Origin of the sequence: Pseudomonas sp. YuFO20, assembly GCF_035064975.1 — a bacterium.
Taxonomy (GTDB): domain Bacteria; phylum Pseudomonadota; class Gammaproteobacteria; order Pseudomonadales; family Pseudomonadaceae; genus Aquipseudomonas; species Aquipseudomonas putida_AE.
Map to the genome: position 1 here is coordinate 1 of NZ_JAXDEO010000010.1, position 57032 is coordinate 57032.

The 57032-nt window shown below is 61.5% G+C and carries 48 protein-coding genes and 2 pseudogenes (1 of these 50 running past the window's edge); 29 read left to right on the forward strand and 21 right to left on the reverse strand.

Going from position 1 to position 57032, the window contains the following annotated elements:
• Positions 1-805: 805 nt before the first annotated feature.
• The 4 genes from SOP85_RS07545 to SOP85_RS07560 all read left to right on the forward strand — a co-directional run bounded on the left by SOP85_RS07545 (position 806) and on the right by SOP85_RS07560 (position 4677).
• Positions 806-1261 carry a (2Fe-2S)-binding protein gene (locus SOP85_RS07545; protein ID WP_323626558.1) on the forward strand — a complete coding sequence of 152 codons (456 nt, stop codon included), beginning with the start codon at positions 806-808 and terminating at the stop codon, positions 1259-1261.
• A 5-nt stretch (positions 1262-1266) separates the two neighbouring features.
• On the forward strand, positions 1267-3435 hold the full coding sequence (locus SOP85_RS07550) for a xanthine dehydrogenase family protein molybdopterin-binding subunit (protein ID WP_323626559.1): 2169 nt from the start codon (positions 1267-1269) through the stop codon (positions 3433-3435).
• A gap of 13 nt (positions 3436-3448) precedes the next feature.
• The gene (locus tag SOP85_RS07555) at positions 3449-4030 is read left to right on the forward strand and encodes a hypothetical protein (protein WP_323626560.1); all 582 of its coding nucleotides are present in this window, start codon (positions 3449-3451) and stop codon (positions 4028-4030) included.
• Between the two features lie 74 nt (positions 4031-4104).
• A complete protein-coding gene (locus SOP85_RS07560) occupies positions 4105-4677 on the forward strand; it encodes a GGDEF domain-containing protein (protein ID WP_323626561.1) in 573 nt (190 codons plus the stop codon).
• A 126-nt stretch (positions 4678-4803) separates the two neighbouring features.
• Here the strand turns inward: SOP85_RS07560 and SOP85_RS07565 are convergent.
• The 9 genes and pseudogenes from SOP85_RS07565 to gloB all read right to left on the reverse strand — a co-directional run.
• Positions 4804-4971, reverse strand: a pseudogene (locus SOP85_RS07565) (VOC family protein); the annotation flags it as partial.
• A 92-nt stretch (positions 4972-5063) separates the two neighbouring features.
• A complete protein-coding gene (gene fabI, locus SOP85_RS07570) occupies positions 5064-5858 on the reverse strand; it encodes an enoyl-ACP reductase FabI (protein WP_025213267.1) in 795 nt (264 codons plus the stop codon).
• A gap of 20 nt (positions 5859-5878) precedes the next feature.
• Positions 5879-7489: an ABC transporter ATP-binding protein gene (locus tag SOP85_RS07575; protein WP_323626562.1), complete on the reverse strand. Its 1611-nt coding sequence runs from the start codon at positions 7487-7489 to the stop codon at positions 5879-5881.
• Position 7490: 1 nt separating this feature from the next.
• Positions 7491-8510, reverse strand: a complete 1020-nt coding sequence (locus SOP85_RS07580) for an ABC transporter permease (RefSeq protein ID WP_274077016.1) — start codon at positions 8508-8510, stop codon at positions 7491-7493.
• A 1-nt stretch (position 8511) separates the two neighbouring features.
• Positions 8512-9585, reverse strand: a complete 1074-nt coding sequence (locus SOP85_RS07585) for a microcin C ABC transporter permease YejB (protein WP_323605954.1) — start codon at positions 9583-9585, stop codon at positions 8512-8514.
• 4 nt (positions 9586-9589) lie between these two features.
• Entirely contained in the window at positions 9590-11431 is a 1842-nt protein-coding gene (locus SOP85_RS07590; protein ID WP_323605952.1) for an extracellular solute-binding protein, read from the reverse strand.
• On the reverse strand, positions 11428-13236 hold the full coding sequence (locus tag SOP85_RS07595; RefSeq protein ID WP_408601107.1) for an extracellular solute-binding protein: 1809 nt from the start codon (positions 13234-13236) through the stop codon (positions 11428-11430). The genes SOP85_RS07590 and SOP85_RS07595 overlap by 4 nt, the downstream gene beginning before the upstream one ends.
• A 297-nt stretch (positions 13237-13533) precedes the next feature.
• The gene (locus SOP85_RS07600) at positions 13534-14976 is read right to left on the reverse strand and encodes a LysM peptidoglycan-binding domain-containing protein (protein WP_274077013.1); all 1443 of its coding nucleotides are present in this window, start codon (positions 14974-14976) and stop codon (positions 13534-13536) included.
• 99 nt (positions 14977-15075) lie between these two features.
• On the reverse strand, positions 15076-15843 hold the full coding sequence (gene gloB / locus SOP85_RS07605) for a hydroxyacylglutathione hydrolase (RefSeq protein ID WP_323626564.1): 768 nt from the start codon (positions 15841-15843) through the stop codon (positions 15076-15078).
• 65 nt (positions 15844-15908) lie between these two features.
• Between gloB and SOP85_RS07610 the strand changes: the two genes are divergently transcribed.
• The 5 genes from SOP85_RS07610 (at position 15909) to SOP85_RS07630 (ending at position 21244) form a co-directional block, all read left to right on the forward strand.
• On the forward strand, positions 15909-16667 hold the full coding sequence (locus SOP85_RS07610) for a class I SAM-dependent methyltransferase (protein ID WP_274077011.1): 759 nt from the start codon (positions 15909-15911) through the stop codon (positions 16665-16667).
• Between the two features lie 90 nt (positions 16668-16757).
• On the forward strand, positions 16758-17210 hold the full coding sequence (rnhA, locus tag SOP85_RS07615) for a ribonuclease HI (protein ID WP_008062270.1): 453 nt from the start codon (positions 16758-16760) through the stop codon (positions 17208-17210).
• Between the two features lie 197 nt (positions 17211-17407).
• Positions 17408-18172 (forward strand): DNA polymerase III subunit epsilon, encoded by a 765-nt coding sequence (gene dnaQ / locus SOP85_RS07620; protein WP_323626565.1) that lies wholly within the window; start codon positions 17408-17410, stop codon positions 18170-18172.
• Positions 18173-18359: 187 nt separating this feature from the next.
• Entirely contained in the window at positions 18360-20615 is a 2256-nt protein-coding gene (locus tag SOP85_RS07625; protein WP_323626566.1) for an Orn/Lys/Arg decarboxylase N-terminal domain-containing protein, read from the forward strand.
• 14 nt (positions 20616-20629) lie between these two features.
• Complete coding sequence (locus SOP85_RS07630; protein WP_323626567.1) at positions 20630-21244, forward strand: GNAT family N-acetyltransferase; 615 nt, start codon at positions 20630-20632, stop codon at positions 21242-21244.
• On the opposite strand, the gene SOP85_RS07635 is transcribed toward SOP85_RS07630, so the two are convergent.
• Both SOP85_RS07635 and SOP85_RS07640 read right to left on the reverse strand, forming a co-directional pair.
• On the reverse strand, positions 21210-22103 hold the full coding sequence (locus SOP85_RS07635) for a LysR family transcriptional regulator (protein ID WP_323626568.1): 894 nt from the start codon (positions 22101-22103) through the stop codon (positions 21210-21212). The genes SOP85_RS07630 and SOP85_RS07635 overlap by 35 nt on opposite strands.
• Positions 22104-22190: 87 nt before the next feature.
• Positions 22191-22424: a hypothetical protein gene (locus SOP85_RS07640; protein ID WP_274077006.1), complete on the reverse strand. Its 234-nt coding sequence runs from the start codon at positions 22422-22424 to the stop codon at positions 22191-22193.
• A 183-nt stretch (positions 22425-22607) separates the two neighbouring features.
• Between SOP85_RS07640 and SOP85_RS07645 the strand changes: the two genes are divergently transcribed.
• Complete coding sequence (locus SOP85_RS07645) at positions 22608-23168, forward strand: NADPH-dependent FMN reductase (protein WP_274077005.1); 561 nt, start codon at positions 22608-22610, stop codon at positions 23166-23168.
• Between the two features lie 9 nt (positions 23169-23177).
• Here SOP85_RS07645 and SOP85_RS07650 read toward each other — a convergent pair whose 3' ends face one another.
• The gene (locus SOP85_RS07650) at positions 23178-23837 is read right to left on the reverse strand and encodes a TetR/AcrR family transcriptional regulator (protein WP_323626569.1); all 660 of its coding nucleotides are present in this window, start codon (positions 23835-23837) and stop codon (positions 23178-23180) included.
• Between the two features lie 55 nt (positions 23838-23892).
• On the opposite strand from SOP85_RS07650, the gene SOP85_RS07655 reads away from it, so the two are divergent.
• On the forward strand, positions 23893-24996 hold the full coding sequence (locus SOP85_RS07655) for a DUF2855 family protein (protein ID WP_323626570.1): 1104 nt from the start codon (positions 23893-23895) through the stop codon (positions 24994-24996).
• Positions 24997-25099: 103 nt separating this feature from the next.
• On the opposite strand, the gene SOP85_RS07660 is transcribed toward SOP85_RS07655, so the two are convergent.
• Positions 25100-26050, reverse strand: coding sequence for a DUF1853 family protein (locus SOP85_RS07660; RefSeq protein WP_323626571.1), 951 nt, complete (start codon positions 26048-26050; stop codon positions 25100-25102).
• A 111-nt stretch (positions 26051-26161) separates the two neighbouring features.
• On the opposite strand from SOP85_RS07660, the gene SOP85_RS07665 reads away from it, so the two are divergent.
• Genes SOP85_RS07665 through pepN form a run of 6 tightly spaced genes read left to right on the forward strand, consistent with a single transcriptional unit; the run spans position 26162 to position 32679 of the window.
• On the forward strand, positions 26162-27052 hold the full coding sequence (locus SOP85_RS07665) for an NAD(+) kinase (protein WP_274077001.1): 891 nt from the start codon (positions 26162-26164) through the stop codon (positions 27050-27052).
• Entirely contained in the window at positions 27052-28023 is a 972-nt protein-coding gene (locus SOP85_RS07670) for a metallophosphoesterase (protein ID WP_323626572.1), read from the forward strand. Before SOP85_RS07665 ends, SOP85_RS07670 begins: the two co-directional genes overlap by 1 nt.
• A complete protein-coding gene (locus SOP85_RS07675) occupies positions 28020-28889 on the forward strand; it encodes a rhomboid family intramembrane serine protease (protein ID WP_323626573.1) in 870 nt (289 codons plus the stop codon). Before SOP85_RS07670 ends, SOP85_RS07675 begins: the two co-directional genes overlap by 4 nt.
• A 34-nt stretch (positions 28890-28923) precedes the next feature.
• On the forward strand, positions 28924-29184 hold the full coding sequence (locus SOP85_RS07680; RefSeq protein WP_274076998.1) for a YeaC family protein: 261 nt from the start codon (positions 28924-28926) through the stop codon (positions 29182-29184).
• Positions 29181-30011, forward strand: coding sequence for a DUF2797 domain-containing protein (locus SOP85_RS07685; protein WP_274076997.1), 831 nt, complete (start codon positions 29181-29183; stop codon positions 30009-30011). The genes SOP85_RS07680 and SOP85_RS07685 overlap by 4 nt, the downstream gene beginning before the upstream one ends.
• Positions 30012-30021: 10 nt before the next feature.
• Complete coding sequence (pepN, locus tag SOP85_RS07690; protein WP_323626575.1) at positions 30022-32679, forward strand: aminopeptidase N; 2658 nt, start codon at positions 30022-30024, stop codon at positions 32677-32679.
• Positions 32680-32821: 142 nt separating this feature from the next.
• Here pepN and SOP85_RS07695 read toward each other — a convergent pair.
• Positions 32822-32941, reverse strand: a pseudogene (locus SOP85_RS07695) (outer membrane lipoprotein carrier protein LolA); the annotation flags it as partial.
• Positions 32942-33230: 289 nt separating this feature from the next.
• On the opposite strand from SOP85_RS07695, the gene SOP85_RS07700 reads away from it, so the two are divergent.
• Together SOP85_RS07700 and SOP85_RS07705 are read left to right on the forward strand one after the other, a co-directional pair.
• Positions 33231-34283 (forward strand): YCF48-related protein, encoded by a 1053-nt coding sequence (locus tag SOP85_RS07700; RefSeq protein WP_323605840.1) that lies wholly within the window; start codon positions 33231-33233, stop codon positions 34281-34283.
• 28 nt (positions 34284-34311) lie between these two features.
• Complete coding sequence (locus tag SOP85_RS07705) at positions 34312-36696, forward strand: efflux RND transporter permease subunit (protein WP_323626576.1); 2385 nt, start codon at positions 34312-34314, stop codon at positions 36694-36696.
• 169 nt (positions 36697-36865) lie between these two features.
• Here SOP85_RS07705 and SOP85_RS07710 read toward each other — a convergent pair whose 3' ends face one another.
• Positions 36866-37585 (reverse strand): FadR/GntR family transcriptional regulator, encoded by a 720-nt coding sequence (locus SOP85_RS07710; RefSeq protein ID WP_323605836.1) that lies wholly within the window; start codon positions 37583-37585, stop codon positions 36866-36868.
• 202 nt (positions 37586-37787) lie between these two features.
• Positions 37788-39524 (reverse strand): IlvD/Edd family dehydratase, encoded by a 1737-nt coding sequence (locus tag SOP85_RS07715; RefSeq protein ID WP_166620189.1) that lies wholly within the window; start codon positions 39522-39524, stop codon positions 37788-37790.
• Between the two features lie 193 nt (positions 39525-39717).
• On the opposite strand from SOP85_RS07715, the gene SOP85_RS07720 reads away from it, so the two are divergent.
• From SOP85_RS07720 to SOP85_RS07760, 9 genes are all read left to right on the forward strand, one after another.
• On the forward strand, positions 39718-41040 hold the full coding sequence (locus SOP85_RS07720; RefSeq protein WP_274076992.1) for an MFS transporter: 1323 nt from the start codon (positions 39718-39720) through the stop codon (positions 41038-41040).
• Positions 41041-41195: 155 nt separating this feature from the next.
• The gene (gene araD1, locus SOP85_RS07725; protein WP_274076991.1) at positions 41196-42188 is read left to right on the forward strand and encodes an AraD1 family protein; all 993 of its coding nucleotides are present in this window, start codon (positions 41196-41198) and stop codon (positions 42186-42188) included.
• Between the two features lie 10 nt (positions 42189-42198).
• Positions 42199-43773 (forward strand): aldehyde dehydrogenase (NADP(+)), encoded by a 1575-nt coding sequence (locus SOP85_RS07730; protein ID WP_442967898.1) that lies wholly within the window; start codon positions 42199-42201, stop codon positions 43771-43773.
• Positions 43774-43938: 165 nt separating this feature from the next.
• Positions 43939-44238, forward strand: coding sequence for a DUF5629 family protein (locus SOP85_RS07735; RefSeq protein WP_323626579.1), 300 nt, complete (start codon positions 43939-43941; stop codon positions 44236-44238).
• Positions 44231-45400 (forward strand): lactonase family protein, encoded by a 1170-nt coding sequence (locus tag SOP85_RS07740; RefSeq protein ID WP_323626580.1) that lies wholly within the window; start codon positions 44231-44233, stop codon positions 45398-45400. Before SOP85_RS07735 ends, SOP85_RS07740 begins: the two co-directional genes overlap by 8 nt.
• 156 nt (positions 45401-45556) lie before the next feature.
• Entirely contained in the window at positions 45557-45736 is a 180-nt protein-coding gene (locus SOP85_RS07745; protein WP_018926171.1) for a hypothetical protein, read from the forward strand.
• A 200-nt stretch (positions 45737-45936) separates the two neighbouring features.
• Positions 45937-46062, forward strand: a complete 126-nt coding sequence (locus tag SOP85_RS07750; protein WP_274076987.1) for a hypothetical protein — start codon at positions 45937-45939, stop codon at positions 46060-46062.
• Between the two features lie 115 nt (positions 46063-46177).
• Positions 46178-46390, forward strand: a complete 213-nt coding sequence (locus SOP85_RS07755) for a hypothetical protein (protein ID WP_323626581.1) — start codon at positions 46178-46180, stop codon at positions 46388-46390.
• Positions 46387-46644: a hypothetical protein gene (locus tag SOP85_RS07760; RefSeq protein WP_274076985.1), complete on the forward strand. Its 258-nt coding sequence runs from the start codon at positions 46387-46389 to the stop codon at positions 46642-46644. Before SOP85_RS07755 ends, SOP85_RS07760 begins: the two co-directional genes overlap by 4 nt.
• A 9-nt stretch (positions 46645-46653) precedes the next feature.
• Here SOP85_RS07760 and SOP85_RS07765 read toward each other — a convergent pair whose 3' ends face one another.
• From SOP85_RS07765 to SOP85_RS07775, 3 genes are read right to left on the reverse strand one after another with little or no spacing between them, the layout of a single operon-like run.
• Positions 46654-47250, reverse strand: coding sequence for a glutathione S-transferase (locus SOP85_RS07765; protein WP_323626582.1), 597 nt, complete (start codon positions 47248-47250; stop codon positions 46654-46656).
• Positions 47247-50888: an AAA family ATPase gene (locus SOP85_RS07770; RefSeq protein ID WP_323626583.1), complete on the reverse strand. Its 3642-nt coding sequence runs from the start codon at positions 50886-50888 to the stop codon at positions 47247-47249. Before SOP85_RS07770 ends, SOP85_RS07765 begins: the two co-directional genes overlap by 4 nt.
• Entirely contained in the window at positions 50885-52129 is a 1245-nt protein-coding gene (locus SOP85_RS07775; RefSeq protein WP_323626584.1) for an exonuclease SbcCD subunit D C-terminal domain-containing protein, read from the reverse strand. Before SOP85_RS07775 ends, SOP85_RS07770 begins: the two co-directional genes overlap by 4 nt.
• A gap of 353 nt (positions 52130-52482) precedes the next feature.
• Between SOP85_RS07775 and SOP85_RS07780 the strand changes: the two genes are divergently transcribed.
• Complete coding sequence (locus SOP85_RS07780; RefSeq protein ID WP_323626585.1) at positions 52483-53838, forward strand: lytic polysaccharide monooxygenase; 1356 nt, start codon at positions 52483-52485, stop codon at positions 53836-53838.
• A 96-nt stretch (positions 53839-53934) separates the two neighbouring features.
• Here SOP85_RS07780 and SOP85_RS07785 read toward each other — a convergent pair whose 3' ends face one another.
• Together SOP85_RS07785 and SOP85_RS07790 are read right to left on the reverse strand one after the other, a co-directional pair.
• A complete protein-coding gene (locus SOP85_RS07785) occupies positions 53935-55587 on the reverse strand; it encodes a BatD family protein (protein WP_274076980.1) in 1653 nt (550 codons plus the stop codon).
• Positions 55584-57032, reverse strand: partial view of a tetratricopeptide repeat protein gene (locus SOP85_RS07790; RefSeq protein ID WP_274076979.1) — the 3' portion only. It continues 285 nt past the right edge of the window; only the last 1449 of its 1734 coding nucleotides appear in the window; the start codon falls outside the window, past its right edge — the gene reads right to left on this strand; its stop codon occupies positions 55584-55586. The genes SOP85_RS07785 and SOP85_RS07790 overlap by 4 nt, the downstream gene beginning before the upstream one ends.

The following is a 57032-nucleotide window of genomic DNA, read 5'->3' on the forward strand; positions in this document are numbered from 1 at the left end:
GCCGCGCTGGGCCAAGGATGGCCCATCGCGGCGGGCCCACGGAGCAGGACCGGAGCGAGGGCATGCCGAGCCTTAGCGAGGCACCGAACGTCAGGGGCAAGAGCCCTTGGTTACTTGGGGCCGGGCGGCGTTCCGTTTTTCCAAGTGACTCGCCGTAAGGGCGAAACCATAAGTGGCCGTTACCGCAGGAATGGATATGTACTCGGTCAACAAATAATAGGTCGGCTGTCAGGCCGCAATCGCCAGCAGGCTGGCTCCCACAGTAGATCGGGTACGGCCGTGAGATACGGGGCGGTTGTGAGGATGCCATCGCCAGCAGGCTGGCTCCCACAGTAGATCGGGTACGGCCGTGAGATACGGGGCGGTTGTGAGGACGCCATCGCCAGCAGGCTGGCTCCCACAGTAGATCGGGTACAGCCGTGAGATACGGGGTGGTTGTGAGGACGCCATCGCCAGCAGGCTGGCTCCCACAGTAGATCGGGTACGGCCGTGAGATACGGGGCGGCTGTCAGGCCGCCATCGCCAGCAGGCTGGCTCCCACAGTAGATCGGGTACGGCCGTGAGATACGGGGCGGTTGTGAGGACGTCTTCGCTGGCAAGCCAGCTCCTACAGGGGGCGGGGTCGGCCGCGAGAGATGGACGGCTTTATCGGCAATTCGGGCGGGTTTTGTGACCGGTGGTCGATACACCCCGGCCTGCCCGGCAATTTGCGCTTAGCTGAAGGGATAACCCAAAGGCGCGCGTAGGTCGTTGATCGCCAAAGCGGCGCCACCTTCAGAACACCGTGAGTCTGAGGACCTGCGCAATGCTGACCCTGAATATCAATGGCAAGGATCAGGAGCTGGATGTCCCCGCGGACATGCCGCTGCTCTGGGTCCTGCGCGACGTCGCGCACCTGACCGGTACCAAGTTCGGCTGCGGCATGGCCCAGTGCGGCGCCTGCACCGTGCACATCGACGGCACGCCTTTGCGCTCTTGCATCACACCCGCCACGGCCGTGGCCCATGGACAGAAAATCCTCACCATCGAAGGCCTGTCCACCGACGGTTCGCACCCGGTGCAACAGGCCTGGGCCGAACTCGATGTGGTGCAGTGCGGTTACTGCCAGTCCGGGCAGATCATGTCGGCCGCGGCCTTGCTGGCAAAGATCCCGCAACCGACCGACAGCGATATCGACCAGGCGCTGTCGGGCAACATCTGTCGTTGCGGCACCTATCCAAGAATCCGCGCCGCGGTCAAGCGCGCGGCGCAACTGGCTTGATGGCCATGAACAGCATCGATCCGCTGTCGCGTCGTGGCTTTCTCAAGGGCAGTGCCGTGCTGGGGGGCGGGCTGGTGGTGGCGTTTGTCATCCCTGGGGCCCATCGCTTTGCCCTGGGCGCGGAAAACCAGGGCAATGTGTTCGCCCCCAATGCCTTCCTGCGCATCGGCAATGACAATAGCGTCACCGTATTGCTCGGCCATTCGGAAATGGGCCAGGGCATCTGGACCGGGCTGACCATGTTGATTGCCGAAGAACTGGACGCCGACTGGTCGAAGATCCGCGTCGAACACTCACCGGCTTCAGCCGCCGACTATGGACTTGCCGGGTTCGGCGGCATGCAGATCACAGGCGGTTCGACCTCGACCTGGATGGAGTTCGACCGTTATCGCCAGGCCGGTGCAGCGGCGCGGTTGCTGCTGGTCGAGGCCGCGGCCAAGCGTTTCAACGTCGCACCCTCGGCGATACGCACCGAGTCGGGCGTGGTGTTTGCCGGCGACCAGCAGGCCACCTATGGCGAACTGGCCGATGACGCCGGCAAGTTGCCGGTGCCGGACCCGGCGTCGATCAAGCTCAAGGAGGCCAAGGACTGGAAGATCATCGGTAAACCCACCAGGCGCCTGGACACTCCGGAGAAAATCACCGGTCGCGCCAAGTTCGGCATGGACGTGCAGTTCGACGGCCTGATGACCGCGATGGTCGCTCGCTCGCCGGTGTTCGGTGGCAGCGTCAAATCCTTTGAAGGCGCCGAGGCGCTGGCGATACCCGGTGTGCACAAAGTGGTGCAGGTGCCGACCGGCGTGGCGGTGATCGCCGATCACTACTGGGCGGCGAAACTGGGGCGCGATGCGCTGCACGTCGAGTGGGACCTGGGGCCGAACAGCGGGCTCGACAGTGAGCAATTGCTCGAGGAGTTTCGCAAGCTCGCCGCCACCCCCGGGCTGCCCGCCAGTCAGGCGGGCGATGCCCAGGCCGCACTGGCCAAGGCGACCAAGACAATCGATGCCGAGTACAGCGTGCCCTTCCTGGCCCATGCGCCGATGGAGCCGCTCAACTGCACGGTGAGCATCACCCAGGACAAATGCGAGATCTGGACCGGTACGCAGTTCCAGACCCTGGACCAGATGATCGCCGGCAAGATCACCGGGCTCAAACCCGAGCAGGTGCAAATCCACACCGAGTTCCTCGGCGGCGGTTTCGGCCGGCGAGCCAACCCGACTTCGGACTTTGTCGCCGAAGCGGTGCAGGTTGCCAAGGCCGCGGGCGGGCCGGTGAAAACCGTGTGGGCGCGAGAGGATGACATCCGTGGCGGTTATTACCGCTCGGCGTTCCTGCACCAGGCGCGGGTCGGCCTCGGCGCTGATGGCCTGCCGGTGGCGTGGCAGCATGTGCTGGTCGGGCAATCGATCATGGCCGGCACCTCGCTCGAAGCCGCCATGGTCAAGAACGGTATCGACAAAACGTCCGTGGAGGGCGTGGCGGACAGTCCCTATCTGCAAGGGTTGGCCAATCATCAGGTGGAGCTGCATTCGCCCAAGACCGGCATCAGCGTGCTGTGGCTGCGTTCGGTGGGGCATACCCACACCGCCTTCGTCATGGAATCACTGATCGACGAGCTGGCCGCAGCGGCCGGCAAGGACCCGGTGGAATATCGACGCACGTTGCTCAAGGCGCATCCGCGGCATCTGGGCGTATTGAACCTGGCGGTGGAGAAGGCCAACTGGAAGGCGCCGCTGCCCGATGGCCATGCCCTGGGCGTGGCGGTGCATGAGTCATTTGGCAGTTACGTGGCGCAGGTCGCCGAAGTGTCGCAGGACAACCTGGCGATCCGTGTGCACCGGGTGGTGTGCGCGGTGGATTGCGGGATCGCGGTCAATCCGCAGAGCATCGCGGCGCAAATGGAGTCGTGCATCGCCTTCGGCCTGGGCTTCACCTTGCACAGCAAACTGACGATCAAGGACGGCAGGGTGGTGCAGTCCAACTACCACGATTACCAGGTGCTGCGGCTCAACGAGATGCCGGTGGTCGAAGTGCATATCCTGCCCAGCAGCGAGAAACCCGGTGGCATCGGCGAGACGGGTGTACCACCCACGGCGCCGGCGGTGGCCAACGCGGTGTACGCCCTGACCGGGCAACGCCTGCGTGAACTGCCGCTGCAGTTGTCGGGGGTGTGAAATGAAAAGTGAGATGAAGCGACATCATTGGTTGCTCGGTTCGGTGCTTCTGGTTTGCCTGTTTATCTATGCGACAGAGTTGTTCGCCGAAGACCGGGAAGCCTTGAAGGCGTTCGATACCGTGCAGCAAGTCTTCCAGAGCCCGCGTTGCCAGAATTGCCACATCCCCGGCGATTCGCCGTTGCAGTTCGACGCCGGCCTACCCCACGCGATGAACGTCGTGCGTGGCATGGACGGCAAAGGCGCGGCGGGTCTGCCTTGCGCCAGTTGCCATGCGCAAGACAACCCGCCGGCCAGTTACGGCGCCCATGCACCGCCGGGTGCGCCGCATTGGAGCCTGCCACCGGCGGCGCACAAGATGGCCTGGATCGGCCTGCCCCCGGACATGTTGTGCAGCATGATCAAGGACCGTGCGAGCAATGGCGACCGCGATTTCGCCGCGCTGATCAAGCATGTCAGCGAGGACAAGCTGGTGCTGTGGGGCTGGAATCCGGGTGGTAATCGCGCACCGGTGCCGGTTCCCCACGACATTTTTGTCACTCAATTCAAGCGCTGGGCGGACGCCGGTGGGCCGTGCCCGGTAACGGGAAGCTGACCAACGGCTCGCAGACAGGGAGTCAAACCCGGAATCGAGGACTCTAAACTACATACCCACCCATGGAGTATGTGATGCTGATCTCAGGCAAACCGCACAAACCCGGTGTACGTGCAGGGACGCCACAACAGGAGCGCGAGCTGCTGCGCGATCTGGCCCGCAAAGCCGAACAGGAGTTGATCGGCGTGCAGATGGCGAGCATGGATGAGCTGACACTGCTGCCCAACCGGCACGGTTTCATTGCCCTGGCTCAGTTGGGCCTGGAGGCCTGCCAGCAACTGGGGCGGCCGGCGACGCTGCTGTTCTTCAACCTTGATGAGTTCAAACGCATCAACTATCTGTTCGGCCGCACTGAGGGCGACAACGCGCTGAAGACCTTTGCCGACGTGCTGCGTATCGGCTTTCGGGAGAGCGATGTGGTCGGGCGGCTGGAGGGTTCCTCCTTCGTCGCCTTGCTCCTGGGATCCTCCTCGGTAGACGTCAGCGCAATCAGGGCGCGGCTTGAAGAAATGCTCGATGAGCGTAATGCCATGACGCATCGCGGGTATGACATTCGTTTCAGTATTGGGCAGATCGAGTTTGACCCGGCACTGCATGGTTCGGTCGAGGAGCTGTTGGAAGAGGCTGAAGAGGCGCTGGCTCGCTAGAGTTATGGTGTCTTTGCGGGCCTCTTCGCGAGCAAGCCCGCTCCCACAATTAATCGCATTTCAACTGGTTGAGCTCGGTCAAATGTGGGAGCGGGCTTGCTCGCGAAGGCGGTCGTGCAGACAACACTAATTGGCAAAAAGCTGCCCAATATCCTTGAACGCCTTGAACTCCAGGGCATTGCTGCAGGGATCGAACAGAAACATCGTCGCCTGTTCGCCCACCAGCCCCTTGAATCGTATCCCCGGCTCAATCACGAAACGAGTCCCCTGCGATTGCAACCGTTCGGCCAGCGCCTACTACTCCGACATTCCCAGTACCTACAGGTGTACATGATTCCCATAAAAAAACCCGCCTGAAAAGGCGGGTTTTTTTGGCTAACCGAAGATCACTCTTCGAGGTTGCCCATGGCCGTGGTGTTGAAGCCACCGTCCACGTACATGATTTCGCCGCTGATACCGGACGCCAGGTCCGAGCACAGGAAGGCGCCGGCGTTGCCGACTTCTTCGATGGTGACGTTGCGACGCAGCGGGGTTTGCGCTTCGTTGGCGGCCAGCATCTTGCGGAAGTTCTTGATGCCGGAAGCGGCGAGGGTGCGGATCGGGCCGGCCGATACGCAGTTCACGCGGGTGCCGTCCGGGCCCAGGGAGCCGGCCAGGTAACGTACGCCAGCTTCCAGGGAAGCCTTGGCCATGCCCATCACGTTGTAGTTCGGCATGGTGCGCTCGGCGCCCAGGTACGACAGGGTCAGCAGGCTGCCGTTGCGGCCTTTCATCATTTCGCGGCCGGCCTTGGCCAGGGCTACGAAGCTGTAGGCGCTGATGTCGTGAGCGATGCGGAAACCTTCACGGGTGGTGGCTTCGGTGAAGTCGCCGTCCAGTTGGTCGCCCGGGGCGAAGCCAACGGAGTGCACGATGCAGTCCAGGCCGTCCCACTTCTTGCTCAGTGCTTCGAAGACCTTGGCGATTTCTTCATCGCTGGCCACGTCGCACGGGAAGCACAGCTCAGGGCTCGAGCCCCAGCCTTGTGCGAATTCTTCGACACGACCCTTGAGTTTGTCGTTCTGATAAGTGAAGGCAAGCTCAGCGCCCTCGCGATGCATGGCGGCAGCGATGCCGGATGCGATGGACAGCTTGCTGGCGACACCGACGATCAGTACGCGCTTACCGGCGAGAAAACCCATGTGTTGCTCCTCTTTTCAGGTTATTGCGCAGTGGCTGGTGCCAAAAAGGCGGCTTCCAGCAACTGCTGTGTATACGGATGACGGGGGGCGGCAAAAATGCTTTGCGCGTCTCCCTGTTCGACCACTTGGCCATGCTTGACCACCATCAGCTGGTGGCTCAGCGCCTTGACGACAGCCAGGTCATGGCTGATAAACAGATACGTCAGGTTGTACTTGCTTTGCAGTGATCGTAAAAGCTCGACCACTTGGCGTTGCACGGTGCGGTCGAGGGCCGAAGTCGGCTCGTCCAGCAGTATCAACGCCGGTTTTAGCACCAGTGCCCGGGCAATGGCGATTCTCTGCCGTTGCCCGCCGGAAAATTCGTGGGGGTAGCGGTTCCGGGTTTCCGGGTCCAGGCCTACCTCCTTCAATGCTGCAATAATCGCCGCTTCCTGTTCCTCAGCGGTGCCCATCTTGTGAATCCGCAGGCCTTCGCCGACGATCTGGCTCACGCACATCCGTGGGCTCAAGCTGCCGAAGGGGTCCTGGAACACCACCTGCATCTCCCGCCGCAGCGGCCTGACCTGTTGTTGCGTCAGGCAGTCTAGCTGCTTGCCTTCAAATCGGATGCCGCCGGTACTGCCAATCAAGCGCAATATTGCCAGGCCCAGCGTCGACTTGCCGGAACCGCTTTCTCCCACAATCCCCAGGGTCTGGCCCTGGGGCAGGCTGAAATTGATACCGTCGACCGCCTTGACGTAGTCCACGGTCTTTTTCAGCAGGCCTTTCTTGATCGGGAACCAGACTTTCAGGTCCTCGACCGCAAGCAACGGCGGGCCGACGACATTGGTTGCAGGCTTGCCGCTGGGCTCCGCTGCCAGCAGTTCCCGAGTGTACGGGTGCTGCGGCGCGCGGAACAATTCTTCGCACGATGCCTGTTCGACGATGCAACCGCGCTGCATGACACATACGCGATGCGCAATTCTTTTGACCAGGTTCAAATCGTGGCTGATCAGTAGCAGAGCCATGCCCAGGCGGGCCTGCAATTCCTTGAGCAATTCGAGGATTTTCAGCTGGACGGTCACGTCCAGCGCAGTGGTTGGCTCGTCGGCAATCAGCAGTTCCGGCTCGTTGGCCAGGGCCATGGCGATCATCACCCGCTGGCGCTGGCCGCCGGACAATTCGTGGGGCAGGGCCTTGAGACGCTTTTCCGGCTCGGGAATGCCGACCATTTCCAGCAGCTCCAGGGTGCGCTTGGTCGCGACTTTGCCGACCAGGCCCTTGTGAATGCCCAGCACCTCGTTGATCTGCTTCTCGATCGAGTGCAGCGGATTGAGCGAGGTCATCGGCTCCTGGAAGATCATCGCGATCCGGTTGCCGCGGATATGGCGGATGGTTTTCTCTTTCAGCTCCAGCAGGTTCTGCCCGGCATATTCGATGGTCCCCGACGGGTGCCTGGCGAGCGGGTAGGGCAGCAGGCGCAGGATCGAATGCGCCGTCACCGATTTCCCGGAGCCGCTTTCACCCACCAGCGCCAGGGTTTCGCCACGCTTGATGTCGAAGCTGACCCCTTCGACCACCCGCTGGCAGCGCTCGCCAACGACAAATTCGACGGCCAGGTCGCGCACTTCGATCAGATTGTCCTGATTCATTTCACTTCCTCGGGTCGAAGGCATCGCGAGCGGACTCGCCGATGAACACCAGCAAACTCAACATCAACGCCAGCACGGCAAAGGCGCTCATGCCCAGCCAGGGCGCCTGCAGGTTGGACTTGCCCTGGGCGACCAGTTCACCCAATGAAGGGCTGCCGGCCGGCAAGCCGAAGCCGAGGAAATCCAGGGCGGTCAGGGTACCAATGGCGCCAGTCAGGATGAACGGCATGAAGGTCATGGTCGAGACCATGGCGTTGGGCAGGATGTGGCGGAACATGATCGCACCATTCTGCATGCCCAGCGCCCGCGCCGCACGCACGTATTCGAGGTTGCGCCCGCGCAGGAACTCGGCACGCACCACGTCCACCAGGCTCATCCAGGAAAACAGCAGCATGATCCCCAGCAGCCACCAGAAGTTCGGCTGGACGAAGCTGGCGAGGATGATCAGCAGGTACAGCACCGGCAAGCCCGACCAGATCTCGAGGAAGCGCTGCCCGGCGAGGTCCACCCAGCCGCCGTAGAAACCCTGCAGCGCCCCGGCAATCACGCCGATCAGCGAGCTGAGCAAAGTCAGCGTCAGGGCGAACAACACGGAAATCCGGAAGCCGTAGATCACCCGCGCAAGCACATCGCGGCCCTGGTCATCGGTGCCCAGCAGGTTGTCGGTCGAGGGGGGCGCGGGGGCCGGCACTTTCAGGTCGTAGTTGATGCTCTGGTAGCTGTAGGGAATCGGCGCCCACAGCACCCAGGCGTCCTTGGCCTTGAGCAGTTCACGAATGTACGGGCTCTTGTAGTTGGCCTCCAGCGGGAACTCGCCGCCGAAGGTGGTTTCCGGGTAGCGCTTGAGCGCCGGGAAGTACCAGCCGTTGTCGTAGTGCACCACCAGCGGCTTGTCGTTGGCGATCAACTCGGCGCCGAGGCTGGCGCCGAACAGGATCAGGAACAGCCACAACGACCACCAGCCGCGTTTGTTGGCCTTGAACAGCTCGAAGCGCCGGCGATTGAGAGGGGACAGGTTCATCTCAATGCTCCCGGCTTTCGAAGTCGATGCGCGGATCGACAAAGGTGTAGGTGAGGTCGCCGATCAGCTTCACCACCAGCCCCAGCAGGGTGAAGATGAACAGCGTGCCGAAGACCACCGGGTAGTCGCGGTTGATCGCCGCTTCGAAACTCATCAGGCCGAGGCCGTCGAGGGAGAAGATCACTTCCACCAGCAAGGAGCCTGTGAAGAAGATGCCGATGAACGCCGAGGGGAAACCGGCGATCACCAGCAGCATGGCGTTGCGAAACACATGGCCATAGAGCACGCGGTGATTGGTCAGGCCCTTGGCCTTGGCGGTGACCACGTACTGCTTGTTGATTTCATCGAGGAAGCTGTTCTTGGTCAGCAGGGTCATGGTCGCGAAGTTGCCGATCACCAGGGCGGTCACCGGAAGCGCCAAGTGCCAGAAGTAGTCGAGGATCTTGCCGCCCATGCTCAATTCGTCGAAGTTGTTCGAGGTCAGCCCGCGCAACGGGAACCAGTCCAGATAACTGCCACCGGCAAACACCACGATCAGCAGGATGGCGAACAGGAACGCCGGGATCGCGTAGCCGACGATGATCGCCGAACTGGTCCAGACGTCAAAGTGACTGCCGTGCCGCGTGGCCTTGGCGATCCCCAGCGGGATCGACACCAGGTACATGATCAGGGTGCTCCACAGCCCGAGTGAAATCGACACCGGCATCTTTTCCTTGATCAGGTCGATGACCTTGGCATCGCGGAAGAAGCTGTCGCCGAAATCCAGCGACGCGTAGTTCTTGACCATGATCCACAAGCGTTCCGGCGCCGATTTGTCGAAGCCGTACATGTGCTCGATTTCCTTGATCAGCGCCGGGTCCAGGCCTTGCGCGCCACGATAGGTCGAACCTGCGACCGACACTTCGGCACCACCGCCGGCAATGCGGCTGGTGGCGCCTTCGAAGCCTTCGAGCTTGGCGATCATCTGTTCCACCGGCCCACCGGGGGCGGCCTGGATGATCACGAAGTTGATCAGCAAAATGCCGAACAGGGTCGGGATGATCAGCAGCAGTCGCCGAAAAATATACGCCAGCATCTGATTACTCCGTGCCCGCAGGGTCGGCTTGCAATTTGGTTTCGATCTCTATGGCCGGTTTCGCATCGGGCTTGATCCACCAGGTGTTGATGCCGATGTCATATTTAGGCGAGACCTTGGGGTGGCCGATGTGGTTCCAGTAGGCCACGCGCCAGGTCTTGATGTGCCAGTTGGGTATCACGTAATAGCCCCATTGCAGCACCCGGTCCAGTGCGCGGGCATGGGCGACCAGGCTGCGGCGTGAGTCGGCGTTGATCAATTGCTCGACCAGCTGGTCCACCACCGGGTCCTTGAGGCCCATGGAGTTGCGGCTGCCGGGCTTGTCGGCGGCCGCGGTCATCCAGAACTCGCGCTGTTCGTTGCCCGGTGAGTTGGACTGCGGGAAGCTGCCGACGATCATGTCGAAGTCCCGCGAGCGCACGCGGTTGACGTACTGCGAAACGTCGACCCGGCGGATCACCAGCTCGATGCCCAGGTCGCTCAGGTTACGCTTGAACGGTAGCAGCACCCGTTCGAATTCGGTCTGGGCCAGGAGGAATTCGATGCTCACCGGTTTGCCGTTGGCATCGACCATCTTGTCGTCGACGATGCGCCAGCCGGCCTCCTGCAGCAACTGGTAGGCCTGGCGTTGCTGGGTGCGGATCATGCCGCTGGCGTCGGTCACCGGGTTGGCGAACGCCTCGCTGAACACCTGCTCGGGAATCTTGCCGCGAAACGGGTCCAAAATCGCCAGCTGATCGGCGTCCGGCAGCCCGGTGGCGGCCATTTCCGAGTTCTCGAAATAGCTGCGGGTGCGTGCGTAGGCACTGTTGAACAACTGCTTGTTGGTCCATTCGAAGTCCAGCAGCAGGGTCAGGGCCTGGCGCACCCGCACGTCCTGGAACACAGGGCGGCGCAGGTTGAAGACGAAACCCTGCATGCCGGTGGGGTTGCCGTTGGGGATCTGTTCCTTGATCAGCCGGCCTTCGGTCACCGCCGGGATGTTGTAGGCGTTGGCCCAGTTCTTCGCGGTCATCTCCAGCCAGTAATCGAACTGCCCGGCCTTCAGGGCTTCAAGCGCCACGGTGTTGTCGCGGTAGTAGTCGGTGGTCATCACGTCGAAGTTGTAGAAGCCGCGGTTGATCGGCAGGTCCTTGCCCCAGTAGTCCTTGACCCGCTCATAACGCACCGAGCGCCCGGCCTTCACTTCGGTGACCTTGTACGGGCCGCTGCCCAGCGGCACTTCCAGGTTGCCCTTGTTGAAGTCGCGGCTGGCCCACCAATGCTTGGGCAGCACCGGCAACTGGCCGAGGATCAGCGGCAGTTCGCGGTTGTTGCTGTGCTTGAACTTGAACAGCACGGTCAGCGGATCTTCGGCGACCACGTCGGCGACGTCGCTGTAGTAGCCGCGGTACATCGGCGCGCCATCCTTGACCAGGGTCTGGAAACTGAACACCACGTCTTCGGCGCGCACCGGATGGCCATCATGGAAGCGTGCTTCGGGCCGCAGGTAGAAACGCACCCAGTCGTTGTCCGGAGCTTTTTCGATCTTGCCGGCGATCAGGCCATATTCAGTGAAGGGTTCATCCAGGCTCTGCCTGGCCAGGGTGTCGTAGATCAGGTCGATGTCGTTGGCTGACACGCCCTTGCTGATGAACGGGTTGAGGCTGTCGAAACCGCCGAACCCGGCCTGGCGGAATTTCCCGCCCTTGGGTGCGTCCGGGTCGACGTAATCGAAGTGTTTGAAGTCGGCCGGGTATTTCGGCGGCTCGTTGTACAGGGTCAGGGCATGTTGCGGGGCGGCGAAGGCCCACCCTGCGAACAACAGGGCGCTGGCCTGCACGAGCAGGGCGCTTGCGAATTTCATCGATCTTTCTCCGAAGATTTCAGCCACCACGCGCTCAGGCCCAGGGTGTAGGGCGGCGTCGTGACGAAGGCCAACCGGTTGCGGTAGGCCAGGCGGTGATAATTGAGGTACCAGTTGGGAATGATGTAGTGCTGCCACAGCAATACCCGGTCGAGGGCTTTGCCGGCGGCGACCTGTTCGTCACGGTTCTTGGCCGCGAGCAGTTGATCGAGCAGATGATCGACCACCGGATTGGCGATGCCCGCGTAGTTCTTGCTGCCCTTGACCCCGACCTGGCTGGAGTGAAAATACTGCCATTGCTCAAGGCCCGGGCTGAGGGTCTGGTTGAGGGTCATCAGGATCATGTCGAAATCGAACTGGTCGAGGCGCTGTTTGTACTGGGCGCGATCGACCGTGCGCAACCTGGCGTCGATGCCGATGCTGGTGAGATTCTCGACGTAGGGCTGGAGGATGCGTTCCAGGTTCGGGTTGACCAGCAGGATCTCCAGGCGCAAGGGTTGCCCGGCCGCGTTCTGCAAGCGCTGGCCATTGAGCTTCCAGCCGGCCTCGGCCAGCAGGCTCAGGGCCTTGCGCATGGTTTCCCGGGGGATGCCCCGGCCCTGGGTCTGCGGCAGGCTGAAAGGCTCGGTGAACAGCCTGGCCGGCAGTTGCTCGCGATACGGTTTGAGCAACAGCCATTCATGGCCGACCGGCAGCCCGCTGGCGGAGAACTCGCTGTTGGGGTAGTAGCTCATGGCGCGTTTGTAGGCGCCGCTGAACAGGGTGCGGTTGGTCCACTCGAAGTCGAACATCAGGCCGAGTGCTTCGCGAACCCGGGGCTCGGCGAATGTCGGGCGGCGGCTGTTGATGAACAGGCCCTGGGTCTGGGTCGGGATCTGGTGCGGGATCTGCGCCTTGATCACCTCGCCACGACGGATCGCCGGAAAACCGTAGCCGGTGGCCCAGTTTTTCGCCTGGTGCTCGATGTAGATGTCGAACTCGCCGGCCTTGAACGCTTCGAACGCGACGTCGCTGTCACGGTAGAACTCGACTTCCATACGATCGACATTGTACTTGCCGCGGTTGACCGGCAGGTCTTTGCCCCAGTAGTCCTTGACCCGCTCGAACACGATCTGGCGCCCAGGGTTGACCGCGGTGATGCGATACGGCCCGCTGCCCAGCGGCGGTTCGAAGGTGGTCGCCTTGAAGTCGCGACCTTTCCAGTAATGCTGCGGCAACACCGGCAACTCCCCCAGGCGCAGGATCAGCAAGGGATTGCCGGCACGCTTGAAGACGAAACGAATGCGCTGCGGATTGAGGATGTCGACCCGCAACACCTCCTGCAGGTTGGTGCGGTATTGCGGATGACCTTCCTTGAGCAGCAGGCGGTAGGAGAATGCCACGTCATAAGCGGTGATCGGCGTGCCGTCGTGGAAGCGTGCCTCGGGGCGCAGGTTGAAGACCACCCAGCTGCGATCCTCGCTGTATTCCACCGACTGGGCGATCAGGCCGTAACTGGAGGTCGGCTCGTCTCCGGATGGCGCGTACTGGCCGGTGCCGACCATCAGCGGCTCGTTCAACTCGTTGATGCCGTATTGCAGGAAATTCGGCGTGGTCACCGGGCTGGTGCCCTTGAAGGTGTAGGGGTTGAGCGTATCGAAGGTGCCAAATGCCATGACCCGCAACGTACCGCCCTTGGGCGCTTGCGGGTTGACCCAGTCGAAGTGGGTAAATCTGGCCGGGTACTTGAGCGTGCCGAACTGCGCATAACCATGGCTTTCGCTGATCGTCGCGCTTGCGGTGGAGCTCAAGGCCAGGCTGATCAGGAGCGGGAGGAGGGGACGCTTCAAATAAGGAATCCGATCCGGGCGGCTTGGGCATTGTGGATCGTACAGTAACAGCTTGTATGGACAGGAAAAAGACGGCGGCCTCACAGCCGCCCCATCTCTCGCGCCTGTACCCGATCTACTGTAGGAGCTGGCTTGCCGGCGATGGTCGTTAACGATTACGCGTATTTACAGGTTAACCGCGTCGATCCTTGGTTTTTCGCTGGCAAGCCAGCTCCTACAGAGGTCTGCTGAAACATGCGGACAAAAAAAGCCCCTGAATTCAGGGGCTCATTTTTAGTGCGGGTTGGAAACCGTCAGCATCTGTCCAGGCTTCAACGCCTGGCCGACACGAGGATTCCAGCGCTTGAGGTGCTGCATTTCAACGTTGAAGCGCTTGGCCACCATGTACAGCGAGTCGCCTTGCTGAACCTTGTACTGGGACTGCGGCTTCTCGGTCCTGGATTTTGACTTGGCCGCGACCACGGTGTTGATGCGTCCGGAGTTACGCTTGCCGGTGTCTTGCATGACCAGCGTCTGGCCCGGCTTGAGATTCTTGCCGCTCAGCTTGTTCCAGCGTTGCAGGTCCTTGACGTTGACATTGTTGGCCTTGGCAATGGAGCCCAGGTTGTCGCCGCGCTTGACCCGGTAGCTGCGCTTGGCGCTCGCCAGTTGCGTATTGTCCGAGCCTTCGAAAACCGGTTTGAGCTGCTTCTTGCTGATCAACTCGTCAGGGCGCATGGTCTGCAGGCTGGTGGTCAGCAGCTGTGCCTTGGAAGTCGGTACCAGCAAGTGCTGCGGGCCGTCGATGGTGGTGCGCTGCTTGAAGGCCGGGTTGAGCTGGAACAGCTCGTCTTCGTCGATGTTGGCCACCGCGGCGACCTTGGACAGGTCCATGCGCTGGTTGATTTCGACGACCTGGAAATACGGTTCGTTGGCGATCGGGTTGAGGTTCACGCCGTAGGCATCCGGCGCCATGACCACCTGCGACAGTGCCAGCAACTTCGGCACGTAGGCCTGGGTTTCGGCGGGCAGCGGCAGGTTCCAGTAGTCGGTTGGCAGGCCGAGTCGCTCGTTGCGTTCGATCGCACGGCTGACCGTGCCTTCGCCGGCGTTGTAGGCGGCCAGGGCCAGCAGCCAGTCGCCATTGAACATGTCGTGCAGGCGGGTCAGGTAGTCCATGGCCGCCGTGGTCGAGGCGGTGATGTCGCGTCGGCCATCGTAAAAACGGGTCTGGCGCAGGTTGAAGTAACGCCCGGTGGAGGGAATGAACTGCCACAGACCCACCGCATTGGCCCGGGAATAGGCCATCGGGTTGTAGGCGCTTTCGATCACTGGCAGCAGCGCCAGCTCCAGGGGCATGTTGCGCTCTTCAAGGCGTTCGACGATGTAATGGATGTACAGGCTGCCGCGGTCGCCGGCGTTTTCGAGGAACGATGGATTGCTGGCGAACCACAGGCGCTGTTGCTCGATGCGCGGGTTGACGCCCAGGCCGTCCTGCAGCTGGAAGCCCTGGCGCATGCGCTCCCAGACATCCTGCGGGATTTGCGGGGTCGGCTTTTCGGTGAGGAAGACGGGCTTCTGCTTGGCGCGCGCGGCAATGTTCGGCGTGTGCGCCGCATCGGTCTGCGGCGCATGGCTGGAACAGCCTGCCAATGTCGCGGACACAGCCACCGCTATGGCTTGCGCCAGGCGGGTGAGGGTGTCCGAATTGATGGCTTTGCGTATAGATGACGACATTGGCTGGAAGTAAGTTCCGGGCAAAAATGTCGGGCGATTCTAGAAAGCGCACCCTCTGCGGTCAACCTTTCAGAGTTTTTGGACTATCGTGCAAACAGCTCAGAATGTATCTTTCCAGGCTCTTAGCGCAGCAAAAACCATATCGGGCGCGGAGTTATCGGTGCCGGTCCGTTCATCCGCTTTTTCTTTAACGGATGTTTCACCGGTGCGTAAAAACGGATTTGTACGTTTTTCCAGGGCCACCGTGGACGGCAATGTCATGACCCCCGCTTCCCGCTGGCGGGTCACGCTGGCCAGGCGTTCGAGGGTGTCGGCGTTGCCGGGTTCGACAGCGGCAGCGAAGCGCAGATTGCTCAGGGTGTACTCATGGGTGCAGTAGACCTTCGTTTCCCCGGGCAGGGCGGCGAGGCGCGACAGCGAGCTGTACATCTGCTTGGGCGTGCCTTCGAACAGACGCCCGCACCCGGCGGCGAAGAGGGTGTCGCCACAAAACAGCAGGCCGGGGTAATAATAGGCAATGTGCCCCAGGGTATGGCCCGGAACGGCGATGATATCGAAATCAAGGCCCAGTACGCTGATGCGATCGTTGTCCTTGAGCGCAACATTGCGCGCCGGGATGTTTTCGCTGGCCGGACCGTAGACCGTTGCGTCCGTCGCTTTCTTCAGCGCTTCGACTCCGCCGACATGGTCATGGTGGTGGTGAGTGATCAGAATATCGCTCAGGACCCATTGCGGATTGTCCTTGAGCCAGGCCTGTACTGGCGCGGCATCGCCCGGATCGACCACCGCACAGCGGTGGGTGCGAGGGTCTTGTAACAACCAGATGTAGTTGTCGGTGAAGGCGGGCAGGGCAGTGATCTGTATCATCGTCGGATTCGCCAAGCTGGAAACAATGGCGCATCTTAGAACTTCCTGGCGCGTTGGAGAATGCAATGACCGATAAAGCGTTCGCTCAGGCTGATCCTGACTGGCTGGCGTTGATCAGCGCAGCCCGTGAGTGGCTGTCCGGCCCCCTCGGCCAATTCCTGCTGGATGAAGAACGGCGCATGCTCGAAGACGAGCTGGGGCGCTTCTTCGGTGGCTACCTGGTGCATTACGGGCCGTCGGCCCAGACGCCGCCGTCGGCGCCGCAGGTGCAGCGCAACGTGCGCCTGGGTGCGCCGTTGCCCGGGGTCGAGATCGTCTGCGAGGAACAGGCCTGGCCGCTGAGCGAGCATGCCGCCGATGTGGTGGTGCTGCAGCATGGGCTGGATTTCTGCCTCTCGCCCCATGGTTTGCTGCGCGAGGCAGCGAGCAGCGTGCGGCCCGGCGGGCATTTACTGATCGTCGGCATCAACCCCTGGAGTACGTGGGGGCTGCGCCATGTGTTTGCCCATGATGGCTTGCGCAAAGCGCGCTGCATTTCCCCCTCGCGGGTGGCTGACTGGCTCAACCTGCTGGGCTTCGCGCTGGAGAAACGCCGCTTCGGGTGCTATCGTCCGCCGCTGGCTTCGCCCACCTGGCAGACCCGTCTGGCCGGTTGGGAACGCAAGGCCGGTGACTGGCAACTGGGCGGTGGTGGCTTCTATTTATTGGTGGCGCGCAAGATCGTGGTCGGCCTGCGGCCGGTCCGCCAGGAGCGCCGCGAGCCGATGGGCAAGCTGATCCCGTTGCCGATGGCCAAGGTCAACCGGCGCAACATCGAACCGTGATACTTCCTTTTTTCCGGCCGGGGGTGACCCCGGTCCTGGGCGTCGTCGATCATCGATTGGCGGGCCACTGCATTTTCTGGATAGATTGGCATGAGCGATAGCGTAGAACTCTTCACCGACGGCGCCTGCAAGGGCAACCCTGGCCCTGGCGGCTGGGGCGCATTGCTGGTGTGCAAGGGGGTCGAGAAGGAACTGTGGGGCGGCGAAGCCAACACCACCAATAACCGCATGGAACTGATGGGCGCGATTCGCGGCCTGGAAGAGCTCAAGCGTTCCTGCGACGTGTTGCTGGTGACCGACTCCCAGTACGTGATGAAAGGCATCAACGAGTGGATGGCCAACTGGAAAAAACGCGGCTGGAAAACCGCAGCGAAAGAGCCGGTCAAGAACGCCGACCTGTGGAAGCTGCTCGACGAGCAGGTCAATCGCCATAACGTCACCTGGAAATGGGTGCGCGGACACATTGGCCATCACGGCAACGAACGGGCCGACCAACTGGCCAACCGTGGCGTGGATGAAGTGCGCGGGTTCAAGCAAGCCTGACTGCAATCCCCCTGTAGGAGCTGCCGCAGGCTGCGATCTTTTGATCTTGATTTTTTTTGGATCGCAGAAAATCAAGAGCCAGATCAAAAGATCGCAGCCTGCGGCAGCTCCTACATTGACCGTATTCACGACGCAAACCTTGAGCGTGGTAGTATCCGCGCTTTTGCACGATTGACCGATTGAGAGCTGAGCACCCGATGGCCACCAGATCCGTTGTACTCGATACCGAAACCACCGGCATGCCGGTGACCGACGGCCACCGGATTATCGAAATCGGTTGTGTCGAGTTGATCGGCCGGCGCCTGACCGGCCGGCATTTTCACGTGTACCTGCAACCGGATCGCGAAAGTGACGAAGGCGCCATCGGCGTCCACGGCATCACCAACGAGTTCCTGGTGGGCAAGCCGCGTTTCGCCGAGGTGGCCGAAGAGTTCTTCGAGTTCATCAAGGGTGCGCAGCTGATCATCCATAACGCGGCGTTCGACGTTGGTTTCATCAACAACGAATTTGCCCTGATGGGCCAGCACGATCGTGCGGACATCACGCAACACTGCTCGATCCTCGATACCTTGATGATGGCCAGGGAACGTCACCCGGGGCAGCGCAACAGCCTCGATGCCTTGTGCAAGCGCTATGGCGTCGACAACTCCGGCCGTGAGCTGCACGGCGCCTTGCTCGACTCCGAGATCCTGGCTGACGTCTACCTGACCATGACCGGCGGCCAGACCAGCCTGTCCCTGGCGGGCAATGCCTCGGATGGCAATGGCTCCGGCGAGGGTGCGGACAACTCCGCCACGGAAATCCGCCGCCTGCCGGCCAACCGCCAGCCGACGCGGATCATTCGCGCCAGTGACGAAGATTTGGCCCAGCATATGGCGCGGCTGGAAATCATCAGTAAATCTGCTGGTGGGCCGGCGCTTTGGTTGCAGTTGGCTGAGGCCGAGGCCGAAGCGTCGGCGTAGGTCCTTTACAAGATCGCAGCCTCGTTTCACTCGACAGCTCCTACAGGTGAAATGAGGCTGCGATCTTTTGATCTTAAACAAGATCTGACGACCCATTTCAGTGCGTCGCACTCGCCACATCCGCTCCAACCCTCTACCCTGAGGTGATTGGCAGTCTCTGGCCTGCCGCCTCAGGACACTGAGCACCATGTATAAAGATCTGAAATTCCCGGTCCTGATCGTCCATCGCGACATCAAGGCCGACACCGTCGCTGGCGATCGCGTGCGGGGGATCGCCCGGGAACTGGAGCAGGAAGGTTTCAGTATCGTCTCGGCGATGGATTACACCGAAGGCCGGCTGGTTGCCTCGACCCATCACGGGCTCTCCTGCATGCTGATCGCAGCGGAAGACGCCAGCGCTCATTCGCACTTGTTACAAAATATGGCCGAGTTGATCGGGCTGGCGCGGGTGCGTGCCCCGGACCTGCCCATCTTCGCCCTGGGCGAGCAAGTGACTTTGGAAAACGCTCCGGCCGACGCCATGGCCGAGCTCAATCAGTTACGCGGCATTCTCTACCTGTTCGAAGACACCGTGCCTTTCCTCGCCCGCCAGGTGGCGCGGGCCGCGCGCAAGTACCTGGATGGTTTGCTGCCGCCGTTCTTCAAGGCGTTGGTGCAACACACCGCAGATTCCAACTATTCCTGGCACACCCCCGGTCATGGCGGCGGGGTGGCGTATCACAAAAGCCCGGTAGGGCAGGCGTTCCACCAGTTTTTCGGGGAAAACACCCTGCGTTCGGATTTATCGGTATCGGTGCCCGAACTGGGCTCGCTGCTGGATCACACCGGCCCCCTGGCCGAGGCGGAGGCGCGTGCGGCGCGTAACTTCGGCGCCGATCACACCTTCTTCGTGATCAATGGCACCTCGACCGCGAACAAGATCGTCTGGCACTCCATGGTCGCGCGCGACGACCTGGTGCTGGTGGACCGCAATTGCCACAAGTCGGTGCTGCACTCGATCATCATGACCGGTGCCATCCCGCTGTACCTGTGCCCTGAGCGCAATGAGCTGGGGATCATCGGGCCGATTCCCTTGAGCGAGTTCAGCCGCGAGTCGATCCAGGCCAAGATCGACGCCAGTCCGTTGACCCGGGGCCGGGCGCCAAAGGTCAAGCTGGCGGTGGTGACCAATTCGACGTACGACGGCCTCTGCTACAACGCCGAGCTGATCAAGCAGCAGTTGGGCAACAGTGTCGAGGTGTTGCACTTTGACGAGGCCTGGTATGCCTACGCGGCGTTCCATGAATTCTTCGCCGGGCGCTACGGCATGGGTACTTCCCGCAGTGAAGACAGTCCACTGGTGTTCACCACCCATTCCACGCACAAGCTGCTGGCAGCCTTCAGCCAGGCGTCGATGATTCATGTGCAGGACGGTGGCGCCCGGCAGCTGGACCGCGATCGTTTCAACGAAGCTTTCATGATGCACATCTCCACGTCGCCGCAGTACGGCATCATCGCTTCGCTGGATGTGGCGTCGGCGATGATGGAGGGCGGGGCCGGGCGTTCGCTGTTGCAGGAAATGTTCGACGAGGCCCTGAGTTTTCGCCGGGCGCTGGCCAATCTGCGCCAGCACATCGCCGCCGACGATTGGTGGTTTTCCATCTGGCAGCCGCCGTCGGTGGAAGGCATCGACCGGGTGGTGACCGAGGACTGGCTGCTGCAACCGGGGGATGACTGGCACGGCTTTGGCGAGGTGAGCGACGATTATGTCCTGCTCGATCCGATCAAGGTCAGCCTGGTGATGCCGGGCCTGACCGCGGGCGGTGCGCTTAGCGAACGCGGAATCCCGGCGGCGGTAGTCAGCAAGTTTCTCTGGGAGCGCGGGCTGGTGGTCGAAAAGACCGGGCTGTATTCGTTCCTGGTGTTGTTCTCGATGGGCATCACCAAGGGCAAGTGGAGCACGCTGCTCACCGAGTTGCTGGAGTTCAAGCGCAGCTACGACGCCAACGTCAGTCTGGCCAGTTGCCTGCCCTGTGTGGCCCAGCAGCACGGCGCGCGCTATCAGGGCATGGGTTTGCGTGACCTGTGCGATCAGCTGCACGCCTGTTACCGCAGCAATGCCACGGCCAAACATCTCAAGCGCATGTACACGGTACTGCCACAAATCGCCATGAAGCCGGCGGACGCCTATGATCATCTGGTGCGTGGCGAAGTTGAAGCGGTGTCGATCGATGCCCTGGAAGGGCGCATCGCTGCCGTCATGCTGGTACCGTACCCGCCGGGCATACCGTTGATCATGCCCGGCGAGCGATTTACCGAAGCGACCCGCTCGATCATCGACTACCTGGCGTTTGCTCGCACGTTCGACAGCAGCTTCCCGGGTTTCGTCGCAGACGTGCACGGATTGCAACACGAAGACGAGGGCAATGGACGGCACTACACCGTCGATTGCATCAAGGAATGAGGACCTTTCCCAGTATGCAACCGGTCATGAATCCGAATTACCCAGGGCTGTCGGTGCGCGTCGCCGACGAGGGCTTTGCCGCTTATATCTGGGGCAGTGATTTCAGTTTTGAAGTCGCCGCCTACGGTGCTCCTGAAATAGGCCAGCCGGTGGAGCAGTGGCGGGTCACGCCGATCATCCCGTATCGCAAGTGCTATGGCATCGATCCGGAGGAGTTCAGCAGCTTTCGCGATGCCGCCGACAGTGCGATTTTCATGGCGTACATGGACGATGAGCCTGTGGGCCACCTGGTGATCAGCACCAACTGGAATGGCTTTGCCCACATCGACGAACTGGCGGTGCACGCACCGGCCAGGCGCCACGGCGTGGCCAAGGCATTGCTGGATGTCGCGCAGTTCTGGAGTCGCAAGAAGAAACTGCCGGGCATCATGCTCGAAACCCAGAACAACAACCTGGGCGCCTGCCGGCTTTACGAGCGTTGCGGCTACGTGATTGGCGGCATCGACCATCTGCGTTATCGCGGGATTGACCCCAATACCGCCGAAGTGGCGCTGTTCTGGTACCGATTCTTCGACAACCCGCTGGAACACCCGATCAGTTCGCCAACATCGCCGCGGCTTGTTCCGTGATGATCGCCAGCAACGCCTGAATGGCCGGCCCGGGCTCGCCGTTCTTCAGGGTCAGGGAGTAGAGGCTGACCGGCACGGCCGGTGCCAGCGGGCAGGCATCGAGCCCGGCCCCTTTGGCGCCGAGGGCGGTAAAGGGGTCGACAATGGCCAAACCTTCACCGGCCTCGACCATGCTGCGCATCATCTGGTGAGTCTGTACCCGGGTCTGAATGACCGGCGCCGGCCGCAGCGCATGCAGTTTGTGTTCAAGCGCCGGGCTGAGCGGGTCATGTCCTTCCAGGCCCACCATTGCCTGACCGGCCAGGTCCTGCAGCGAGATGTACTTCTGCTTGGGTTGCAGCCAGCCGTGGGGGGCGAGCAGCTGCAGCTTGCCTTGGGCGATCGGCTGACAATGGATATCGGCATGCTCGGGATCGTGCAGGCTCAGGCCGAGGTCGCTTTCGCGCAGCAACAGGCTTCGGACGATATCGCGGGTGGGTTGGCTCAGGAGCGTGCAGGGCGCGTCGGGCAGGCGACGGCGCAGGGCGGCGATGCTTTGCGGCAACAAGTGCTGGGCCAGGGGCGGGGTGCAGATGATGCGCAGCGGCGGGGCCAGGTATTGCCGCAGGCTGTTGGCCAGGCGTTGCACCGGTTCGAGGGCATCGTAGAGGCGGGTGATTTCGACCTGCAACTCCCGCGCCTCACGCGTGGCCTGCAAACGCCCGCGAACGCTGGCGAACAGCATGAAACCCAACTGATCCTCGGCGTCGCGCAGGATGCGTTCGACTTCGGCCACCGGCAACTGCAGCCATTCGGCGGCGGTGCCCAGGTGACCGGTCTGCAGGAGCGCCTGGATCACTTCGATATGGCGTAAGCGCATGCGTGAAGTCCATGTTCAGCAGGTGAGGAGTCAGTGTCTGAATCCTAACCCAAGTCTGCGCATCTGCCTTCTGCTCATAACACCGGGTTATGAAACGACGTTTACCGGTTCGCGGGTAATGGTCACGCCCGATTGCACCAGCATGAATTCGTTTTCATCGAGCTTGTTCACGCGATCGCCAATGGCCAGCTTATACGTGGTGACAGGCGTCGAGCCTGCGTAGCCGTCTGCCGGCGGGGTGGATTCCTGGAACTCATGTACGGAATAAATGCGGCCTTCCGCGTCTCTTGCATGGAACTGACCGACGAGTACTGCTGCCATCTGCTTAGAACCTCTGGAGATAAATCACTCAATGTGCGGTGGATAGACCGCCACTGAGCACGGTAAGTTTTCCTACGTAAAAAAAATATAATCAGGACGCAGATATACCCATGTTCATTGGTCGAACCGTCGCCTGATCATCTATAACTACAGGCTCCTCCCACGGACAATCGAGAGTCTTCCATGAGCAATGTCTATAACGTCGCCGTAGTGGTCGGCAGCCTGCGCAAAGCATCGATCAACCGCAAGGTCGCCCTCGCGCTGGCGGATCTGGCGCCGGCCAACCTCAAGCTGGAAATCGTCGAAATCGGTGATTTGCCACTGTACAACGAAGACATCGATGGTGCTTCACCGCCGGCAGCCTACAGTACTTTCCGACAACAAGTCAGTTCATCCGACGCAGTGCTGTTCGTCACCCCGGAATACAACCGTTCGGTGCCGGCCCCGTTGAAAAATGCCATCGACGTGGGTTCGCGGCCTTATGGCAAGAGTGCCTGGAGTGGCAAGCCGGGTGCGGTGATCAGTGTTTCCCCGGGTGCAGTCGGTGGATTCGGGGCCAATCACAACTTGCGCCAGTCCATGGTGTTTCTCGATGTGCCATTGATGCAGCAGCCTGAAGCCTACCTGGGCGGCGCCGGTTCCGCGTTCGACGAGGCGGGCAACCTGTCTGAATCCGTCAGGCCGTTCCTGCAGAAATTCATCGATGCCTACGGCAAGTGGGTCGAGCAGCATAAAAAGCTGTGATGCCCGTGACTACTTAGCGCTGGCCAGTCGGCCACAGATCAGCGTTTCCATTTCCGACAACCATGCGGCGGTTTGCGCCGCCGCAGGTTGTGCGGTAACGCAATAACGCCGTCCGCCCCAGGCCATGATGACCCACGCATCGATGGTTGTCTGTGAGGGCTGAACAGGCAAGTCGCTACAGGCGGCGAGCGCTTCGCCCCATTTGCGTGACAGTTCTTCGAACACCCTTCGATGATGTTTCGGCTCGGCGATCTGGTGTTCGATGAGCGAAACGGCATGGTTGAACAGGGGCTGGCGGTCGTCGACGGGATTGCAGGTCATGTAGATCAGGCGTTTGATCCGGGTCGGCCAGTCCAGGTCATTGGCTTGTACCACCGATTCATCCATGTGCTGTAACAGGGCATCCAGTTGATGCCGTATGTAACCGGACAGCAGCGCCTCCTTGCTCGGGAAATAGTCGTACAGCGTGCCAACCGCAACGCCTGCTTCCAGTGCCACTTCCCGGGTGGTCAGACCGGCCCAGCCATTTCTTTGCCAAATCCGAACAAAAGCCTGGTAAATCGCTTCGACGGTGAAAATCGCCCGGGCCTGACTCGGCCGTTTCAGCGGTTTTGCCCGGGGATTGACGGCGGGCTCGCCGCCCTTGGAGTTTCCGAACCCGCTCTTCATTGGCTGCCATTACTCTGGTGCTACCCGCCACGTTTGCGCAGCAGGAGACTGAAAAATGCAAAGTCCAATTACCGTAACACGGCTGATCACCCGTAAAAACGCCCTTGACCAAAGCCGGATCGAGCAGGTGCAACGAAGCCTGGTTCCGGCAACCGGCGAGGTGATCCTGAAGATTGACCGTTGCGCGCTGACGACCAACAACATTACCTACGCCGCCTATGGCCATTCGATGAACTACTGGGGGTTCTTTCCTACAGGGTTGGCGGAATGGGGCCATGTGCCTGCCTGGGGATTCGCCGATGTCGTGGCGTCTGACGTGGCTGGCATCAAGGTTGGGGAGCGCTTCTACGGCTACTTTCCCCTGGCCAGCCATCTGTGGATGCGCCCGGAGCGGGTCACCGAACGTGGTTTCTACGACGGTGCCGAACATCGACTCGGGCTGACCTCGGCGTACAACCAATACACCCGTTGCAGTTGGGATGCGTACTACAGCCCGAAAACCGAAAACCTGCAGATTCTGCTCAAGCCGCTGTTCCTGACCTCTTCCATGCTTGCGGACTTCTTGCAGGACAAGCAGTTCTTCGGAGCAGCCCGGCTGGTGTTCTCCAGCGCTTCGAGCAAAACTGCCTATGGCACCGCAGTCTGCCTGGGCGATCATCCCGGGCTGGAACGGGTAGCGCTGACCTCTGCCGGCAACAAATCCTTTGTCGAGACCCTTGGGTGCTACGAGCGAGTGGTGTCTTACGCCGAGCTGGCGAACCTGCCCAATGACCGTCCTACGCTGTATGTGGACTTTTCCGGCGACCTTGATTTGCGTGATCGGGTGCACCGGCATTTTGCCGGGCGGTTGGTCTATAGCTGCTTTGCCGGCTCGGCGCAAAGTACCGATGAGGCTCGGCTTACGGCCATTGAGGGGCCGCAACCGGTGTTCTTTTTTGCGCCGATTCAGATCCGCAAGCGCAATGCCGAATGGGGGCCGGAAGGGGTGAGTCAGCATATTGGTGAGGGATTGCTGCAGTTTTTCCGGAAGGTGACGGGTGGTGAGCCGCCGTTGTTGGAGGTGGTGGAAGGTCATGGGTATGAAGCGGCGCAGGCGCTTATTTCCCGTTTGTTTCATGGAGAGGTCGCGCCGGTGGAGGGGCATGTGATTAGGTTGTGACCAGGTTGACCCCATCGCCAGCAGGCTGGCTCCCACAGGGGAATGCATTTCAAATGTGGGAGCCAGCCTGCTGGCGATGGGGCCAGTTGAATCAGCAAAAAACTCAACCCTGCCCCGGCACATTCGGCCAAAGATCGGCCACCAGAAACAACCGCTCCGCTTCCTCCCAATCACCCAAAGCATTTTCCGTAAGACGCACCAGCAATTGCGCCGGCGCCAGAGGCTCCAGTTCGCTCAGCCAGGCATTCAACTGTTCAGCGCCCCACGTCTGCTCCCCGGGGTAGTGCGCCGGTGCCAGCCAGGCATGGCGGGGCAGGGGTTGCCAGCGGCCGGGCGGGCTCTGGGCGAAGAACGCCGGCCAGTCCTTTTGATGCAGCCAGCGACCGCGCAAGTGCTGGGGATGCGCGCCACTGGGCGATGATGCCTGTCCCGGCCAGGGATAAAGCAAATAGCCGCCCAGCCACAAATGCGCATTGAACTGGCGGATATCCAGCGCCGCCAGCACCTCGCGACTCTCCGGGCGCGCGGAGATTGGCAGTTGGTGCTGGCTCAGGTGCGCCAGTTTGCGGTCCAGCCGATCGTGGCAACCCGGACCGAGCCACTGCGCGGCGTCTTGTCCGTCGCCGTTCTGCGGGCCGAGGTACAACTTGATCGCCAGTTCCAGGTGATGCACGCCGTCGCGATCGCGCAGCAGCATGTCCAGCTCGCCCAGGGTGTGACCCTCGCGACGGATCGGCATGTTGGCGGCAATCAACTCGATCCCCGGCGCATGCTGCACGGCGAACTGCCAGAGTCGCTCATAATAAAGGCCCAGGCGGCGGGTACGGGCCTGGGCCAGCCAGTGCAGCAAGCCGTAACTGTCCCGGTCGAGTTTTCGCAGCCAGTTTTCCAGCTGTTCCGGGGCCTGCACCCAGTCGCTGCCGGCCAGCGGATGACGTTGTGGCCAGGGCGTGGCGCTGAGCATCGGCGGGGCGAGGATGACCCACGCCAGGTCGCGCACTTCGGGGTGGCGCAACTGGTGGGGTAACTGCAGCAAATCTGGGAATAGGATCATCTTGCGAGCATAGCCCGAATCGCGGGCACACCTTGAAGCTGAAAGGATTTTGTCTATCCCGTGCTTTCGCCCATAATCGTGCTTTTCGCCGTCACAGAGCTTAGGGGCCCCATGGAGCAATTTCGCAATATCGGCATCATCGGTCGCCTGGGCAGTTCCCAGGTGCTGGATACCGTACGCCGACTGAAACGTTTTCTGCTCGATCGTCACCTGCACGTGATCCTCGAAGACACCATTGCCGAAGTCCTGCCGGGCCACGGTTTGCAAACCTCGTCGCGCAAGATGCTCGGTGAGGTCTGCGACATGGTCATCGTGGTAGGCGGTGATGGCAGCCTGCTGGGCGCGGCCCGTGCCCTGGCCAAGCATAATATCCCGGTGCTTGGCATCAACCGCGGCAGCCTGGGGTTTCTCACCGACATCCGCCCCGATGAGCTGGAAACCAAGGTCGCCGAAGTGCTTGACGGCCACTATCTGGTGGAAAACCGTTTCCTGCTGCAGGCCGAAGTTCGCCGCCACGCCGAAGCCATTGGCCAGGGCGATGCCCTGAACGATGTGGTGCTGCACCCCGGCAAATCGACACGCATGATCGAGTTCGAACTGTACATCGACGGCCAGTTCGTCTGCAGCCAGAAAGCCGACGGCCTGATCGTCGCCACGCCCACCGGTTCCACGGCCTATGCGCTCTCGGCCGGTGGCCCGATCATGCATCCCAAGCTCGACGCTATTGTGATTGTGCCGATGTACCCCCATACCTTGTCAGGCCGGCCGATTGTGGTCGATGGCAACAGTGAGCTGAAAATCGTCGTGTCCAAGGATATGCAGATTTACCCGCAAGTCTCGTGTGACGGGCAGAACCACTTTACCTGTGCGCCCGGCGACACCATCACCGTGAGCAAAAAGGCGCAGAAGTTGCGGCTGATCCACCCGCTCGATCACAACTACTATGAAGTGTGCCGGACCAAGCTCGGCTGGGGCAGCCGGTTGGGTGGTGGAGGCGACTGATGCTCGATCCCGCGCGTAGCTACGACCTGATCGGTGACGTGCACGGTTGCGCTCTGACCCTTGAGCACTTGCTCGACCGGCTCGGTTACCACAAGCAAGCGGGCGTCTGGCGCCATGCCTCGCGCATGGCGGTGTTCGTCGGCGACATCATCGACCGCGGTCCGCGGATTCGCGAGGCGCTGCACATCGTCCATGACATGGTCGAGGCCGGCCAGGCGCTGTGCATCATGGGCAACCACGAATTCAATGCCCTGGGCTGGGTCACCCCGGCGCTGCCTGGCAGCGGCAAGCAGTTCGTGCGCGAACACACCCCGCGCCATGCGCGCCTGCTGCACGAGACCCTGAGCCAGTTCGAACACCATCCGGCGGACTGGCATGACTTCCAGCAGTGGTTCTATGAACTGCCCCTGTTCGTCGATGCCGGACGCTTCCGGGTGGTGCATGCCTGTTGGGACGCCGGCTTGATCGAGCCGTTGCGGGCCTTGTTCCCCGATGGCTGTGTCGATGAGCACTTCCTCCAGTCCTCGGCCGTGCCCGGCAGTTTCGCCTGCACCGTGTTCGACCGCCTGTTGCGCGGCACCGACATGCGCCTGCCCCATGGCCTGACCATGACCAGCGGCGACGGCCTGACCCGCGCGTTCTTCCGCACCAAATTCTGGGAAGAGGATCCGCAAACCTACGGAGACATCGTGTTCCAACCCGACGCCTTGCCCGACCCGGTGGCCCGCACGCCACTGTCGTCCACCGAGAAAAACACGCTGTTGCGCTACGGCATCGACGAACCGTTGCTGTTCGTCGGCCATTACTGGCGCAGCGGCAAACCGGCACCGATTCGTCCGAACCTGGCGTGCCTGGACTACAGTGCGGTGCTCTACGGAAAACTGGTGGCCTATCGCCTGGACCAGGAAACCCGGCTCGATCCGCACAAGTTTGTCTGGGTCGATGTCGAGCGACCGGAGGTGCTGCAATGAGCAAGATTGCAGTCTTGCGCCTGCCGTTGGCGGTGGATTTGAGCGGTTTCGTCAAGTTGTTGCAACGCATGCAGGTGCCGCATCGGGTCAGCGAGGAAGCGGGCGAGCAGGTGCTGTGGGTGCCGGAAAACATCAGCCACGACGTGCGGGTGCTGTACGAACGATATCCCGAGGGCGATCCGGAGCAGAAGCTCGACATTCCGGTGGCACAGACGATGCGACGGCCGAACTTCGCCGACCAGCTACGCCATGGCAAAGCCACTGCCACGGTGCTGCTGCTGAGCCTGATCGTCGGCGCGCTGACGCTGCTGGGCGATAACCTGACGACATTGCGCTGGCTGACCTTTCTCGATTTTCGCGTGGTCGGCGAGTACATCCATTTCGTACCGTTGGCCGACAGCCTGGCGGCGGGGCAATGGTGGCGCCTGGTGACACCGATGCTGATCCACTTCGGCATCCTGCACCTGGCCATGAACGGCATGTGGTATTGGGAGCTGGGGCGGCGCATCGAGTCGCGCCAGGGCAGTATCAACCTGATCGGTCTGACCTTGCTGTTCAGCCTCGTGTCCAACTATGCCCAGTATGTTTTCAGCGGCCCGACCCTGTTTGGCGGCTTGTCCGGCGTGCTGTACGGCCTGCTCGGGCACTGCTGGATCTTTCAGGTCCTGTCGCCGAACAGCGCCTATCGCCTGCCCCGCGGGGTGTTGGCGATGATGCTGATATGGCTGCTGCTGTGCCTGTCCGGGCTGGTCTCGATGATCGGCTTCGGCGAAATTGCCAACGCGGCCCACGTCGGCGGGTTGCTCGTCGGATGCTTGACCGGCTTGTTGGGTGGTTTGTACAACCGCCGTAAACTGGCCGCCTAAAACTGTTATGTGATTCAAAGAGCGCGGAGACCCAATGTCCTCTTTCAACGAAATGATCAAGAACATCACCCCGGACATCTACCAGAGCCTGAAACTGGCGGTGGAAATCGGTAAATGGTCCGACGGTGGCAAGCTCACCGCCGAACAACGCGAACTGTCGTTGCAGGCGATGATCGCCTGGGAAGTCAAGAACCTGCCTGAAGAAGAGCGTACTGGCTACATGGGCCCGCAGGAATGCAGCTCCAAGTCGATTCAAGTGCCCAATATCCTGTTCAAGTCGGATGCCATCCATTGATCGAGATTGGCCGCGGTGCAATCAGTAAAATGTCGGCGCGCCTGGACGGGCCGAACGTGCAATACGCATTTCGCCTGGGCGACGTCGAGGTTCCGGTCAATCCGTTGATCGGCACCACGGTGCGCCTGGAATACCTGGGGGCGATTCACTGCACCCATTGCGGACGCAAGACCAAGACCAGTTTCAGCCAGGGTTACTGCTACCCGTGCATGACCAAGCTGGCCCAGTGCGACGTGTGCATCATGAGCCCGGAACGCTGCCATTTCGACGCCGGCACCTGCCGGGAGCCGGAGTGGGGCCAGACGTTCTGCATGACCGATCACATCGTGTACCTGTCGAATTCCTCCGGGGTCAAGGTCGGGATCACCCGCGCCACCCAGTTGCCGACCCGCTGGATCGACCAGGGCGCCAGTCAGGCCTTGCCGATCATGCGCGTCGCGACCCGCCAGCAATCAGGCTTCGTCGAAGACCTGTTCCGCAGCCAGGTCGCCGACAAGACCAACTGGCGCGCCTTGCTCAAGGGCGATGCGGTGTCGGTGGACCTGCCGCAGATCCGTGACCAGTTGTTCGACAGCTGCGCCGAGGGCCTGCAAGGACTGCAGGAACGATTCGGCCTGCAGGCGATCCAGACGATTGCCGACGTCGAACCGCTGGAAATCCGCTTTCCGGTCGAGCAGTATCCGGCGAAGATCGTCAGCTTCAACCTGGACAAGAACCCGATTGCCGAAGGCACGCTGATGGGAATCAAAGGTCAGTACCTGATCTTCGATACCGGCGTGATCAACATTCGTAAATACACGGCTTATCAGCTCGCCGTGCATAGTTAAGGACTCCAGCATGCGCACCGAACAACCGAAGATGATCTACCTCAAGGACTATCAGGCGCCCGAGTACCTGATCGACGAAACGCACCTGACCTTCGAGTTGTTCGAGGACCACAGCCTGGTCCATGCGCAACTGGTGATGCGCCGCAACCCCGAGCGAGGCCCGGGGTTGCCGCCGCTGGTACTGGATGGCCAGCAGCTGGAATTGCTGTCGGTCACCTTGGCCGACCAGGAGCTTTCTGCAGCCCAGTACCAGCTGACCGAAAATCACCTGACCCTGCAGCCGACCAGCACCACGTTCACGGTCGACACCAGCGTGCGCATCCACCCGGAAACCAATACTGCGCTGGAAGGCCTGTACAAGTCCGGCACGATGTTCTGCACCCAGTGCGAGGCCGAAGGCTTCCGCAAGATCACCTATTACCTCGACCGCCCGGACGTGATGAGCACGTTCACCACCACGGTGGTCGCCGAGCAGCACAGCTATCCGGTGCTGCTGTCCAACGGCAACCCGATTGCCTCGGGGCCTGGTGAAGACGGCCGGCACTGGGCGACCTGGGAAGACCCGTTCAAGAAGCCGGCCTACCTGTTTGCGCTGGTGGCCGGTGATTTGTGGTGCGTCGAAGACAGCTTCACCACCATGAGCCAGCGCTCCGTGGCGCTGCGCATTTATGTCGAGCCGGAAAACATCGACAAGTGCCAGCACGCCATGAACAGCCTGAAGAAGTCCATGCGCTGGGACGAAGAGGTCTACGGTCGCGAGTACGACCTGGACATTTTCATGATCGTCGCCGTGAACGACTTCAACATGGGCGCCATGGAGAACAAGGGGCTCAACATCTTCAACTCCAGCGCCGTGCTGGCCAAGGCCGAAACCGCCACCGACGCCGCGCACCAGCGGGTCGAGGCGATCGTAGCCCACGAATACTTCCACAACTGGTCGGGCAACCGCGTGACCTGCCGCGACTGGTTCCAGTTGTCGCTCAAGGAAGGTTTTACCGTGTTCCGCGATTCCGGCTTCTCCGCCGACATGAACTCGGCCACGGTCAAGCGTATCCAGGACGTCGCCTACCTGCGTACCCACCAGTTCGCCGAAGATGCCGGTCCCATGGCCCACGCGGTGCGCCCGGACAGCTTCATCGAAATCTCCAACTTCTACACCCTGACCGTGTACGAAAAGGGTTCGGAAGTGGTCGGCATGATCCACACCCTGCTGGGCGCCGAAGGCTTCCGTAAAGGCAGCGACCTGTACTTCGAGCGCCATGACGGCCAGGCCGTGACCTGCGATGACTTCATCAAGGCCATGGAAGATGCCAACGGCGTCGACCTGTCCCAGTTCAAGCGCTGGTACAGCCAGGCCGGTACCCCGCGCCTGGTGGTGAGCGAGTCCTACGACGCCGCGGCGAAAACCTACAGCCTGACCTTCCGCCAGAGCTGCCCGGCAACGCCGGACAAGGTGGAAAAACTGCCGTTCGTGATTCCGGTCGAACTCGGTCTGCTCGATAGCCAGGGCGGTGAAATGGTCCTGCGTCTTGCCGGTGAAGCGGCGGCGCAAGGCACTTCCCGAGTGATCTCGGTGACCGAAGCCGAGCAGACGTTCACCTTCGTCGACATCGCCGAACAGCCGCTGCCGTCGCTGCTGCGTGGTTTCTCGGCGCCGGTGAAACTGAGCTTCCCGTACAACCGTGACCAACTGATGTTCCTGATGCAGCACGACAGCGACGGCTTCAATCGTTGGGATGCGGGTCAGCAACTGTCGGTGCAGGTGCTGCAGGAACTGATCGCCCAGCAGCAGAATGGCGAGGCGCTGGTGCTCGATCAGCGTCTGGTTTCGGCCTTGCGTACCGTGCTGTCGGATGAGTCGCTGGACCAGGCGATGGTCGCCGAAATGCTCTCGCTGCCAAGCGAAGCCTACCTGACCGAAATCAGTGAAGTTGCCGATGTCGAGGCGATTCATACCGCCCGCGAGTTTGCCCGCAAGCAACTGGCCGATGCGCTGTTCGAAGGCCTGTGGCTGCGTTACCAGGCCAACCGCGACCTGTCCAAGCAGACCCCCTACGTGGCCGAAGCCGAGCATTTCGCCCGTCGCGCATTGCAGAACATTGCGCTGTCGTACCTGATGCTCAGCGGCAAGCCTGAAGTGCTGGCGGCGACGCTCGAACAGTTCGAGGCCTGCGACAACATGACCGAACGCCTGACTGCGCTTGCCGTACTGGTCAACTCGCCATTCGAAGAACAGAAGGCCAAGGCCCTGGCCAGCTTCGCCGAGCACTTCAAGGACAACCCGTTGGTCATGGACCAGTGGTTCAGCGTCCAGGCCGGCAGTGTGCTGCCCGGTGGCCTGGATCGGGTCAAGGGATTGATGCAGCACCCGGCGTTCAACATCAAGAACCCGAACAAGGTGCGCGCACTGATCGGCGCGTTCGCCGGGCAGAACCTGATCAACTTCCATGCGGCGGATGGTTCCGGGTATCGCTTCCTGGCGGATCTGGTCATTGAGTTGAACGGCTTCAATCCGCAGATTGCGTCCCGGCAGTTGGCGCCTTTGACGCGCTGGCGCAAGTACGATGATGCGCGTCAGGCCTTGATGAAAGGTGAGCTGGAGCGGATTCGGGCTTCGGGGCAACTGTCCAGCGATGTGTTTGAGGTGGTCAGCAAAAGCCTGGCTTGAGGTTGGTCTTGCTCCCGCAGTGTTCCTCGGACCCTGCGGGGGCATATCTCCCGCAGATGTACGCCGATCAACCTGTAGGAGCTGGCTTGCCAGCGATGGCTGCCTTATAGGCGATCCATCTCCCACAGATGTACTGCGATCAAACTGAGGGAGCGAGCCTGCTCGCGAAAAACCCGAGAGCGCCGTGGGGTGTCAGGCTTCCCGCGTCATCGTTGACCTCCATCGCGAGCAAGCTCGCTCCTACAGGTAAGAGCGAAACCATAAGTGGCCGTTACCTGAATAATGGATATGTACACCACCCCCCCAAAAAAAGCGCAATCACCCCACCTGATACCCAATCATTCAGAAATCCCCCATCCCCCTGCGGTTAACAAAACATAACGTGCCGTCGATTGTCAGCCCTTCAAGAACACCGATAGGATAAGCCAGCTTCCGAAGGGGCTCTGGATTGCGGGTTTCAAGACTATGCTTTGAAACAGGTCATCCCGCGAACACCCCTTACGGCGCCCTGAAAGGTTGAACGACCTAACAATAATAATGGGGGAAGGTCTATGAGTGAGCCTGTCATGGGTGTGGGTATCTGCCGCCCGCCGGCATTGCGCAAGTTCGCGTTGCTGGCTACAGCGCTCTCGCTGTTGGGCTGTGCCGTGTGGTCGGCACCGGTGCTGGCCGCTGATGCGCCGGCATCCGACGTTGTTTATTCCGTTGAATCGGCCAAGGCCAGCAAAAGCCTGGTGCTCGATGTCGTGCACGCCGGCAAGCGCCTGGTGGCGGTCGGGGATCGCGGGCACATTCTCTATTCCGATGACCAGGGCGCGACCTGGACCCAGGCCAAGGTGCCAACCCGGCAGCTGCTGACCTCGGTGTTCTTCGTCGATGACAAGCACGGCTGGGCCGTCGGTCATGACGCGCAGATCCTCGCCAGCGAGGACGGCGGTAGTACCTGGACCAAGCAATTCGAAGATCTGAAACGCGAATCGCCGCTGCTCGACGTCTGGTTTCAGGACGCCAGCAACGGCTTTGCCGTGGGTGCCTACGGGGCGCTGATGGCCACCACCGACGGCGGGAAAAACTGGGAAGACGTCAGCGATCGCCTGGACAACGAAGACCAGTTCCACCTCAATGCCATCACCGCAGTCAAGGATGCCGGGCTGTTCATCGTCGGCGAGCAGGGCAGCATGTTCCGCTCCGCCGATTGGGGCCAGACCTGGGAAAAGCTCGAAGGCCCGTATGAAGGTTCGCTGTTCGGTGTGATTGGCACCGCGCAACCCAACACGCTGTTGGCCTATGGCCTGCGCGGCAATCTGTACCGCTCCACCGATTTCGGCAGCAACTGGGAAAAAGTCGAGCTCAAGGCTGAGCGCGGTGACCTGGAGTTCGGTCTGTCCGGCGCGACCTTGCTTGACGATGGTTCGATCGTGATCGTTGGCAACGGCGGATCGGTGATCAGCAGCAGCGACAACGGTGAAACCTTCAGCGTGTTCAACCGTCGCGATCGTATCTCGCTGTCGTCGGTGGTCGCCGCAGGCAATGGCAATCTGATTCTGGCTGGACAGGGCGGCGTTCGCGCCACTTCGCCAAACGGCGCAGAGCTGGGCAAATGAGCCGGGTTAATAATAAGAAGGCGCAGCTATGACTTCCTTAAGCACACCTCATCAGGACAAGGCGACGTTTCTTGAGCGCCTGATCTTCAACAACCGCCCGGCAGTCATCACGATCTGCCTGCTGGTGAGTATTTTCCTGTTCTGGCAGGCGACGCTGATCCGGCCGTCCACCAGCTTTGAAAAAATGATCCCGCTCGAGCATCCATTCATTCAAAAGATGATGGAGCACCGCAACGATCTGGCAAACCTGGGCAACACCGTACGCATTTCCGTGGAAGCCACTGACGGCGACATCTTCTCCAAGGAGTACATGGAGACTCTGCGCCAGATCAACGACGAGGTGTTCTACATCTCCGGCGTCGATCGCTCCGGCCTCAAGTCTCTGTGGAGTCCGAGCATTCGCTGGACGGAAGTGACGGAGGAGGGTTTCGCTGGCGGTGAAGTGATCCCGCAGAGCTACAACGGCTCCCAGCAAAGCCTCGACCTGTTGCGCAACAACGTGCTCAAGTCCGGGCAGGTCGGGCGGTTGGTGGCCAACGACTTCAAATCGAGCATCGTCGACATCCCGCTGCTGGAGTCCTACCCGGACCCGCAGGACCAGGGCAAGCTGCTGGCGCTGGACTACCGCCGGTTTTCCCATGAGCTTGAAGACAAGATCCGCGACAAGTTCGAAGCACAGAACCCGAACGTGAAGATCCACATCGTCGGTTTCGCCAAGAAAGTCGGCGACCTGATCGACGGCCTGGTGATGGTGGTGATGTTCTTCGGCATCGCCTTCGTCATCACCCTGATCCTCCTGCTGTGGTTCACCAACTGCCTGCGCAGTACCGTTGCCGTGTTGAGCACGACGCTGGTGGCGGTGATCTGGCAGCTGGGGTTGATGCACTTCTTCGGCTTCGGGCTCGATCCGTACTCGATGCTGGTGCCGTTCCTGATCTTCGCCATCGGTATTTCCCATGGTGTGCAGAAGATCAACGGTATCGCCCTGCAATCGAGCGAGGCGGAAAACGCCCTGACTGCCGCGCGACGTACGTTCCGCCAACTGTTCCTGCCGGGGATGATCGCGATCCTCGCCGATGCCGTGGGCTTCATCACGCTGCTGATCATCGACATCGGTGTGATTCGCGAGCTGGCCATCGGCGCTTCCATCGGTGTGGCAGTGATCGTGTTCACCAACCTGATCCTGTTGCCGGTGGCGATTTCCTACGTCGGCATCAGCAAGCGCGCGGTCGAACGCAGCAAGAAAGACGCGGTGCGTGAACATCCGTTCTGGCGCCTGCTGTCGAACTTTGCCAGCGCCAAAGTTGCACCGGTGTCCATTCTCCTGGCGCTGGTCGCCTTCGGTGGCGGCCTGTGGTACAGCCAGAACCTGAAAATCGGTGACCTCGACCAGGGTGCGCCGGAGCTGCGCCCGGACTCGCGCTACAACAAGGACAACAACTTCATCATCAGCAACTACTCCACCAGTTCCGACGTGTTGGTGGTGATGGTCAAGACCAAGTCCGAAGGCTGCTCGCGCTACGAAGCCATGGCGCCGATCGACGAGCTGATGTGGAAGATGCAGAACACCGAGGGCGTGCAGTCGGCGATTTCCCTGGTGACCGTGTCCAAGCAGATGATCAAGGGCATGAACGAGGGCAACCTGAAATGGGAAACCCTGTCGCGTAACCCGGACGTGTTGAACAACTCCATCGCCCGTGCCGATGGCCTGTACAACAACAGCTGTTCATTGGCGCCGGTGCTGGTGTTCCTCAACGATCACAAGGCCGAAACCCTGGATCGCGCGGTGCATGCGGTGCAGGAATTCGCCAAGGAGCACAACACCGAAAACCTGGAGTTCATCCTGGCGGCCGGTAACGCGGGGATCGAGGCGGCTACCAACGAAGTGATCAAGAAGTCCGAGCTGACCATCCTGATCCTGGTGTATATCTGCGTCGCGGTCATGTGCATGATCACCTTCCGTTCCTGGGCGGCGACCCTGTGCATCGTGTTGCCACTGGTCCTGACGTCGGTGCTGGGCAACGCCCTGATGGCCTTCATGGGCATCGGCGTGAAAGTCGCGACGCTGCCGGTGGTAGCGCTGGGTGTGGGAATTGGCGTGGACTACGGCATCTACATCTACAGCCGCCTGGAAAGCTTCCTGCGTGCGGGCCTGCCGTTGCAGGAGGCGTACTACCAGACGTTGAAATCCACCGGCAAGGCCGTGCTGTTCACCGGTTTGTGCCTGGCGATCGGCGTGTGCACCTGGATCTTCTCGGCCATCAAGTTCCAGGCTGACATGGGCCTGATGCTGACCTTCATGCTGCTGTGGAACATGTTCGGTGCGTTGTGGCTGCTGCCGGCACTGGCGCGGTTCCTGATCAAGCCGGAGAAACTGGCGGGGCAGAAGGGCAATTCGCTGTTTGCTCACTGATCCAGGGCCGGAAACACAAAAGCCGTAGCCTCAGGGTTGCGGCTTTTTTACATCTAAAATTCACACCAGACCCCTGTAGGAGCTGGCTTGCCAGCGATGGTGTGTCAGACACATTGATGTCGACTGACACACCATCGCTGGCAAGCCAGCTCCTACAGGGGATCGCGTTTTATGAGGGATCGCTGCCTAGCACCACATTCAACGCACTGCGCGCATCATCGAGCTGCACCAGCGTCGCATGCCGCGCGCCCAACGCATCGCGGTTCTCGATCGCCGTGAGTATCGCCTTGTGCCGTGGCAGCGCCAGTTCATGCAGGTTCGGCCGCTGGTTGGAATGCTTCAATGCTTCGGCAATCGCCACCGACAGCATGTTGCACAGGTTGGCCAGCAAGTCGTTATGGGTGGCGTCTGCAATTCGGCTGTGGAAATCCAGGTCCGGTTGCAGCAGGGCTTCGGGCGTCGGCGCGGCCTCCATGCGTTGGTAGGCTTCACCGATGGAGGCGATATCCGCGTCGGTGGCGAACTGCGCGGCGAGGGCGGCGGCGGCCGGTTCGATGATGCTGCGCACACTGGTCAGCAGGTCGAAGAACTGGTTCTGCGGGCTGCTTTGCATCAGCCAATGCAGGACGTCCGGGTCGAGCATGTGCCATTCCTTGCGCGGCTTGACCACGGTGCCGACCCGCGGACGGGAGTACACCAGGCCTTTGGCGACCAGGACCCGGGTGGCTTCGCGCAACACTGGCCGGCTGACGGCATATTCCTCACAGAGCAGGGCCTCGGCAGGCAGTTTGTCGTCCGGCAGGAAACGTCCGGAGACGATCTGCATGCCCAGTTCCTGGACGATGCGCGAGTGCATGCTTTTGCGGTCGGAGGGTTTGCGGTAATCCATGGGGAACGGCGCGGTCCTGGGCGATGGAGATGGCGGGCATGATAGCAGGCGTGGGGAGTGACGGTCGCTAGCACCGGGTTTTGACTGGCGCAGAACGACTGTAGGAGCTGGCTTGCCAGCGAAGAGGCCCTGACAGCAAACATTAGGGTTGACTGTCAGGCCGCCTTCGCTGGCAAGCCAGCTCCTACAGGGGGCGGTGGTGTCAGTGAGAATGACGCGGTACTTCGGCCCCACGGCAACCGACCAGGAAGTCAAAGTCGCAACCCTGATCCGCCTGCAACACATGGTCGATGTACAGCTGACGGTAACCGCCCACCAGCAATTGCTGCGGTGGTTGCAAGTCAGCCATGCGCGCCGCCAGTTCAGCATCCGGAATATCCAGGTGCAACCGGCCGCTGGCACAGTCCAGCTCGATCCAGTCACCTTCCTTCACCGCCGCCAAAGGCCCACCGGCTGCGGCTTCCGGTGCCACGTGAAGGACAACCGTGCCATACGCGGTACCGCTCATGCGTGCATCGGAAATGCGCACCATGTCGGTCACGCCCTGGGCCAGCAGCTTGGCCGGCAGGCCCATGTTGCCGACTTCGGCCATGCCCGGATAACCCTTGGGCCCGCAGTTTTTCATGACCAGGATCGAGTTGGCATCCACGTCCAGTTCCGGGTCGTTAATGCGCGCCTTGTACATGTCGAAGTTCTCGAACACCACCGCACGCCCGCGATGTTGCATCAGCTCGGCACTGGCGGCGGAGGGCTTGAGCACCGCGCCCAGTGGCGCCAGGTTGCCGCGCAGTACACAGATCCCGCCGTCGGCGCGGATCGGGTTGTCGAGGGTACGGATCACTTCGTCCTCGCCATAGATCGGCGCGTCCCTGGTGTTCTCGCCGATGGATTTGCCGTTGACGGTCAAGGCGTTCGGGTTCGGGATCAGGTTGGCTTCGCCGAGACGGCGTAGTACCGCTGGCAAGCCACCGGCGTAGTAGAACTCTTCCATCAGGAAACGTCCGGACGGTTGCAGGTCGACGATGGTCGGCATGCCGCGACCGATGCGGGTCCAGTCGTCCAGGTCCAGCTCCACGCCGATGCGCCCGGCGATGGCCTTGAGGTGAATTACCGCGTTGGTCGAACCGCCAATGGCGGCGTTGACCCGGATGGCGTTTTCGAAAGCTTCCTTGGTCAGGATCTTCGACAGCTTCAAATCCTCCCGGACCATTTCCACGGCACGCATGCCGGACATGTGCGCCAACACATAACGCCGCGCATCGACGGCGGGAATCGCCGCGTTGTGGGGCAGGGAAGTGCCCAGTGCTTCGGCCATGCAGGCCATGGTCGATGCGGTACCCATGGTGTTGCAGGTACCGGCCGAGCGGGACATGCCGCCCTCGGCCGCAAGGAAGTCATCGATGGTGATGGTGCCGGCCTTGACCTGTTCGCTGAGCTGCCAGACCACGGTACCCGAACCGATGTCCTTGCCCTTGTGCTTGCCGTTGAGCATCGGCCCGCCGGTGACGACGATCGCCGGCACGTCGCAACTGGCCGCGCCCATCAGCAAGGCCGGGGTGGTCTTGTCACAACCGGTCAGCAGCACCACGCCGTCGATGGGGTTGCCGCGAATCGCTTCTTCGACGTCCATGCTCGCCAGGTTGCGGGTGAGCATGGCGGTCGGGCGCAGGTTGGATTCACCGTTGGAGAACACCGGGAACTCCACCGGGAAGCCCCCGGCCTCGATCACTCCGCGTTTGACGTGTTCCGCGATCTGGCGGAAATGCGCGTTGCACGGGGTCAGTTCCGACCAGGTGTTGCAGATGCCGATGATCGGCTTGCCATGGAACTGGTGGTCGGCGATGCCCTGATTCTTCATCCAGCTGCGGTACATGAAGCCGTTCTTGTCGGCGGTGCCAAACCATTGGGCGGAGCGCAGGGTGGGTTTCTTATCAGACATGATCGATTCTCTTATTGTATGACTATATTGTTCGAGCTGAAGCGTAACATATGCGCAAATTCGTCCGTTTGGAAGTGTTGTTGGGTAAATAGTATTACTATATAGTCGTTTTCAGCGGAGGGATGGCCCTGACGGTTTGCCGTGAGAGGCGTCCCCCGAGGTTCTATAACAACAACAATCGGAGACCGATCTCATGAGCCAGGAACTGCGGCTGATACGTCGCATCACGCTGAAACTGATTCCTTTCCTGATCCTGCTGTACCTGATCGCCTATGTGGATCGCTCCGCCGTAGGTTTCGCCAAGCTGCACATGGGCGCCGACATCGGCCTGGGCGATGCGGCGTACGGGCTGGGCGCAGGGCTGTTCTTCATTGGCTATTTCCTCCTGGAAATCCCCAGCAACCTGATGCTTGACCGTTTTGGCGCGCGGCGCTGGTTCGCGCGGATCATGGTCACCTGGGGCGCTATCACCATCGGCATGGCATTCGTCCAGGGGCCGAACAGCTTCTACCTGATGCGCTTTCTGCTCGGCGCGGCGGAAGCCGGGTTCTTTCCAGGCGTCCTGTACTACATCACCCAGTGGTTCCCGGTACGCCATCGCGGCAAGATCCTGGGCCTGTTCATCCTGTCCCAACCCATCGCGATGATGATCACCGGACCTATATCCGGTGGTTTGCTCGGCATGGAAGGGGTGTTCGGCCTGCATGGCTGGCAGTGGCTGTTCATCGTCATCGGCACCCCGGCGATCCTGCTGACCTGGCCGGTGCTGCGCTGGTTGCCGGATGGCCCGCAACAGGTGAAGTGGATGGACCAGGCGGAGAAGGACTGGCTCAGTGGCGAGCTGAAAAAGGACCTGGAGCAGTATGGCCAGACCCGTCATGGCAACCCGTTGCACGCCCTGAAGGACAAACGCGTGTTGCTGCTGGCGCTGTTCTACCTGCCGGTGACCCTGAGCATCTATGGCCTGGGCCTGTGGCTGCCGACCTTGATCAAGCAGTTCGGCGGCACTGATCTGGTGACCGGGTTCGTGTCATCGGTGCCGTACATCTTCGGGATCGTTGGTTTGCTGATCATCCCGCGCAGCTCCGATCGATTGAATGATCGGTATGGCCACCTGGCCGCTCTGTACGTGCTCGGTGCCATCGGCCTGTTCTTCAGTGCCTGGCTCTCGGTGCCGGTGTTGCAACTGGCGGCGCTGTGCCTGGTGGCGTTCTCGCTGTTTTCCTGCACGGCGATTTTCTGGACCTTGCCCGGTCGCTTCTTTGCTGGCGCGAGTGCGGCGGCGGGCATTGCCCTGATCAACTCGGTGGGCAACCTCGGCGGCTACATCGGCCCGTTCGTGATCGGCGCGCTCAAGGAGTACACCGGCAACCTCGCGTCGGGGCTGTATTTCCTGTCCTGCGTGATGTTGTTCGGCCTGGTGTTGACCGGCGTGGTGTATCGCCTGCTGGAGCGCAAGCATGTGTTGCCGGTGGATGAGTTTGCCGCCAGTGCGCGTGGGGCTACCCGTACCTGACACAAAAATCTGGCAATCACCACCACCCCTGTAGGAGCTGGCTTGCCAGCGATGGCGATCTATCTGACACATTGACGATGAATGTGCCGCCGCTTTCGCTGGCAAGCCAGCTCCTACAGGAGGGGGCGGTGTTTTCAAGTAAATGGAGAATATTCATGCGTTTGGTTCAGTTCGAATTGAGTAACGGCGAACGCCGCGTAGGCGTGGTCGAGGAAGGTCTGGTCCGTGAAGTGCAAGACGCCCGCACCGTGCGCGACCTGGCCCTGGCGGCGATCGAGGCGGGGTGCAATCTTGAGCAGCAGGTGCAGAGCCTCGGGTTGGGCATCAGCCATGACTACGCCGAGCTGCTGGCGCAACTGCGCATCCTGGCGCCGCTGGATCACCCGGACCCGGCGCACATGCTGGTCAGTGGCACCGGCCTGACTCACCTGGGCAGCGCGTCGGCCCGGGACAAGATGCACCAGCAGGCCGGTGATGAAGCTTCGATGACCGACACCATGCGCATCTTCAAGTGGGGCGTGGAGGGTGGCAAACCCGCGGCAGGCCAGGCGGGGGTCCAGCCGGAATGGTTCTACAAGGGCGACGGCAGCATTGTCGTACGCCCGGGCCAGCCGTTCCCGCTGCCACCCTTTGCCGAAGACGCCGGTGAAGAGCCTGAACTCAGCGGCCTCTACGTCATCGGTCACGACGGCAAGCCGTACCGCCTCGGTTTTGCCGTGGGCAACGAGTTTTCCGATCACGTCATGGAGCGCAAGAACTACCTGTACCTGGCCCACTCGAAACTGCGCAGTTGCAGCTATGGACCGGAGCTGCGGGTGGGCGAGCTGCCGCAACACCTGGCCGGTACCAGCCGTATCCTGCGCGATGGCCAGGTGCTGTGGCAGAACGAGTTCCTCAGCGGTGAGGCCAACATGTGCCACAGCCTGGCCAACCTCGAGTTCCACCATTTCAAGTACAGCCAGTTCCTGCGTCCGGGCGATGTGCACATCCACTTCTTCGGCACCGCGACCCTGTCGTTCGCCGATGGCATTCGCACGCAACCGGGCGATGTGTTCGAGATCAGCCAGGAAGAATTTGGCGCGCCGTTGATCAATGGCATCGCGCCTGTCGATGCGGCTTTCGAACCCGGCACCGTCGGCTCACTTTAAGGAGTTACCTATGATCCTTGGTCACAACTACATCGGCGGCCAGCGCAGTGCGTTGGGCAGCGTGACATTGCACAGCGTCGACGCCGAAACCGGCGAGGCGTTGCCCCATGCTTTCATCCAGGCCACCCCGGAAGAAGTCGATGCCGCCGCCAAGGCTGCCGCTGCAGCGTACCCGGCTTATCGCACCTTGAGTGCAGAGCGGCGCGCACAATTTCTCGACGCTATCGCCGATGAACTGGATGCGCTGGGGGATGAGTTCGTAAGCGTGGTGTGCCGCGAAACCGCGCTGCCTGCCGCACGGATTATCGGTGAGCGTGGCCGCACCAGCGGCCAGATGCGCCTGTTCGCCGCTGTGCTGCGGCGTGGCGACTTCTACGGCGCGCGCATCGACCAGGCCCTGCCTGAGCGTCAACCGTTGCCGCGTCCGGACCTGCGTCAGTACCGTATCGGGCTCGGACCGGTGGCGGTGTTCGGGGCCAGCAACTTTCCCTTGGCGTTCTCCACCGCCGGTGGCGACACCGCGTCGGCCCTGGCCGCCGGTTGCCCGGTGGTGTTCAAGGCCCATGGCGGCCACATGGCCACGGCCGAGCAGGTGGCCGATGCGATCATTCGCGCGGCACAGAAAACCGCGATGCCGGCCGGCGTGTTCAACATGATCTACGGCGGCGGGGTGGGTGAAGCGCTGGTCAAGCATCCGGCCATCCAGGCGGTGGGCTTTACCGGTTCGCTCAAGGGTGGTCGAGCCTTGTGCGACATGGCCGCGGCACGCCCGCAACCGATCCCGGTGTTTGCCGAAATGTCCAGCATCAACCCGGTGATCGTGCTGCCCCAGGCGCTGCAGGCGCGCACGGAAACCATCGCCCGTGGCCTGTCGGCTTCGGTGGTCCAGGGTTGCGGCCAGTTCTGCACCAACCCTGGCCTGGTGATCGGCATCCGTTCGCCGCAGTTCACCGCCTTCCTCCAGTTACTGGCCGACATGATGGCCGACCAACCGGCGCAGACCATGCTCAACGCCGGGACCTTGGGCAGCTATGCCAAGGGCTTGCAAACATTGCTCGATCATCCTCGGATCGAACACCTGGCGGGCCATGCGCAACAGGGGCGGCAGGCGCAGCCGCAGCTGTTCAAGGCCGACGTCAACCTGCTGATCGAGGGCGACGGGGTGCTGCAAGCGGAAGTGTTCGGCCCCACCACCGTGGTGGTCGAAGTGGCGGATCAGGCGCAACTGAGCGCCGCGCTGCACGGCCTGCATGGTCAGCTGACCGCGACCATCATCGGCGAGCAGGCGGATTTCGAGCAGTTCAGCGAGCTGACCGGGTTGCTGGAGCAGAAGGTCGGACGAATCCTGCTCAATGGTTATCCCACCGGGGTGGAGGTGTGTGATTCGATGGTCCATGGCGGGCCGTATCCGGCGACGTCGGATGCGCGCGGCACGTCGGTGGGCACCCTGGCCATCGACCGTTTCCTGCGCCCGGTGTGTTTCCAGAACTATCCGGATAGCCTGTTGCCGGATGCGCTGAAAAACAGCAATCCGCTGGGTATCCAGCGCCTGGTGGATGGCCAACCGTCCCGCGAGGCGATCTGACCCCCCTGTGGGAGCGAGCTTGCTCGCGATGGACTTAAGGGCACCGCGTATAGCCAGAAAACACGCGTAATCGTTAACGACCATCGCGAGCAAGCTCGCTCCTACAGTTGTTCAGCGGTGTGGCTGAGCTATCATTGCGTTTTTCCCATTCAAAGATTGACTGCCATGACTGCTGCAACCGACACCTTGCTCAACGCCCTCGAACACTGCGGGATGGTCGAAATCGACGGCTACCACGCCTTCGAGTTCTCCCTCGATGAAGACGACAACCTGCACATCGAATGCATGGACGGTCGAAATGCCCTTCACTGGGAATTCACTCCCGCGCAGATTCAGGCGGCAACGTTCGATGCGACCTTGCAAAGCTGGCTGATCAATGACAACAACGGCGAACACCGGCTGGTGTGCCTCGGCGACGTCGTCAGCGGTGACAACGACGACGACGATGATCAACAGGATGCGTAACCTCTGGCCGCTATTGATCGCCGGTAGCATCGGCGCGATGGGCGTACAGGTGGCGGCCGCCGACGACTATCAATTGCTCGTGGGTTCCTACACGGCTGGCCAAAGCCAGGGCATCTATCGCCTGACCTTCGACAGTGCCACCGGGCAGATCGACGCCAAGCCGCTGCAGATGATCAAAAGCGAAAACCCGTCCTGGCTAACCCTGTCCAAGGATCAGCAGCGCCTGTTCGTGGTCAATGAAAATGGCCCGGGCCAGGCCGATCCGGTCGGGCGCGTGAGCAGTTATGCCATTGACCCCAAGACCCATGAGTTAACCCTGATCAACCAGGTACAGAGCCTGGGCAACGAACCGACGCATTCGGGTCTCAGCCTTGATGCCAGCCACTTGTTCGTCAGCAACTACTCGGTATCTGAAGATCCGGGCGGCACCCTGGCGGTGTTGCCGCTGGCGGCCGATGGCACGCTCAAGCCGGTGGTGCAGATGAGCAGCCATCCGGCCAGTCGGGTCAATCCCGAGCGGCAGACGTCGGCGCATGTGCATTCGACGGTCTCGTCGCCCGATGGCAACTACGTGTTTTCCAACGACCTGGGGGCGGACAAGGTGTTTGTCTACCGCTTCGACCCCAAGGCCAATCCCGACTTGCCGTTGATCCCGGCGACTCCCTCGTTCGTTCAGTTGCCAGCGGGCAGCGGGCCGCGCCATTTGCTGTTCAGTTCCGATGGCAAGCATGCCTGGCTGACCATGGAAATGAGCGCGCAAGTGGCGGTGTTCGATTACCGCGACGGCAAGCTGGAGCAAACCCAGATGGTCGACCTGGCTGCGGGTCAGCCGGTTTCGGACAAGGCCGCCGCGGCATTGCATGCCTCGAAGGACGGCAAGTTCCTCTATGTCAGCAACCGTGGCACCGCCAACCAGTTGCTGGTGTTCGCCATCGACCCAGCCACCGGCCACCTCAAGGAGCTGCAACGTCGCGCGGTAGAAGGCGACCATCCCCGGGAATTCAGCCTCGATCCGAGTGGCAAGTTCCTGCTGATCGCCAACCAGAAAAGCAACCGGATTGTCGTCGTCGAGCGCGATGCCAAGACTGGCTTGTTGGGTAAGACCGTGCAAAACCTGCCGATGGATGCCCCCAGTGACCTGAAATTCCTGGTGCGTCAATAGGCCGCAGGCCCCGGTTGATGGGGCCTGCATCCTTCTATCGATGAGCGTGATATGTGGAAGTGCTACAAAGCATTTCAAGCGGCTAAGCCTCGAGGGTTAAGTTTGCTTCACGGCCCCACCGGCCAGGCAAGCCAACTGACTTCGAGGAACTCCCGCATGAACTTCAATCTCTTCTCCGTGATCGCCGCTTCCGCCATTTCCGCCACCGTTGCCCTGCCAGCCAGCGCCAACGTTGAAATCAGCGACAAAAAATCCCACACCCAGAGCTACACCCAGAAATATTTGCAACAGAGCGCCAACTTCTACGCCGCGCTGGATCACAAAAACCAGCACTGAAATTCCAGCCCTGCCGCCTTTATGCAGGAGCGAAGTCACTTGCCGATCGAAGCCCAGGCTGCGAAAGGCGTTGAAGTGATGTCGCTCCTGCATAACGCGTTTGCGACAAGCCATCCTGTAATGCTTGATATCAGGTGGCCATGCCTCTAAATTTGACGCTGATTTTTTGACTCCTCCTTCATCAGAAAAGGATTGCCAAAATGACCCTGCGTCTCGCCGTCGTACTGCTGTCCCTCTACTCGACCCCCATCCTGTCCGCTGCCGTACCCATTCCCGGCGAACCTGACGCTGCCCGCGAGCGCATGATGAGTTTTATTGAAGACTGAGATAGTCTGGGTTAATGATCAACGAAGTTGATATTTGCTATGCATCAGACTCGTTGGTTACCGGTGCTTTTTTGATTGATTCTGTGGACTCTGAAACATGTCCACGGAGTTCATCATGGCCAGCTCGATCATCACCTCTGCCAAACACGGCGCCTATGTGGCTATCGGTCTTTACCTGGTCATGGTGCTGGTCATCAGTCTTTCGCCGCAGTCACAGCAAAGCGTCGAACCGCCGATTCATGTCGAACACCCTGGCATCCAGTTTGAACATCGCGCACAGCAGGCGATGGTCGATCCGGCGGAACTGGCGGGAGTGGGCGGAGCATGAACCGTTGCAAACTTTTGGTCATCGCTTTCCTGGCCTTCATCACCAACGGATTTTCCTTGCTGGGGATAGGGCAAGGTTCGATAGGCGGCGTAGCCCGGGCCATCGAGGCCAATCACAACATTGCGCGCAACATCGAAACGGCAAAGGCCATGGGCATGCTGGCCGGCAATCCGCCGATCAAGTCCGAGGAAAGTTTTTTCGGACCGTTCCAGGTGGATTGCTCGGCCATTGGCATGTGTGAAGTGTTGGCGTAACAGAGGGGGCTATTTCTTCATGATCGATGTGAACAAATCGGACTCCAGAAACCGCTGCAGCCACGCCTGCAGACGTCGATAGGGCGTTTGCGCGAACCACTCGCGGTCGACATGGGCGAATTGCCGTATGAACGGCATCAGCGCCACGTCGGCCAGGCTCGGGTGATCCGTGAGCAGGTAGTCGCGTCCCTCCAGTAACTCATCCAGTTTGCGCAGGAACACCTCGCCTTCGGCGCGATAGAACGCCATCGGTTGCTCAGGATAGCGCTCGGCGTACTTGTAGCGATTGAGGTGCACTTTGAAGTGCTGATCGTTCTCCTCGATCAACGCCTCGATGGCCAACTGTCCTTGCGGATCATCCTTGAGCAACCAGTCCTGCGGGTCATGGCGGGCGACGGCCCAGCGCAAGATGTCCAGGCTTTCATCGATGACCTGGCCGTCCACGTCCAGCACCGGCACCGTGCCTTTGCTCGACAGTGCGAGCATTTCGGCGGGTTTGGCCTTGAGGCTGACTTCGACGATGTCCACGGGCACTTCGCAGTAGCGCAGCGCCATGCGTGCGCGCATGGCGTAGGGGCAGCGGCGGAACGAGTAGAGCGTGATCATTTCACCTCCAGGGTGCTCAGGCCGTTGCCCTGGCGGCGGACCTGGATCTGCACCGGAATCCGCTCATGCATTTCCTGCACATGGGAGATCACCGCGACCTTGCGCCCCTGGGCCTGCAGGCCGTCGAGGGCGTCCATCGCCAGTTGCAGGGACTCCGGGTCGAGGCTGCCGAAGCCTTCGTCGATGAACAGCGATTCGATTTTCAGCGTGCTCGAGGCCATCGACGCCAGGCCCAGCGCCAGGGCCAGCGACACCAGGAAGGTCTCGCCACCGGACAACGAATGCACCGAACGCAGCTCGTCGCCCATCTCGGTGTCCATCACCAGCAAACCGAGCATGCTGCCGCCGCGTTTCAGGCGATAGCGCCGCACCAGTTGGCGCAATTGCACGTTGGCGTGGTGCACCAGCAGGTCGAGGTTGTAGGCCTGGGCGATCTTGCGGAAGGTGTCGCCGGTGGCCGAACCGATCAACGCGTTCAGGCGTGCCCAGCGCTGGTACTCGCTGTACGCGTCGGCGATCTGTTGCGCGAGGGCCTGATTGGCGTTCTGCCGGCGCTGATCCTCAGCCTGTTCGGCACGCAATTCGGCGCAGAGCTGCTCGCTGACGCCGAACTGGTTTTGTAACTCGGTAAGCGCGTTGGCGAGCTGTTCGTCATCGAGGTTGCCGTTGTGCTGCGCCTGATGATCGAGCAAGCGCTTGTCGCGCTCCTGTAGCAGGACATTGGCCTGTTCGATGGCTTTTTCGCTGTGCTGCAAGCGTTGGCGCAGTTCGCTGACATTGGCGTCGTCGACCCGCAGCAGGTCGTCAAGGCCAGCGTCATCCAGTTCCGGGTGGCGGGCGCGCCAGTCGGCGATTTTGTCGCCGAGCTCGCGCTGTTCGCTTTCCAGGGTGTGCAAACGCTCTTGCTGCGCCTTGAGTTCGGCGGCGATTCGCACGAGCTGCGTGAGTACGTTCTGCAGTTCCGTGGCCGTCGTGGTTTCGGCGTTGCGCGCCTGTTCCACGTCCTGCTCCAGCTGCTGCTGCCACTGTTCGGCGCTGCTGTGGGAGGCGAGCAATTGTCCGAGCGCCTGCTGGCTCGCCTGTTGTTGCGCGGCCAGTGCATTGAACTGCTGCTCGGCGGTTTGCAATTGTTGCACACGGGTTTGCTGCCGATCCTGTTCCTTCTCCAGGTGTTGCTGACGCTGTTGCTGCTCGGCAAGTTCTTCCTTTTGCTGATCGAGTTGCGCCAGGCGCTCGGCGATCTGCCGATCGAGCTGCATGAAGGTCGCGGCGGGCTCGAGACGCAGCGCTTCCAAGGTTTGGGCGGGTAGCAGGTTGGCGAACGCGTTGAGTTCTTCGTCCAGGCGCTGGCGGTCATTGCCCAGCTCACGCTGTTGATTGTCCAGATGCTGGGCCGCTTGCTGGTGCGCGGTTTCGGCGTGGCGCAATTGCTGGGTCAGGCGCGCGGCGTCCTGTTGCAGGGTGAGCAGGGCGGTTTGCCGTTGTTCGTCCTGACTGATGCTCTGGTTCAACTGGGCGTTTTGCTGGCTGAGCCAGGTGCCGCGCTTGGCGTAGTCCTGATTGTGCAGGGCGGTGGCCAGCGGATGCGCTTCAAGGCTTGGCGCCAGGGCTTGTTGCTGGGTCGCCAAATGTTCCTGCTGTTGCAGCAGTTCTTTTTGCTGGGCGATCAGTCCGCCCACTTCCGCCCGCAGTTCGGTCAGCTTTTCCTTGAGCTGGTCGACCGCTTTTTGGGCCGTTGCCTGCTCGCTTTCATCATGGCGACCCAGGCTTTGCAACAGGGCTTCGGGTTGATGGTAGGGATGCTCGTTGCTGCCGCAGACAGGGCAGGGCTGGTCATCCTGCAACTGCGCGCGCAGTTCCTCGACACTGGCGCTGCGGGCCAGGCGCTGGCGCTCCAGCAGTTCGCGGGTGACGGTCAGGGTCTGCTCGGCGATGGCGAGTTCAGCCTTGGCCTTTACCCCGTCCTGGGTCAGGCGCTCACGTTCCTGTTGCGCAGCGACCTGGCGTTGCTGCAACTCGGCGCCGCGCTTGTCCAGGTCCTGCTGGCTGTCCCACAGCCGCGTCAGGTCTTCGATGGCCCGCAGTTGCTTGCGGTTGTCCTGCAACAGGCTGCCGAGGATGCCGATCTGTTCGGCGACGGCGTCTGGTTCGGCGCCGGCCTCCTTGAACAGCACCTCCAGTTGCTGTTTCTGCGCAGTGAACGCCTGCGTGGTGCGCACGGCGTTCTGTTCGAGGTTGGCCAGTTCGGCCTGACCCTTGTTCAGGCGATTGCCGATCAGCATCAGCTGTTGCAGGCGATCGCGGTAAGCGTTCCATGCCTCGCTCAAGGGCGCCAGATGTACGCTCTGTTCCAGCTCGGCCGCCATGCGCTGCAAGTGTTCGCCAGCCCGGGCCTGTTGCTCGTGCAAGGTTTGAATCGCGCTTTGGCCCTGGGTGCAGGCTTGCTCGGCGCTCTGTCTGGCTTCGGCGGCCAGGGCCGTGTCCTTCGCCAGGCGGGCGAGGGTGCTTTGTTCCTCGAAGGCCTGACGCAACAGCGGCGCACATTCGGTTTGCCGTTGTTGCGCTTCACCCAATGCGATCCGGGTCGTGCCAAGGGCCTGTTCCAGTAGCGCCTGACGCTCGCTGAGTTCGCTGTGCTGGCGGGTATGCTGGGCGATTTGCTCGGCCAAGGGCGTGAGTAACGCATCGACCTCGGACTTGCGGGCGAACTGGTGCCGTTGCGGGGCGAGCTGCTCCAGGCGCGTCAGCTGCACGCGCTCGCCGGCCAGGCTGTCCCAGGTTTGGCGGGCGCTGTGCAGTTGTTCGGCAGCAGCCAGTTGCGCGTCATGCAAACGACGCAGTTCGTTGAGCCAGGTGTGCTGCAGTTCAAGCTGCTTGAGCTGCGCCTGCTGATGTCTAAGCTGCTGTTGCGCGGCCTGGAAGCGCTCGTCGAGCTCGGCGCGGGCCTCAGGCGCCAGGGGCGTGACGCCGCTGGCCTGGTCCTGCAGCAATTTGTGGGCTTCGCGGGCTTCTTTGGTCTTGTCGAAGGCCCGCCGGCCCAGCCGGGTGTATAGCGCCGTGTCGGTGAGTTTTTCCAGGAGTTCGCTGCGGTCGTTGTCATCGGCCTTGAGGAAGGCGCTGAACTCGCTCTGCGCCAGCAGCACGGCCCGGGTGAACTGTTCGAAATTCAGGCCCAGTGCGGCTTCGAGCTGGGTCTTGTATTCACCTTTCTGGCTGGCCAGCAGTTGATCCTGATCGAGGTCGCGCAGGCTCTGGCGGCTGGCTTGCAGTTTGCCACCGGCCTTTTCCCGGGCGCGATTGGCTTCCCAGCGTGCGCGATAACGGCGGCCGTCGACGCCGACAAAATCCACTTCGGCATAACCTTCGCCAGTGCCGCGGCGCAACAGGGTGCGCGGGTCGCCGGTGCCGATTTCGCCATCGGCGTCCGGTACCTTGGCGTCGCGCCCGGTGTTGTTCAGGCGCGGCACGGCACCGAACAGGGCCAGGCACAACGCGTCGAGCAGGGTGCTCTTGCCGGCGCCGGTGGGGCCGGTGATGGCGAACAGTCCGGCACTGGCCAGGGGTTCGGCGGTGAAGTCGATTTCAAACGGCCCGGCCAGGGAGGCGAGGTTTTTCAGGCGGATGGCGAGGATCTTCATGGCTGTTCGTCCTCCATCTGCACGTCTTGCAGCAGCTCGGCAAAGTCCTTTAGGGTTTGCTCATCGACCTCGCTGCCGTAGTTGTCCTGCCAGGCACGGCTGAACAGTTCATGGGGCGTGAGCTGGTCCAGTTCGATCAACCCGGCACCTTCATCGGCACCTTCACGGCTGCCGTTGCCGGCGTATTCGGCGGCGATGCGCACCAGGCGCACGGCCTTGCCTTCCAGGGCGCTTTCCACTTGATGGCGCAAGTCCGGTTGCGGCTCGTCGAGGCGTACCCGCACTTCCAGCCAGGGCTGGCGCTGGTAGTCGGCCAGCAGGTCGATGATCGGCAGGTCGGCCAGTTGCACAAGGATGTCGGCCAGGGGCGCAGGGCCGATACGTTGCAGGTTCACTGAGCGAGGGATCAGTTTCGGTTCGACGCTGACCAGGGTTTCGCCGTTGAGTGTGATGACGAGAATCTGATGCTGGTAGCCGATCTCCGAGAACGACAACGGAATGGGCGAGCCGCTGTAGCGAATGCGCTCCTCGCCGTTGACCTTCTGTGGCTTGTGCAAATGCCCCAGGGCGACGTAGCTGATGGTCGGTCCGAACAGGCTGGCGGGCAGCGCTTCGGCGTTGCCGATGATCAGGCTGCGTTCGGAGTCTTCCGACACCGAACCACCGGCCATGTGCGCATGGCTGATGGCGATCAGTGCCTGCCCGGGCTGTCGTTTGGCATTGGCCGCTTCAATCAGCCATTCGTGAACCTGGCCGATGCCGCGCAGGTAGTTGTCGCCCAGATGCGCGCCCGTGACTTCGGCCGGGCGCAGGAACGGCAGCGCCAGGCACCAAGCGGCAATGTCGCCTTGGGCATTTGGCAGTGGCAGCAACAGGCGCTCGGCGTCCAGTTGCCCGTCATCCAGCCACAGCACGCGGCCCAGGGCATGGGTGCGCAAGCGGCGCATCAAGGGCGCGGGCAGTTCGATGCGTGAGCCGGAATCGTGGTTGCCGGCGATCATCACGATGGTCAGCAAGGGTTGCTGCTCATGGGCGCTGACGATGAAGTCGTAAAGGCGTTCCTGGGCTTTGACCGGCGGGTTGACCGTGTCGAAGATGTCGCCGGCGATCAGCAGCACATCCGGCTGATCCAGTTTGAGCTGGCGCAGCAGCCAGTCGAGAAAACAGCCGTGCTCGAAATCGCGATCCTGGCCGTGCAGGTTCTGCCCGAGGTGCCAGTCGGAGGTGTGGAACAGACGCAAGGGCAACTCCGCTACAAAAAAGGTGATGGCCGCGAAGACAAATGACAGCGGCGAAAGGGGAGAGAGTTTACTGGCAAAAGACTGTTGTTGCAGAACACCTTTGAAGGTCAAGACGTCTGCATTCGGTGTTGAAAACCTGCGACCGTCTGTCCCCACTGTCAGATCTGTCAGTAGGCGCCAGGGCGAGCCGGGTATTCAATGGATTCGAGCATGGAGCCTTACAGTGCAAGCGACAGGGTGTGCTTTCCAATAGAAGGGAGGCGAGGCAGGTCGGACAGTAGCTGATGTGGTTAGGGCGTTACATGTGATTCCAGGGTTATCGAAGTTACTACGATTGTTAATGGAGAAATACTATGTCACAGGGTCGTCCGAACTCTATCAGTAGAAGCAACAATGCGCGTCATGGCCACGTTTTTTCTCCCTCTTCACGGGCACATTTTGAGTGGCTCGCGGGGAGACTCGACTTAGGGGCTCTGAACCAACGCGAGTCCGGCAAGTTTTTTCCTCTGACTGCCGGCGGGCTCAGGGATACTTTTGCCAAAGATGACGACGCCAACGTCCCGCCGCCTCCGGATGGAAAAATTGCCAGTGCCAATCAACTGACCGGTGCACAACTGGATGAACCAGGGAGTCATTGGAAAAAACATGATGTGCGAAGTGGCGAAACGCTGGACATTTCCTGGCGTTTCAGCGCGAAGCACGCGACCCGGCGCTGGAACTATTTCATGACCAGGGAAGGTTGGGATCCTGACAAGGTCCTGTCGCGCGACCAGTTTGAAGCGGAGCCGTTTTACACAGTGCAAATCAACCTGCAACCGCATTGGTCCCATGGCGAGCAAATGTTGCCCGCTTCACCCACCACCCATGGTGTCCCACTACCGGAACGGGACGGGTACCACGCATTGCTGGCCGTCTGGGAAGTGGCCAACACTTCCATGGCTTTTTACCAAGTGATTGATCTGAATTTCGTGCCACCGGAAGGCGGCGGTGAACGGCCGGATCCACCGACTGGACTGGCTGCTGTCAAGGTCACTGACAAGCAGGTACTGTTGAATTGGAATGCAGGAACCGGTCCCTTTCCGATCGCCTCCTACCGCATTTCGCGTAACGGAAGATTTTTGGTTGATGTAGACGCTCCGAATCTTGCTTTTGCCGATAACAGCGTGGCGCCTGAAACCCAGTACACATATGCCATCAGCGCGGTCGACGATCGCAGCCATATCTCTGCGCCCAGCCGGCCGATTCAAGTGCACACCTTGCCAGAAGGTGGAGCGGGGCCTACCGCTCCGACGAACCTGCACAGCATGGGCCAGACCACACACAGTGTCAGCCTGATGTGGGGGGCATCCACCGGCGCGGACCCAATAGTCGACTATCTGATCTATCGGGACGACATTCATATCAAAACCGTGAGCGTCACTCAGACCTCTTTTGTCGACTCTGGCCTCACACCAGACACCCCATACCGTTACGCGGTGAAAGCGCGCGACCTGAACAACAAGCTTTCGTCGTCCAGTAACGTTCTGAGCGTCAGCACTGAGAGTGGCGGGGGCGAGTATCCGGCATGGAAACTGAACACTCAGTATGCAAAAGACCAGCGAGTGAGACACGCTGCAAAGAACTGGTCCTGCCTTCAGGCACACACCTCCTACGTAGAAGACTGGGCCCCTGGGGTGGGCGACAATGTGCTTTGGGTCAAACTGGCCTGACCTTTGACGGACTCATTGTGCTTTGCTGAAAGGCCTTGATGATCGCAGCCTGCGGCAGCCCTTGGAGGGGCTGCCGCAGGCTGCGATCTTTTGATTTTATTTCGGATAAAGCGGCGGCAACCCACTGTCCCCAACCGGATCCTGAACCCGTTCGGCAATCGGAATCGTCCGGATCGCCCGCCACAAATCTTCCCCTTGCCAATGCTGGCCGGTTTCGCTGTACAGAGCGCCGTTCAAACCGTCGAGGGCGTCGGACAGCGGGACGAAGCGGGCGGCCATGTCGGCCAGGGTTTCCGGTTGCTGGCGGGCCCAGGCGTCGAGCGCCTGGCGGGTGGCGTGGGAATCGTTGGCCTGGCAGGCACGCTTGAGGTCGTCGAGCACCGTGCGTGGGCTCGGGCCGGTTTGTGCCGCCCGCAGGATTGCCGGTTGCCAGCGTGCCCGCCACCAGAGGCCGAACCCCAGCAGGGTGGTGCAGGCGAGGATCAGGGTGCTGAGTTTCCAGCGCCAGAGGGTTTCGTTGCTGGCACTGCTGTCCATTGGTGTGGCGCCGGCCGGAGTATCGACCAGCAGGCTCGGATTGGCCGCCACCTGCAGGGTCCGGGCGGGCAGGCTGCTGTGCTCCAGATGGTCTTCGAAGGTGTTCCACCAGACCACCTCGACCGACGGCAAGTCGATGGCGCCGCTGCGCGAAGGCACCAGCGCTTCGCGATCTTCGCGGCTGCCCACCAGGCCTCGTTCGGTATTCTGGTTACCCAGCACCGGTTGATCGGGATAGCGCCGCAGGCCACTGACCTCGGTGCCGGGCAGGGGCGGCAGCTGTGAACTGGCCAGGCCTTCGGCCTTGACCGTCAGGCTGCGGGTGAGCGAATCGCCGACCTGGACGTGTTCCGGCTCTGGATTCCAGCTTTCACTCAGGGTCAGGCTGCGAGCCGGTAGCCAGGGCAGGTCGGCGGGATAGGTGATGGGTTTGGCCTTGACCGTCAGCAGGATCTCGCCGGAGCTGACGCGCATCAACTTGCCGGATTTCGGCGCCTGGGCGCTGGCGTCCTGCACGGGCTGCGCCTCCACCAGTGCGGCATTGAATATCTGCGCCGGGATGATCAGTTCACCGCTGTGTTGCGGGTAGATCGCGTAGCGCATCTCGATCACGCCATGGCGAATGCCGTTGATGTCTTTCTCGTAGGTGCGTGACTCGCCGAGCTGTTCGATGCGCGCGTCGGGAATTTGCAAGGGCGGCAGGCTGCTGTCGTCGTACAGGGACACCGAATGGTAGATGCGCAAGGTCAGGATCGCCTGGGCCTGCACGTACACGGTGGTCTGATCGAGGCTGGCGTCGATGAACACAGCTGCCTGCTTGTTCGGGCTCGCCTGGGTGTCGCTCTCGACCACTTGCACGGTGATCGGCTGGCTCTGCACGTCGCCCAGCGCGAGCGGGGGGATCACCAGGGTGCCGTTGTGCAAGGGCAGCAGGGTGACGATCCAGCGGGTGGTGGCCTGGTTGTCGCCATTGAGGGTGTTCAACTGGTTGACCTGGCGGGTGCCACGCACTTCGAACAGGGGCTCCAGTGGCGTCAGGTCCGGCTTGCCGAACTGGGTCACGTCGTTGGATTCCAGGGTCAGTTCGATGGTCTCGCCGGAGTTCAGGCGAGCCCGGTCGACACTGGCGACCAGCTCGGCTGCCTGGGCCTGCACGACACAGAGCAGCAAGGCGGGCAGCGGGGCGAGCATGAAGGCGGTGAAGCGGGTCATCGAGTTTTTCCCTGATCCTGATGTTGTTGCTGTTCGTACCAGAATTTGCGTCTGAGCAATTCACCCGGGTCGTCCGGGATCTGCCTGAGCCATTGCTCCAGCGCCTGCTGCTGCTCGGCATCGAGACTGTCGCTGGTCGGGGGCATGGGGGCAATGGTGTGCTGTTCATCTCCCAGTTCGCTGCCCGGGACCTCGTTGGCGCCGGGGCGCGGCGGTGTTGTGGCGGACGGCTCGGTGGCGGCTTGGGTCGGTTCGCCAGCGGTTTGCGGCTCACCCGTTGTCGACGGCTGCGCAACGCTACTGGGTGGTGTTTCCTGCGCCGAATCGGCGGCCTCCTCATTGGCGGCTTTGTCAGGGGCGGGCGCGGTGGCTTGCTGCTTGAGCAGGCTTTCCACCAGGGCCTTGTTGGTCAGGGCCGGGCGCAGATCCGGTTGGCGTTCGAGGGCCTGTTCATAAGCATCCACGGCCGCCTCCAGCTCGCCGCTTTTGGCCAGGGCGTTGCCACGATTGTAGTGGGCGTGGGCGTCGTTGCCCTCGGCGAACCGCTGGGCGGCGCCCGTGTAGTCGCCGGCTTCGTAGAGAGCCACGCCTTGCCACTGGTGATCTTCGAAGTGCCGGGCCGCCTCGGCCGGGCGTTTCTGCTTGAGCAAGTGCTGGCCCTGCTGGTCGGGGCGCAGCCACAGGTCCTGGAAGTCGAAGGCATAGCCCGGTTGCGGCAGCATGAAAAATAGCGGCAGGCAGAACAACCAACCGCGACGACCGGCGCAGGCGGCCAGCAACAGCAGCGGCAACAGCAGCCAGTAGCCCTGGTCGGCCCAGGTGTCGAGGCGCAGGGTCTGGCCGTCGTTGCGCAGGTTGCGCGGCCCGTCGAGCAGGCCGAGGGCGCGCAGATCGCCATCGCTCAGGCGCGCGTGGCGGTAGTGTCCGTCCAGCTCGTTGATGAAGGCCTTCAGGCCGGGCTCATCCAGGCGCGACACCAGGATCGCTCCCTGTTCGTCCTTGAGGAAACTGCCATCCTCCTGGGTGATTGGGGCGCCGTCGGCGGTGCCGATGCCAAGCATGAGCAATTGCGTCGACTTGCCGCTCAAGGCGCGGCTGATGCCCAGGCGCTCCGGTTCGCTCAGGGAAGTGCCGATCAACAGGATCCGACCGTCGCCCAGTGCGGCCTGTTCCAGCAAGGCCAGGGCCTTGACCACCGCCAGATCGGCACGCTGGCCGGCTTCGGGCATCAACGACGGCTTGAGCGCATCGAGCAGGTTGCGGCTGGTGGACAGGTCGTCCGACAGCGGCACCAGGGTGTGGGCGCTGCCGGCGTAGACGACGATTGCAGTCTGCGCGTCGTTGCGGCTTTGCAGCAGGTCGAAGAGTTTGCGCCGGGCCTGTTCCAGGCGGTTTGGCTGAACGTCGGTGGCGAGCATTTGCGGGGTCAGCTCAAGGATTACCAC

What these genes read in the sequence shown, in the direction of transcription:
- SOP85_RS07545 (WP_323626558.1), top strand. Translation starts at nt 806, where the DNA reads ATGCTGACCCTGAATATCAATGGCAAGGATCAGGAGCTGGATGTCCCC.
- SOP85_RS07550 (WP_323626559.1), top strand. Translation starts at nt 1,267, where the DNA reads ATGAACAGCATCGATCCGCTGTCGCGTCGTGGCTTTCTCAAGGGCAGT.
- SOP85_RS07555 (WP_323626560.1), top strand. Translation starts at nt 3,449, where the DNA reads ATGAAGCGACATCATTGGTTGCTCGGTTCGGTGCTTCTGGTTTGCCTG.
- SOP85_RS07560 (WP_323626561.1), top strand. Translation starts at nt 4,105, where the DNA reads ATGCTGATCTCAGGCAAACCGCACAAACCCGGTGTACGTGCAGGGACG.
- fabI (WP_025213267.1), bottom strand. Translation starts at nt 5,858, where the DNA reads ATGGGTTTTCTCGCCGGTAAGCGCGTACTGATCGTCGGTGTCGCCAGC.
- SOP85_RS07575 (WP_323626562.1), bottom strand. Translation starts at nt 7,489, where the DNA reads ATGAATCAGGACAATCTGATCGAAGTGCGCGACCTGGCCGTCGAATTT.
- SOP85_RS07580 (WP_274077016.1), bottom strand. Translation starts at nt 8,510, where the DNA reads ATGAACCTGTCCCCTCTCAATCGCCGGCGCTTCGAGCTGTTCAAGGCC.
- SOP85_RS07585 (WP_323605954.1), bottom strand. Translation starts at nt 9,585, where the DNA reads ATGCTGGCGTATATTTTTCGGCGACTGCTGCTGATCATCCCGACCCTG.
- SOP85_RS07590 (WP_323605952.1), bottom strand. Translation starts at nt 11,431, where the DNA reads ATGAAATTCGCAAGCGCCCTGCTCGTGCAGGCCAGCGCCCTGTTGTTC.
- SOP85_RS07600 (WP_274077013.1), bottom strand. Translation starts at nt 14,976, where the DNA reads ATGTCGTCATCTATACGCAAAGCCATCAATTCGGACACCCTCACCCGC.
- gloB (WP_323626564.1), bottom strand. Translation starts at nt 15,843, where the DNA reads ATGATACAGATCACTGCCCTGCCCGCCTTCACCGACAACTACATCTGG.
- SOP85_RS07610 (WP_274077011.1), top strand. Translation starts at nt 15,909, where the DNA reads ATGACCGATAAAGCGTTCGCTCAGGCTGATCCTGACTGGCTGGCGTTG.
- rnhA (WP_008062270.1), top strand. Translation starts at nt 16,758, where the DNA reads ATGAGCGATAGCGTAGAACTCTTCACCGACGGCGCCTGCAAGGGCAAC.
- dnaQ (WP_323626565.1), top strand. Translation starts at nt 17,408, where the DNA reads ATGGCCACCAGATCCGTTGTACTCGATACCGAAACCACCGGCATGCCG.
- SOP85_RS07625 (WP_323626566.1), top strand. Translation starts at nt 18,360, where the DNA reads ATGTATAAAGATCTGAAATTCCCGGTCCTGATCGTCCATCGCGACATC.
- SOP85_RS07630 (WP_323626567.1), top strand. Translation starts at nt 20,630, where the DNA reads ATGCAACCGGTCATGAATCCGAATTACCCAGGGCTGTCGGTGCGCGTC.
- SOP85_RS07635 (WP_323626568.1), bottom strand. Translation starts at nt 22,103, where the DNA reads ATGCGCTTACGCCATATCGAAGTGATCCAGGCGCTCCTGCAGACCGGT.
- SOP85_RS07640 (WP_274077006.1), bottom strand. Translation starts at nt 22,424, where the DNA reads ATGGCAGCAGTACTCGTCGGTCAGTTCCATGCAAGAGACGCGGAAGGC.
- SOP85_RS07645 (WP_274077005.1), top strand. Translation starts at nt 22,608, where the DNA reads ATGAGCAATGTCTATAACGTCGCCGTAGTGGTCGGCAGCCTGCGCAAA.
- SOP85_RS07650 (WP_323626569.1), bottom strand. Translation starts at nt 23,837, where the DNA reads ATGAAGAGCGGGTTCGGAAACTCCAAGGGCGGCGAGCCCGCCGTCAAT.
- SOP85_RS07655 (WP_323626570.1), top strand. Translation starts at nt 23,893, where the DNA reads ATGCAAAGTCCAATTACCGTAACACGGCTGATCACCCGTAAAAACGCC.
- SOP85_RS07660 (WP_323626571.1), bottom strand. Translation starts at nt 26,050, where the DNA reads ATGATCCTATTCCCAGATTTGCTGCAGTTACCCCACCAGTTGCGCCAC.
- SOP85_RS07665 (WP_274077001.1), top strand. Translation starts at nt 26,162, where the DNA reads ATGGAGCAATTTCGCAATATCGGCATCATCGGTCGCCTGGGCAGTTCC.
- SOP85_RS07670 (WP_323626572.1), top strand. Translation starts at nt 27,052, where the DNA reads ATGCTCGATCCCGCGCGTAGCTACGACCTGATCGGTGACGTGCACGGT.
- SOP85_RS07675 (WP_323626573.1), top strand. Translation starts at nt 28,020, where the DNA reads ATGAGCAAGATTGCAGTCTTGCGCCTGCCGTTGGCGGTGGATTTGAGC.
- SOP85_RS07680 (WP_274076998.1), top strand. Translation starts at nt 28,924, where the DNA reads ATGTCCTCTTTCAACGAAATGATCAAGAACATCACCCCGGACATCTAC.
- pepN (WP_323626575.1), top strand. Translation starts at nt 30,022, where the DNA reads ATGCGCACCGAACAACCGAAGATGATCTACCTCAAGGACTATCAGGCG.
- SOP85_RS07700 (WP_323605840.1), top strand. Translation starts at nt 33,231, where the DNA reads ATGAGTGAGCCTGTCATGGGTGTGGGTATCTGCCGCCCGCCGGCATTG.
- SOP85_RS07705 (WP_323626576.1), top strand. Translation starts at nt 34,312, where the DNA reads ATGACTTCCTTAAGCACACCTCATCAGGACAAGGCGACGTTTCTTGAG.
- SOP85_RS07710 (WP_323605836.1), bottom strand. Translation starts at nt 37,585, where the DNA reads ATGGATTACCGCAAACCCTCCGACCGCAAAAGCATGCACTCGCGCATC.
- SOP85_RS07715 (WP_166620189.1), bottom strand. Translation starts at nt 39,524, where the DNA reads ATGTCTGATAAGAAACCCACCCTGCGCTCCGCCCAATGGTTTGGCACC.
- SOP85_RS07720 (WP_274076992.1), top strand. Translation starts at nt 39,718, where the DNA reads ATGAGCCAGGAACTGCGGCTGATACGTCGCATCACGCTGAAACTGATT.
- araD1 (WP_274076991.1), top strand. Translation starts at nt 41,196, where the DNA reads ATGCGTTTGGTTCAGTTCGAATTGAGTAACGGCGAACGCCGCGTAGGC.
- SOP85_RS07730 (WP_442967898.1), top strand. Translation starts at nt 42,199, where the DNA reads ATGATCCTTGGTCACAACTACATCGGCGGCCAGCGCAGTGCGTTGGGC.
- SOP85_RS07735 (WP_323626579.1), top strand. Translation starts at nt 43,939, where the DNA reads ATGACTGCTGCAACCGACACCTTGCTCAACGCCCTCGAACACTGCGGG.
- SOP85_RS07740 (WP_323626580.1), top strand. Translation starts at nt 44,231, where the DNA reads ATGCGTAACCTCTGGCCGCTATTGATCGCCGGTAGCATCGGCGCGATG.
- SOP85_RS07745 (WP_018926171.1), top strand. Translation starts at nt 45,557, where the DNA reads ATGAACTTCAATCTCTTCTCCGTGATCGCCGCTTCCGCCATTTCCGCC.
- SOP85_RS07750 (WP_274076987.1), top strand. Translation starts at nt 45,937, where the DNA reads ATGACCCTGCGTCTCGCCGTCGTACTGCTGTCCCTCTACTCGACCCCC.
- SOP85_RS07755 (WP_323626581.1), top strand. Translation starts at nt 46,178, where the DNA reads ATGGCCAGCTCGATCATCACCTCTGCCAAACACGGCGCCTATGTGGCT.
- SOP85_RS07760 (WP_274076985.1), top strand. Translation starts at nt 46,387, where the DNA reads ATGAACCGTTGCAAACTTTTGGTCATCGCTTTCCTGGCCTTCATCACC.
- SOP85_RS07765 (WP_323626582.1), bottom strand. Translation starts at nt 47,250, where the DNA reads ATGATCACGCTCTACTCGTTCCGCCGCTGCCCCTACGCCATGCGCGCA.
- SOP85_RS07770 (WP_323626583.1), bottom strand. Translation starts at nt 50,888, where the DNA reads ATGAAGATCCTCGCCATCCGCCTGAAAAACCTCGCCTCCCTGGCCGGG.
- SOP85_RS07780 (WP_323626585.1), top strand. Translation starts at nt 52,483, where the DNA reads ATGTCACAGGGTCGTCCGAACTCTATCAGTAGAAGCAACAATGCGCGT.
- SOP85_RS07785 (WP_274076980.1), bottom strand. Translation starts at nt 55,587, where the DNA reads ATGACCCGCTTCACCGCCTTCATGCTCGCCCCGCTGCCCGCCTTGCTG.